The sequence below is a fragment of the Streptomyces sp. T12 genome (genome assembly GCF_028736035.1).
Classification (GTDB): domain Bacteria; phylum Actinomycetota; class Actinomycetes; order Streptomycetales; family Streptomycetaceae; genus Streptomyces.
Genome location: NZ_CP117866.1, coordinates 8,261,030 through 8,318,700, shown reverse-complemented (window position 1 = coordinate 8,318,700; position 57,671 = coordinate 8,261,030). Strand labels below are relative to the sequence as shown.

Sequence of the window (57,671 nt, the reverse complement as noted above, 5' to 3'; positions counted from 1 at the left end):
GACCGGGCGCCTCCAGCCTGCACTTCCCGCTGATCGGTGTCCTGCCCGCGTGGAAGCGGCTGGCGGGCGCGTACGACCTCGTCGGCTACGCCCCGCGTGGAGTGGGGCCTTCCGCGCCGCTGTCCTGCCAGGACCCCAAGCAGCTCGCCAAGGGGCCCTCGCATGCGCCGACGCACCCCTCGGAGTCGTACAAGAAGGAGCGCATCGCCCGCGCGAAGGCCTACGCCCGCGGCTGCGCCCAGCGCACGGGCAGCGCGCTGCGGCACTACAACACCCTCAACAACGCCCGCGACCTGGACGTCCTGCGCGCCGCGCTGGGCCAGGAGAAGCTGACGTTCATGGGCGCGTCGTACGGCACCTACTTCGGCGCGGTGTACGCGACTCTCTTCCCCTCGCATGTCCGGCGGATGGTGTTCGACTCGGCGGTGAACCCCGACCCCGCGCAGGTCTGGTACCGCAACAACCTCGCCCAGTCGGCCGCGTTCGAAGGGCGCTGGGAGGACTTCCGGGCGTGGGTCGCCAAGCACCACGACGTCTACGGGCTCGGTGACACCTCCGAGGAGGTGCAGCGCAACTACGAGAAGGCGCGGGCGCGGCTGGCCGTGAAGCCGGCGGGCGGGAAGATCGGGACCGGGGAGTTGCAGGAGGCGTTCCTGCAGACCGGGTACTACGACGACTACTGGCCCGCGCGGGCGCAGGCGCTGTCGGCGTATCTGAAGGGCGACCCGAAGCCGCTGGTCGAGCTGGCCGCACCGGTGACGGAGGCGGTGGCCGAGGACGAGAACTCGAGCGCGGTGTACACGGCCGTGGAGTGCAACGACGCGCCCTGGCCGACGGACTGGGCGGTCTGGGACCGGGACAACACGCGGCTCGCGCGCGTGGCGCCGTTCGAGACCTGGGACAACGTGTGGATGAACCTGCCGTGTGCCTACTGGCAGGCACCCCGGCAGGAGCCCATCGACGTGCGGACGGGGCCGGGCGAGGTGCCGCCGATTCTGATCCTGGCCGCCGAGCGGGACGCGGCCACGCCGTACGACGGGGCACTGGAGATGCACCGGCGCCTGGCGGGCTCGGTCCTGGTGACCGAACGGGACGCCGGCACGCACGGCATCGCGTACGGCCCGAACCCCTGCGTCAACGGCCACGTCGACGCCTATCTGCTGGAGGGCCGCCTCCCGGCGCGACGCGCGGCGTGCGAGGGGCACCCCGAGCCGAAGCCGGAGCGCCCGGGCGACCCCGAGGCGAAGAAGCTGAGCAAGCAGACCGACACGAAACCGGGCGGCCGGCCCCAGGAGACCGCGTCCGCCCGGCTACCGCACTGATCAGGCGAGCCCGGCGACCAGCTCCGCCACCGACTTCCGGCGCCCGGTGTAGAACGGCACCTCTTCGCGGACGTGCATCCGGGCCTCGGAAGCCCGCAGGTGGCGCATGAGGTCGACGATGCGGTAGAGCTCGTCGGCCTCGAAGGCCAGGAGCCACTCGTAGTCGCCCAGCGAGAACGAGGCGACCGTGTTGGCGCGCACGTCGGGGTAGCCGCGGGCCATCTTGCCGTGGTCGGCGAGCATGCGGCGGCGGTCCTCGTCGGGCAGCAGGTACCAGTCGTAGGAGCGCACGAAGGGGTAGACGCTGACGTAGTCGCGCGGCGTCTCGTCGGCGAGGAACGCCGGGATGTGCGAGCGGTTGAACTCGGCGGGGCGGTGCAGCGCCATGTTCGACCAGACCGGCTCCAGGGCGCGGCCCAGCTTGGTGCGGCGAAAGAGGTTGTACGCCTCCTGCAGCTGGTCGCTGGTCTCGGCGTGCCACCAGATCATGACATCGGCGTCGGCGCGCAGGCCGGACACGTCGTACGTGCCGCGGATCGTCACGTCCTTGGCGGCGAGCTGGTCGAACAGCTCCTGGACCTCGTCGGCGTAGCCCGCGCGGTCCTCGGGGAGCACGTCCTTCAGCTTGAAGACGGACCAGAGGGTGTAGCGGATGACCTCGTTGAGGTCCTTGGCCAGCTTGCCCTTGTTCGGGATCCTGCCGGACTCGGTGGTGGGGGCGTCGTCACTCATGTCCCTTATTCTCCCGCTCCGCCGTGCAGACTCTGCACCGGGTTGGCGGTGAGCTCCTGCACAGCGCTCAGGTCGCCGTGGATCTGGTCCACCGCGGCATACGCGCTCGCGATGCACGCCGGGATGCCCACGCCGTCGTACTGCGCGCCGCACACGGCGAGGCCCGGCACCTTGGCGACGTGCTCGCGGATGCGGGCCACGCGCGCGTGGTGGCCGACGGGGTACTGGGGCAGGCCGTCGGTCCAGCGGGTGACGCGGGTTTCGAGGGGGGCGGCGTCGAGGCCGGTGGCTTCCCCGAGGTCGCGGCGGGAGACCTCCACGAGGTGGTCGTCGCCGCGCTCAAGGATCTCCGTCTCGCCGTACCGCCCGACGGACGTGCGCAGGACGACCACGTCCGGGTTCTCGTCGGCGATCCAGCCCCACTTCTGGGAGGCGAACGTCGACGCCTTGATGGTGCGCCCGTCGACCGGCGGCACGAGGAAGCCGCTGCCCGCGGGCAGGTCGGTGTCGGCGCGGCGGTAGGCGAGGGTGACCAGGGCCATGGAGGCGTACTCGATGCCGGCCAGCTCGGTGGCGGCTTCGGGGGCCTCGGCGCGCAGGAGGGTCGCGGCGGCCGGGGCGGGTACGGCGACGACGACCGCGTCGGCGTGCAGCACACGGTCACCGGCGACGACGCGCCACCCGGCGGGCGCCTCGCGGCGCAGCTCCGTCACCGGCGCCCCGGTCACGATCTCGCCGCCCCGCGCGCGCACCGACTGCGCGACCGCGAGCGGGAGTTGGCCGACTCCGCCCTCGATGCCCATGAACACCGGCCCCGTCTGCTGGTTGGCGGCGGCCTTGGCCTGGATCTCGCGGACCGCCTCCGTCAGGGAGTCGTGCGTCTGCGCGGCCTGGTAGAGCTGCGGGACCGCCGAGCGCATCGAGATGCGGTACGCGTCGCCCGCGTAGACGCCGCCCAGCAGGGGCTCGACCAGGCGGTCGACGACCTCGCGGCCGAGGCGGGCCGCCACGTACTCGCCGACCGCCACGTCGTCCCCGACCTCGGTGCGGGGCAGGTCGGCGTCGCGCTCGATGCGGGCCAGGCCCTCGTCGGACAGGACGCCGGAGAGGGCGGACGCGGTGCCGGGGACTCCCATCACGTGTCCCTTGGGCATGGGGCGCAGGGCACCGCGGGTCCAGATCGAGGCGGTCGCGGTGGCGGGCGGCTGGAGGCGCTCGTCGAGGCCCACCTCGCGGGCGAGGGCGACGGCCTCGGGACGGCGGGCCAGCATCGACTCGGCGCCGAAGTCCACCCGCGCACCGGCGATCTCGCCGGGCAGCAGCTTGCCGCCCACCCGGTCCGACGCCTCCAGGACCGTCACCTGCCGGCCGGCGTCCAGCAGCCGGTGGGCCGCGGCGAGCCCCGCGATCCCGCCTCCGATGACGACGACCCGGCCCGTGCCCGTACGAGTCTCCACTTCGCGCATGTCCACAGCCTCTCAGACCCCACTGACAATCCGTCCGCGCCCCGGTGTCCTTCACGAGTCCCGACCGTGACCGCATCGGGACCGTTTCCCGCCAACGTTCCGCCGGACCCGGGCGTCGAAGAAGCATCAGACGTCACGACGACCCTCGGGGGGACGCCCACATGCGCGCACGACGCTCCGCACGATCCGTACGACCAGTCCAGGCCCTCGCCGGCCTCCTGCTGGCCACGGCACTGGCGCTCACCGGCTGCAGCGCCTCGAGCGATTCGGGGGCGGGCGACAGCAAGGCCGCCGGAGGAGAGGCCGCGCAGGCGGACTCACAGGCGGGTGCGAAGGAGGGCGCCCCGGGCTACGGCTCCGACGCCGACAAGGCCACCGCGCCGCCCAAGGTCACCGCGAGCCACATCATCCGTACGGCCTCGCTGACCGTGCAGGTCAAGGACGTACCGAAGGCCCTGGACGAGGCCCGCACCACCACCGAGAACGCGGGCGGCTACGTCGGCAACGAGACCACCACACGGGACGAGGAGGGCCACGAGCACACCCGCGTCGTCCTGCGCGTGCCCGTCGGCAGGTACGCCGAAGTCCTCACCGAACTGGAAGGCGCGGGCAAGCTGATCGAGCGCAGCGCCAAGGCGCAGGACGTCACCGACCAGGTCGTCGACGTGGAGAGCCGCATCAAGTCGCAGCGCGCCAGCGTGGCCCGGATCCGCGAGCTGATGGACCAGGCGACCAAGCTCAGCGACGTGGTCACGCTGGAGGGCGAACTGAGCTCCCGCCAGGCCGACCTGGAGTCGCTGCTCGCCCAGCAGGCGTCCCTGAAGGACCGCACCAGCCTCGCCACCATCACCCTCTCCCTGTCCGAGACGCCGGTGAAGAAGGCCGCGAAGGACGACGACCCCGGCTTCCTGGACTCGCTGGCGGGCGGCTGGGACGCGTTCGTGACGATGCTGCGCTGGCTCGCGGTGGCGTTCGGCGCCGTGCTGCCGTTCGCCGCGGTGGCGGCGCTGATCGTGCTGGTGTGGCTGAAGGTCCTGCGCCCCCGGCTGCCCCGCCGGCCGGCCACCGCGCCCGCGACGACCGCCCTGGGCCCGCTGCCGACGGCCCGCCAGGCACCGGCGCCCACGCGCGCGGGGGACGAGCGTGGCGCCGGACAGGGCGGCGAGCAGGACTGAAATGCCCGGCACTCGTAGCGTGTTCGCATGAACATGAGCGCTGCGAGGGGTGTGTCGGGTGCGCGAGAGCGACTGGTCGTGATCGGAGGCGACGCCGCGGGGATGTCCGCGGCGTCGCAGGCGCGGCGCCTCAAGAGCGCCGAGGAGCTGGAGATCGTGGCGTTCGAACGCGGCCACTTCACCTCCTACTCGGCCTGCGGCATCCCGTACTGGGTGGGCGGCGACGTCCCCGACCGGGACCAGCTGATCGCCCGTACGGCCGAGGAGCACCGCGCGCGGGACATCGACCTGCGCTTGCGGACGGAGGTCACGGAGATCGACGTGGCCGGCGGCCGGGTACACGCGCGTGACGTCGATTCCGGCGCCGAGTCCTGGACGTCGTACGACAAACTCGTGATCGCGACCGGCGCCCGCCCGATCCGCCCCGACATGCCGGGCGCCGACGCCCTCGGCGTCCACGGCGTGCAGACCCTCGACGACGGCCAGGCCCTCATCGACACGCTGGCACGCACGCGTGGGCGCCGAGCGGTCGTGGTGGGCGCCGGCTACATCGGCGTGGAGATGGCCGAGGCGCTCATCAACCGCGGCTACGAGGTGACGGTCGTCAACCGCGGCAGCGAGCCCATGTCCACGCTCGACCCGGACATGGGCCGCCTGGTGCACGAGGCCATGGAGGGCCTGGGCATCACGATGGTCAACGATGCCGAGGTCACCAAGATCCTCACGGGCGAGGACGGGTGGGTCCGGGCGGTGGCCACGGAGGACGCCGAATACCCGGCGGACGTGGTGGTCCTGGGCATCGGCGTACGCCCGCAGACCACGCTCGCGCGAGCCGCCGGCCTCCCCCTCGGCGACCACGACGGCCTCCTGACCGACCTGGCCATGCGGGTGCGCGGCCACGAGAACATCTGGGCGGGCGGCGACTGCGTGGAGGTCCTCGACCTGGTCTCCGGCCGGGAACGCCACATCGCCCTCGGCACCCACGCCAACAAACACGGCCAGGTCATCGGCACGAACGCCGCCGGCGACTACGCCACCTTCCCCGGCGTCGTCGGCACGGCCGTCAGCAAGGTCTGCGACCTGGAGATCGCCCGCACGGGCCTGCGCGAGAAGGACGCGCGCAGGGCGGGCCTGAAGTACGTCACGGCGACGATCGAGTCCACGAACCGGGCGGGCTACTACCCGAGCGCCTCGACCATGACGGTCAAGATGCTCGCCGAACGCCGCACGGGCCGGCTGCTGGGCGTGCAGATCGTGGGGAGGGAGGGCGCGGGCAAGAGGGTGGACACCGCGGCGGTGGCGCTGACTGCGGGGATGACGGTGGAACAGATGGTGTCCCTGGACCTGGGTTACGCGCCCCCGTTCTCGCCAGTCTGGGACCCGGTTCTGGTGGCAGCCAGGAAGGCAGCAAAGACGCTGAACGCCGGCACCTCATAAGGAGGCGGCGCGGCAACGCCCTCAAGGGGCGCGGGGAACTGCGCGACCAGCCACAACGGACCCGCAGCCCGCAACTCACCCGCACCCCGACGGCGCTACGCGGACCCGTTGATCCTCTCAATGGCCTGCCGAGCCTGCTCAGCCGGCGGCCGCGAGGGCAACGACGACACAGACGCGCTCACACTCGGCGGCATGGCGGCGGCAGCAGCCGGCTGCTCCCCCGCCGGCTTCGCATGCGCGGCCCCCGGCCGAACCGACCGCAACCGATGACTCACGGCCTCGTCCAGCGTCACCGGCCGCTGCATCTGCGCAGCAAGCCGCCCCGCCTCCTGACCCAGCCGGGCCACGTCTTCCCACGGCAGCCGCACCACCACGGAGAGCTCGGCCTCCCCATCCGGCAACGCGTGCATCGCAGGAGTAACTCGGTCGTTCATCGCCTGTTCCTCACGTAGTCCCCGCGACCCGCCTTCCCCGTGCCGCGGGCGGTTGAGAACACATACGCGCGCGCGGGCGACGGCGTTCACCGGTTCGCCGGACGTATCCCGGGCAGAAATCCCTCGTGGTCATCCCCGTCCATGACGTGAACCCGGTACGCCGCACCCCCTGGGTGACATACGCGCTGATCGCCGCGAACGTCCTCGTGTTCCTGTCCACGCCCGGCATAGCCGGCTCCGTGGCCGGTGAGAGCAGCCTGGCCCAGCTGTGCCATCTGCACGCGTTCCTGGACCACTACGCGGCGGTGCCAAGGGAGTTGATCCACGACCAGCTGCCGAGAGTGGTCCCCACGGGCGAGGTCGCCGTGGGCGCCCAGGGCCCCGGCTGTGTGATCGGCGCGCCGGAGTACGACAAGTCCCCGGTGCTGTCCGTCTTCACCGCGATGTTCCTGCACGGCAGCTGGCTGCACCTGCTGGGCAACCTGCTCTTCCTGCTGATCTTCGGCAACAACATCGAGGACCGCATGGGCCATGTGCGGTACTTGCTCTTCTACGTCGTGTGCGGCTACGCGGCGTCGTACGGCTTCGCGATCCTCAACGACGACTCCGCCGAGCCTCTGATCGGCGCGTCCGGGGCCATCGCGGGCGTACTGGGCGCCTATCTCGTGCTGTATCCGAAGGCCAGGGTGTGGGTCCTCGTCCCGTTCCTGATCTTCCTGCCGCTGCGGCTGCCGGCCTGGCTGGTGCTCGGCTTCTGGTTCGTGCTGCAGGCGCTGTACTCGTCCGGCGAGGGCGTCTCCGACGCGGGCACCGTGGCGTACGCGGCGCACATCGTGGGCTTCCTCGCGGGCATGGCGCTCGCCTGGCCGCTCAAACCGGGAACACCGCCGCCACCGGAACCGCGCGGCCTGCTGTTCGGCAGGCGGGCGCGGCCCCGGCAGACGTGGTGAGCGCTTCTTACCGGGCCGTCGGCTTTTTACCGGGCCGTCTGCGTGTGGACGTACTCGACGAGCCGGGTCAGCGCGTCCGGGTCGGTGGACGGCATGACGCCGTGGCCGAGGTTGAAGACGTGGCCTTCGAGCCCGGCGGCGGCGTCGAGCACCTCGCGGGCCTTGGCCTCGACGGCCTCGGGGGTGGTGAAGAGGATCGTCGGGTCGAGATTGCCCTGGAGCGCCTTGCCGGGGCCGACGCGACGCGCGGCCTCGTCCAGCGGGACACGCCAGTCGACGCCGACGACGTCCGCACCGGCCTCGCCCATGAGCTTCAGCAACTCACCGGTGCCGACGCCGAAGTGGATGCGCGGGACGCCGTACTCGGCGACCGCCTGGAAGACCTTGGCCGAGTGGGGCATCACCGAGCGCCGGTAGTCGGCGGGGGCAAGGGAGCCGACCCAGGAGTCGAAGAGCTGGACCGCGGAGGCGCCGGCCTCGATCTGGACCTTGAGGAAGGCGGCCGTGATGTCGGCGAGGCGGTCGAGCAGGTCGGCCCAGAGCTCGGGGTCGCCGTACATCATCGCCTTGGCGTTCTCGTACGTGCGGGACGGGCCGCCCTCGACGAGGTAGCTCGCAAGGGTGAAAGGCGCGCCGGCGAAACCGATGAGCGGGGTGGCGCCGAGCTCGCGGGTGAGCAGGCCGATGGCCTCGGTGACGTACGAGACGTCCTCGGGGGTGAGGTCGCGCAGCTGGGCGAGGTCGGCGCGGGTGCGGATCGGGTTCTCGACGACCGGGCCGACGCCGGGCTTGATGTCGAGGTCGATGCCGATGGCCTTGAGCGGGACGACGATGTCGCTGAAGTAGATCGCCGCGTCCACGTCGTGCCGGCGCACGGGCTGCAGGGTGATCTCGGTGACCAGCTCGGGCCGCATGCACGACTCGAGCATCGGGATGCCCTCGCGCACCTTGCGGTACTCCGGCAGGGAGCGCCCGGCCTGCCGCATGAACCACACGGGCGTGTGCGGCACGGGTTCGCGCCTGCACGCCTTGAGGAAGGCTGAATCCTTGACTGCGTCGGGCGTGGCTGGCGGCGGCGTCTGGTTGGCACTCACGGGGGCAAGTCTCGCACGGCCGCGCGGGGCCCGGCGTTGGGGTTGCCGTGTTGTCCGGGTGTCTCTCCCTGCACGAAGCCCCCGTTCCCCTTAATCTTCCCGGCATGGCTGCGGCTCAGGAACGACTGTCGGACGGCGCTGGCGGAATGGACGCAAAGGACGCCAAGGAGGGCGACTTGGACGGGAGCAGTACGGCTCCGACGCCCTTCCGGGCCGCCGTCGACGCGCTCAGGGCCGCGCGGCTGCGGCCGCAGATCGAGGTCGAGCAGACGAAGGCGCCCCAGCGCCTGGCTCCGTACGCGCACGCGCTGGAGGCCGCCGTCGTCGACGGTGACCAGGACCTGGCCGACGGCCGCCTGGTGCTGCTGCACGACCCGGCGGGGCACGACGCCTGGCGGGGTTCCTTCCGGCTGGTGACCCTGGTGCGCGCGGAGCTGGAGCCGGAGATGGCCGCCGACCCGCTGCTGCCCGACGTGTGCTGGTCCTGGCTGACCGGCGCGCTCCAGGCGCGCGGGCTGTCGTACGGCGAGGCGAGCGGCACCGTCACGCGCGCGAGCTCGCACTACTTCGGCGGTCTGTCCGAGCGCCCGGCGGCCTCGCAGATCGAGATCCGGGCCTCCTGGACGCCCCGCGAGGGCCTGGGCGGCGTTCCGGACACCGCGGCCCATCTGGCGTCCTGGTGCGATCTGCTGGCCCAGGTCGCGGGTCTGCCCCCGGCGGGCCCGGGCGACGCGTCGGTGGTGACGCTGCCGCAGCGCCGCGATCCGCAGTCCCGCTGACCGCCGCCTGCTCGCTCGCCGCTCACTTGACGGTCACCTGCTCGAACCGCCACACACTTGACCATCACTTTGTCGATACGGCCACTTTCGGTCAGGAACAGCTCTCGATCGAGCCAATTCGCTCACCGAACGATCGACCACGTGTCTGAATTGCCCCGATTGTTACTCACTAAATCGTGATCTTTCCCTAAAGGGCCACGGGTTTGGTGCCGAAGACGACTGTGACCTTGAAAGCCGTCCCCGCACCCAGGAGGCCTGGTGTCCGTTCTCCTCGAGCAGCCCGCAAGCCTGGTCGCCTACCGCCCGAACAAGCCGACCGCCATGGTGGTCGTGGCCGATCCCCGCGTCCGCTCCACCGTCACCCGACATCTCTGGGCGCTCGGTGTGCGCGACGTCATCGAGGCCTCGTCCATCGCGGAGGCTCGTCCCCGCATCGGCAACCCCCGCGACATCTGCGTCGCCGACGTCCACCTGCCCGACGGCTCCGGCCTCACCCTCCTGTCGGAGACCCGCGCCGCGGGCTGGCCCAACGGCCTCGCCCTGTCCGCCGCCGACGACATCGGCGCCGTACGCAACGCCCTCGCCGGCGGTGTGAAGGGCTACGTCGTCACCGGCACCCGCACCAACGTCGGGCTCCCCACCCGGCCTGGTGCCGCCCCCATCGGCGCCGCCGCCGCCCGTATGCACCGTCGCCACCCGGGTGCCCCGAGCCACCCGGGCGGCTACCGCGAGCTGTCCGGTCGCGAGGTCGAGGTGCTGCGGCTGGTGGCGGAGGGCCAGTCGAACAAGGCGATCGGCGTCTCGATGGGCCTGTCCGCCCTGACCGTCAAGAGCCACCTCGCCCGCATCGCCCGCAAGCTGGGCACCGGTGACCGCGCCGGCATGGTCGCCGTGGCCCTGCGCACCGGCATCATCCACTGAGATCGGCTGACATCCATTGACCTCTTGATCATTCACTGACGTGCAGGGGATCGGCCGCCGATCCCCGCCCGCGTCCCCGTCCGTCGTGAACCGGGCCTCTCGCTTGACCCACTGGTTCGCGACCCTCAGGCGCCCGCCGACGGAACGTTCCGTCGGCGGGCGCTGTCCATTCACGGCAGGTGAAGATCACTCGCGGGCAGGAGCGGGAGGATGTGAAGATCCTTCAGGAGGGCAGCCCGGGCTGATAGACAGTCGCACTGACGAGCGTCACCTTCCGACCCTCATGATCCTCCCGCCCCGAACGGAGCCCGTTATGCCCAAGTCCTCCTCTTCCTTGGCCTCTTGGGGCCTCGCCGCCGCAGCCGCCGCTGCGCTGCTGGTGGGCTGCTCGTCGGAGGCCAAGCTGTCCAAGGACGAGGTGGCGAAGTCGGTGGCCGAGAAGCTCGCCGCGCAGACGGGGCAGCCGAAGCCGGACGTCACCTGCCCCGAGGACCTCGCGGGCAAGGTCGGCACCTCTTTGCGCTGCAGGCTCACCGCGACCGACGGCACGAGCTTCGGTGTGACGGTCAAGGTCACCTCGGTCGACGGCGGCACGATCAAGTACGGCATCCAGGTCGACCAGACGGCCTCCTGAGCCGGAACCGGCACCGCGCTCGCCGGACCGTTCCGGCGGGCGCGGGGGAAATGTGTGACCGCGACGTGCGGATTGTGATGGAGCACCAGGGGGGTGGGCCCGGAGACTGGCCTCGGGGGATGCTGGCGCCATGAGTGGAATCGAAGCAGTCCTGTTCCTGCTGGCGTGTGGTGGCGTCGTGGCTCTCGTCGTGTGGGACCGCCGGGGCAAGGCCCGCAAGAAGCGTGAGTCCGAAGAGGCGTACGCGCAGCTGCAGTCGTTCGCCGAGAGCCGCGGGTGGACCTACGAGGAGGGCGTGCCGAGGCTCGTCGACGCCTACCAGGGGGCCGAGCCGCTCCCGGACAAGGCCAGCAACGTCATGGGGGACAACGTCGTCAGCGGCACTTACCGCGGATTCGGCTTCCGCGCCTTCGAGTACCGCTATTACAACAAGGACATCGACTCGGAGACGACGCATGTCATCGTCCACTCCGTCTGGGCCCTGAACCTGGGCGTGGAGGTTCCGGACCTGCGGATCTACCGCGACGGCTGGTTCGACACCTTCTATCGGGGAAGGGCCATGGAGGTGGGAATCCCCCAGCTCGACAAGGACTTCCACATCGTCTCCCGCGACGAGGAACGCGCCCGGCCCGTCGTGCTCGACGGCCTGGCGGAGTTCCTCACCTCCGACCCTCGCGCCCTGGAGATGCCGCTCCGGCTCCACGACGGTCAGCTGATCACCTCGCGTTCGCGGACCAAGCTGAGCGGTGAGACGTTCGACGAGCCCCTCGAGTATCTCGTCGACGCCGCGGGCCACTTGGGATCCCTGTCACCCGCGCGGCCTCCGCAGGCGCCGTAGCAAGGCCGTCCCGGGGCACCGGATGCGGTCGCGCTATGAAGCTTCCCGGTAGGAATCATGTGAGGTCCGGGGCCGGTGTCGCCGCGTCTTTGCCATTGATAGACCCTCTTTACGTTCTCAACAATCAGGGTGCGGACGCGCGTTCGCGCCCTCTTCGACGTAGAGGGGGGAGCGAATGGGCCAGTTCGATGTCGAGCCGTCCGAGCTGCGGTCGGCCTCCAAGAAGATCAAGGACTCCGTGGGCCGGAGCGACAAGGTGAAGCTCGACGAACTCGGGGATTCCAGCGGCGACTTCGGCCACGGCGAGGCGGCCAAGGAGTTCAGCCAGCTGATGGCCACCTGGATGGAGGCCATCAAGAGCCCGATGAAGGAGGACGGGGAGAACTCGGCGGCCAAGCTCGACGAGAACGCCGCGTCCTACGAGCGCGCCGAGCAGGAGTCCCAGAACCACTTCACCGGGCCCGCGGTCGCCGGCCCGAGCTACTGACGGGGAAGCAATGGCACAACTTGGCTCCACTCGGGACCCACGCGCACTCATCCCGGGAAACCCGTCGAAGCTCACAGGCGACGCGGACAAGCTCGACGGTCATGCGAAGACCCTCGACGGCATCGGGGACGAGCTCGGCTCCGTCCGGATTCCCAGCTGGCACGGACAGGCCAGCGATGCCTTCTGGGAGGACTTCTCGGGCCAGAAGCAGAAGTGGTACCGCGGCTCGGACGCGCTGGGCGCGGCCGCCGGGGCGCTGCGGGACTACGCCAGGGCCCTCGAGTGGGCCCAGGGGCAGGCGGAAGAGGCCATCCGGCTGTACGACGGGGGCGACGAGAGCGGCGGCGAGCAGCTGCTGGAGTCGGCGCGCGCCCATGTCGAGGCGGAGGGCGACGCGGCGGCCGCGAAGTTCAAGGCGCAGGGCGGTGAGGGCGACAACGCGCCCGACTGGCTCTTCTGGGCCTCCGAAGCAACGCAGGACGACACAGGTGCGACGTCCAAGAAGGTCAAGCGCACTGAGCTGGAACGGGCACCCGAGACAAAGCCCAAGGGGGCCTGGGGTGACCACAAGAACATGACGCAGGCGGAGAGGGAGGCCCTGCGCGAGGGCAAGGGCCCCGGCATCACCGTGGCCGGCCCGTCCGTCACCGCCGACGCCAAGGTGTGGGGCGCCGAGGCCAAGGGCCGCGGTGAGTTCGCGGGCGGCGAGGTCTCCGGCAAGGCCGGCGTCAACCTCCTCGGTGTCGACGCCTCCGCCGGTGTGGGTCTCGTGGACGGGAACGCCACCGCACAGGCATCCGGCAAGGCCTACCTCGCCCAGGCCACCGCCGAGGGCAAGTACGGGGTCGGTTATTTCGAGGCCTCCGGCAAGGGCGAGGCGTACGTGGGCGCCGAGGCCGGCGTCAAGGGCTCCATCGGCACGGATGGCGTCCACGTCGGCGGCGAGGCCTTCGCCGGCGCCAAGGCCACCGCGGAGGGGCATGCCTCCGTTGCCGGTGTCGGCGTCGGTGGCACGGCGGAGGCGTGGGCCGGCGCCGGTGCCGAGGCCCACTTCGACGCCGGCATGAAGGATGGCAAGTTCGTCATCGGCGGCGACGTCGGCGTGGCCCTCGGTGTCGGTGGCAAGCTCGGCGGCCAGATCGAGATCGACCCGGGCAAGGTCACCGACGCGGCCGGCGACGCGGTCGACGCGATCGGGGACTGGTTCGACTGACCGCCACGGGGCGGCCCCGCCCGGGCCCGCCCGAGCCTCCCCGCCGCCCCTTCCCGTCCCCCTCCCGTCCCCTCTCCCCGTCGCTTCCCGTACCGTCGGAACCCGTACCGCAAGGAGTTGATCCACCATGCCGGGCACACTTCCGGTGCCGCTCGAATTCGAGCTCCCGCAAGGCTGGCAGTCGGCGCCCCCGGACGAGGTCGGTGCCCCGCACGCCGCCTTCGTCGCCCTGCACATGGCCTCCAAGGGCCAGGGCTTCATGCCGAACATCACGGTCACCGGCCACACCCTCGAAGGCTCGTCGAGCCTGCACGGCCTCGCCGAGGAGTCGGTGCGGCGGCTGCGCGAGAACGTCGGCGCCGTCGACATCGTCAAGCGCACCGAGGTGGGCACCTCGCCTGCGCCGGGCCTCATCGACGCCCCCGGGATCGTGCAGAACCTGCGCATCCAGGCCACCGTCAACGGGCAGCCGATGGAACTCGCGCAGAGCCAGTTCATCCTGGTGCTGGAGAACGAGCAGCGGCGCAGTGAACGCGCCGAGATCGAGATCGCGCTGACGGCCAGGACGAGTCAGCTCCAGGACGTCCTCCAGGACTTCCAGACCTTCATCTCCACCCTCCGCCCGGCGACCGCCTCGGAGGATCAGAGGCCGGCCTGACGCCGGGAACACACCAATGGTCACGAGCGCATGGCGTTCGTACGCGCCGGAGACCCGCCGACCCGCGCGCAGGCGGCGGCGTCTTCGGGGTTGTGATGGGCTGCTTTCGGAGGATTCCGGCGATCTGCCGGGCACATCGAGGGCAGACGTGGCCGAGAAGCATCGGTAAGCCGTGAGAAACGGCGAGACGTGTTTCCGCAGGTCAGCGCCAACGTGTCCAGAACGCGCAGGTCAGACGCTCGCCCTTACAGATACCCTTGACATGTGACCGACGCCCAAGACACCGCAGCAGACAGTTCACTGCGAACCACCGGAGGCGCCCCTCCGGACGACGGCGGATCTTCTGTTACGGAGGCGCCGATCCCTTTGCTGGAGCCCCGCGAGGGCATTCCACCCGTGATCGCCGACGAGGCCGCGCTCGCCGAGGTGATCGCCGCCTTCGCCGCGGGTTCCGGCCCCGTCGCCGTCGACGCCGAACGTGCGTCCGGCTACCGATACGGCCAGCGCGCCTATCTGGTGCAGTTGCGCCGCGAAGGGGCGGGGTCCGCCCTGATCGACCCCGTGGCCTGCCCCGATTTGTCCGGGCTCGGTGAGGCGCTCTCCGGTGTGGAGTGGGTGCTGCACGCGGCCACCCAGGATCTGCCCTGTCTGCGCGAAATAGGCATGGTGCCGAGTCGGCTGTTCGACACCGAGCTCGCCGGGCGGCTCGCCGGATTCCCTCGGGTCGGCCTCGGCGCGATGGTCGAGGGCGTGCTCGGGTTCGTGCTGGAGAAGGGACACTCGGCCGTCGACTGGTCGACCCGGCCCCTGCCCGAGCCGTGGCTGCGGTACGCGACGCTCGACGTCGAGCTCCTCGTCGATCTGCGCGACGCGCTGGAGAAGGAGCTGGACCGGCAGGGGAAGCTGGAGTGGGCGCTGCAGGAGTTCGACGCGATTGCGGCCGCGCCGCCTGCTGAGCCGCGTAAGGATCCGTGGCGGCGTACGTCCGGGATGCACAAGGTGCGGCGGCGTCGGCAGCTGGCCGTGGTGCGGGAGCTGTGGCAGACGCGGGACCGTATCGCTCAGCGGCGGGATGTGTCTCCGGGCAAGGTGCTCGGAGACGCGGCCATTGTCGAGGCGGCGCTCGCCCTGCCGGGCAACGTGCACGCCCTCGCCGCGCTGAACGGATTCGGGCAGCGGATGGGGCGGCGGCAGCTGGAGCAGTGGCAGGCCGCGGTGGATCGCGCGAAGGCTTTGAACGACTCTCAGTTGCCGGCGCCTGGGCAGCCGGTGACCGGGCCTCCGCCGCCGCGGGCTTGGGCCGACAAGGATCCGGTCGCCGCGGCCCGGCTTTCTGCGGCTCGGGCCGCGGTGTCGGCGCTGGCCGAGCAGCTCAACATGCCTCAGGAGAACTTGATCACTCCGGATACCGTGCGGCGGGTTTGCTGGGAGCCGCCGAAGGTGGTTGACGCCGAGTCGGTTGCGGAGGCGTTGGCTGGTTATGGAGCTCGGGCGTGGCAGGTAGAGCAGGTCACGCCGGTGTTGGTTGCTGCCTTGTCCGCCTAGTCACCGTATCCCCGCGCCCCTTTGGGGCACCTCACCTGGTCGCGCCCTTCATGAAGCCGTTGTAGATGAACCTCTGCAGCAGCAGGAAGACGATCAACGTCGGCAGGATCACCAATACCGCTCCTGCCGAGATCGTTTCCCAGTGGGCGCCGAACGGGCCCTTGAAGCGGAACAGGGACGTCGAGATCACGCCAAGGTCTTCCGACGGCATGTAGAGGAACGGAATGTAGAAGTCGTTGTAGGTGGTGATGCCCTTGACGATCACCACCGTCGCTATCGCCGGCTTCAGCAGCGGGAAGATGATCTTGCGGTAGATCGTGAAGGCGTTGGCGCCGTCCAGGCGGGCCGCCTCGTCCAGCGAGGTCGGGATGGAGCGGACGAACTGCAGGAAGATGTAGATCGAGACGATGTCCGTGCCCATGTAGAGGGCGATGGGCGCCCAGAGGCTGTCGAACATGCCGAAGCTGTTGACGATCTGGAAGGTCGCCACCTGGGTCGTGACGCCGGGGACCAGGGCGGCGACCAGGAACAGGGCCACGACCAGCTTCTTGAAGCGGAACGTGAAGCGGTCGATGGCGTACGCCGTCATCGAGCCGATGAGGACCGTGCCGCCGATGGCGAAGAGCAGGATGATCGCCGTGTTGGCGAAGGCCGAGAGCATCCGGCCGTCCTCGAACGCCGTCGCGTAGTTGTGGAGGTTCAGCAGGTCGTCGGGGAGGGCGAGGGCTCCGCTGTCGTTCGCCATTTCCGACTCGGATTTGAGGGACGTCAGGACTACGGCCGCCAGCGGGAGCAGGACCACCACCGTCGCGGCGATCAAGGACAGGTACACCAGCGTGCGGGCCACTGCGCGGCGGTTCATGCGAGGTCCACCTTGTCGTCGGGGACGAGGCGCCGCTGCACCCAGGACACCGCCAGCACGATCAGCAGCAGTACGACCGCGGCCGCCGAGGCGAGCCCCGTCTTGTTGAACTGGAAGGCCAGCTTCACGGTCTGGATCACGAAGGTCTCGGTGCCGGTCGCGCCGCCGGTCATGATGTACGGGATCTCGAAGACCGACAGGGAGCCCGAGATCGAGAGGATCACGGTGAGGGACAGCACCGGCTTGATGCCGGGCGCGATGATGTAGCGGAACTGGTGCCAGCGGTTCGCGCCGTCCAGTTCGGCCGCCTCGTACAGCTCGCCGGGGATCGACTGGATCGCGCCGAGGAAGAGGACGAAGTTCAGGCCCAGGTAGCGCCAGACGGAGACGGCGGCCAGGGAGGTGTTCGCCGACTCCGGAGTGCCGAGCCAGGCGCGGTCCGTCTCCACGCCGAACAGGCCGAGGACGGAGTCGAGGGTGCCGCCGTCCTGGAAGAAGTAGAGGAAGACGAAGCCGATCGCGACCCCGTTGATCAGGTACGGGAAGAACAGCACGCCCTTGAAGAAGTTCCGGAAGCGGACGTTGAAGCTCAGGATCGTGGCGAAGTAGAGGGCGGCGACTATCTGGAAGACGGACGCGGCCAGGTAGTAGCCGCTGACCCAGAAGACCTCGAACAGGTCGGAGCGGGTGAAGAGTTCGGCGTAGTTCTCGGTGCCCGTGTAGTGCAGCTCGGGGCTGACGCCGTCCCAGTCGGTGAAGCTGTACGCGACCATGTTGGCGATCGGCGCGTAGGTGAAGACGATCAGCAGGGCCAGCGGGGCGAGCAGGAAAAGCCAGGGGGTGGCCCCGCGCCACAGGCGTGCCGTGCGCGGGGCGGGGGCCGGTTCGGGGGCGGTGGGTGCCGCCCCCGCGGTGGCCTTGAGGGCCGCCTTCTCCGTCGTCTCCGTCATCAGGACCCCAGGGACTTCCGGGTCTCGGTCCACTTCTCGCCGAGGCCGTTCAGGAAGTCGTCCAGGCTGCCCTTCGTGGCGCCGCGGGCGAGGTCGACGAGGTCCTGGCGGTAGTCGGGCTTGTAGATGCCGATCTCGGACTGGTTGTCGATGGACTTCACCACGGCGCCCTTGGCGTCGTCGAGGTCGAGGATCTTGACCCCCGCCTCCTCGTACGGCTTCATGACCGCGGGCAGCGGGGCGGACTTGAGCGGGGACAGGGCGAGGTTGTCCGCCGCGTAGCCGGACTTGTCGGTGAACCAGTCGAGCCAGGCGCGGGCCGCCTCCTTGTGCTCGGAGTGGATGTTGACGGCCTGGTTGTAGTCGGGCTGCGCCACCGCGCAGAACGTGCCGTTCTTCTGGGCGGGGAAGGGCATGAGCCCGATGTCGTCCGGGTCGGTGCCGGCCTCCTTGGCCGCGCCCTGCATCTGGATGACCGCCCAGGAGCCGAGCCACATCGTGGCGATCTCGCCCTTCGCGATCCGGGGCTTGGACGCCTCCCAGTTGGTGGTCGTCGGGTCCTTCTCGACGAGGCCCGAGTGCACGATGTCGTACAGCAGCGTGTCGGCGGTCCGCACGTCGGCGCCCTTGGCCCACGGGTCGCCCTCGGCGAGCTGGGTGGTGGCCTGGTCGTCGCAGCTGACCGAGCCGTTGACCTGCGTCCACTGGGTGAGCGGCCACATGTCCTTGAAGTTGGTGTAGTACGGGATCGCGTCGGTCTTCGACTTGATCGCCTTCAGGTCGTCGAGGAACTCGTCCGGTGTGGTGGGCCAGTCGGTGATGCCGGCCTCGCTCCAGACCTTCTTGTTGTAGATGAAGCCCGGGACCGCGCCCAGCGGACTCTGGCCGTAGACCTTGCCGTCCACGGTCGTGTAGTCGGTGAAGCGGTACGTCTTGCTCCGCTCGGCCTGGGTGCCCAGCGAGGCGAAGAACTTGGGGTAGTCCTTCTTCTCGATCACGGCCGGGATCATGAGGACGTCGCCGTAGTTCTCCGTGTTCATACGGATCTTGACTTCGCCCTCGTAGTCGGTGAGGCCGTCGAACTCGACCTTCACCTTGGGATACGTCTTGTTGAACTCGGCGGCGTACTTCTTCATCGTCCCGTCCTGCACGAGGTCGGTCCGATGGGTGAGCACCGTGATGGTGCCGCTCACCTTCGACGGGTCGTCGGCTGCCTTGGCTTCGGCGCCCTTCGAGCTTCCTCCGGTGCCGGTGCACGCCGAGAGCAGCAGGGCACCCGTGACCATGGCGAGGACTGTACGGCGGTTCATGTGCGTCAGCTCCGTTCTTGGGACGGACGAGCACGAGCGGGTTGGCTGGTTCCGAACTCTGACAACGTTTTCTTAACCGGTAAAGTCCGTATCTCGCCAACGATGCCAGAATGTGTCCCAGCACTGGGATGGATCGGTTTAGGAGTGCGCGCATGCTTCAGGCCACACCGCTCACCGACGGATGGATCGTGCGGCACGAGTCAGCCGCGCTGCCAGCCACCGTGCCCGGCTGCGTGCACACCGATCTGCTGGCCGCGGGGGTGATCCCGGATCCCTTTCTCGGGCGGGACGAGGCCGAGGTGGCGTGGGTGGGGCGGCGGGACTGGACCTATGAGACCGACCTGACGGCGGCGCCGGCGCACTCGGCGCACGAACAGCACGAGCAGCACGAACAGACCGACCTCGTCTTCGACGGGCTCGACACCGTCGCCGAGATCCTGCTCGACGGGCAGCTCCTGGGCCGGGTACGGAACATGCACCGCTCGTACCGCTTCGACGTGACGGGGCTGAGCGGGCGGCTCTCGGTGCGTTTCGCCTCCGCCTACGCCGCGGCCGAGGCCGTGCGCGGCAAGCTGGGCGAACGGCCCGCCGCGTACCCCGAGCCCTACCAGTACATCCGCAAGATGGCCTGCTCCTTCGGCTGGGACTGGGGGCCGACCCTGGTGACGGCCGGGATCTGGCGGCCGGTGCGGCTGGAGCAGTGGTCGACGGCCCGGATCGCCCGCGTGCGGCCCCTGGTGACCGTCGAACAGGGCACCGGGCACATCGAGTTGGCGGTCGACGTGGAGCGGACCCGGGTCGAGGCGCCGCTCACCGTGGAGGCGACGGTCGGCGGGGTGCGGGCGCGGGCGGAGATCGACGGGACGAGTGGGGTCGTACGACTGACGCTGCCGGACGTGGAGCTGTGGTGGCCGCGCGGATACGGCGAACAGCCACTGTACGACGTCGAGTTGACGCTCCGGCACGGCGAGGACGCGCTGGACGTGTGGCGTCGGCGGATCGGCTTCCGGACCGTCGAGCTGGACCGGCGGCCCGATGAGCACGGCGCCGGATTCACCCTCGTCGTCAACGGCGAGCGGCTCTTCGCGCGGGGCGTCAACTGGATCCCGGACGACGTGTTCCCGTCCCGGATCACCCGCGAGCGGTACCGGGAGCGGCTGCGGCAGGCGGCCGACGCGGGCGTGGACCTCGTACGGATCTGGGGCGGCGGGATCTACGAGAGCGAGGACTTCTACGACGCCTGTGACGAGCTGGGGCTGCTGGTGTGGCAGGACTTCCCGTTCGCGTGCGCGGCCTATCCGGAGGAGCAGCCGCTGCGCGGGGAGGTGGAGGCCGAGGCGCGGGAGAACGTCGTACGGCTGATGCCGCATCCCTCGCTCGTGCTGTGGAACGGCAACAACGAGAACCTGTGGGGGTTCCGGGACTGGGAGTGGGAGCCGCGGCTGGCCGGGGACTCCTGGGGCGAGGGGTACTACCTGGGCGTACTGCCGCGCGTGGTGGCCGAGTTGGATCCGACGCGGCCGTATACGGCGGGCAGTCCCTGGTCCGGGTCGTGGGACCGGCATCCGAACGACCCGGCGCACGGCACGCACCACTCCTGGGAGGTGTGGAACCGGGAGGACTACGCCGACTACCGGCTGAGTGTGCCGCGTTTCGTGGCCGAGTTCGGCTGGCAGGCGCCGCCCGCGTACGCCACGCTGCGGCGGGCGCTGCCGGGCGAGGAACTCGCGCCGGACTCCCCCGGCATGCTGCACCACCAGAAGGCGGACGACGGCAACGGGAAGCTGCGGCGGGGGCTGGAGCGGCATTTCGCCTTCCCCGAGGGGGACTTCGACCGCTGGCACTACCTCACGCAGGTCAACCAGGCGCGGGCGGTGGCGGCCGGGATCGAGCACTGGCGGTCGCACTGGCCGGTGTGCGCGGGCACGGTCGTATGGCAGCTCAACGACTGCTGGCCCGTGACGTCCTGGGCGGCGATCGACGGGGACGGGCGGGAGAAGCCGCTGTACCACGAGCTGCGGCGGCTGTACGCGGATCGGCTGCTGACGCTGCGAGCGCGGGAGCAGGAGCGGGAGCGGGGGCTGGAGGTGGCCGTCGTCAATCAGGCGGCCAAGGGCTGGGCGGGGGCGGTGCGGCTGCGGCGGATGTCCGTCGACGGGGCGGTGGTCGGCGAGGCGAGTGTGGGGTTCGGCGCCGAGGGGCGGGCGGTGGCCCGGGTCGGCGTACCCAGGGAGCTGGAGCCGGTCGGGCCGAAGGAGTTCCTCGTGGCGGACGCGGACGGTGTGCGCGCCGTGCACTTCCCCGCGCCGGATCGTGAAGTGCCCTATCCCCGGCCGGAGTTCGACGTCGCGCTCGTGCCGGGCGGGGTCGTGGTGACGGCCCGTACCCTCGTACGGGACCTGCTGCTCCAGGCCGATCGGCTGCATCCGGACGCCCGGGCCGACCGGGGGCTCGTCACGCTGCTGCCCGGCGAAGAGGTGACCATCGGGGTGCGCGGCTGGGAGACTCCCGACGCGGCGGCCGCTCGCTCCGCCCTGTACTGCATGGAGCCCAGCCGATGACGGCAACACCGACCCCCCGCGTCACCATCAAGGACGTCGCCGCGCGCGCCGGCGTGTCCAAGGGTGCCGTGTCCCTCGCCTTCAACCACAAGCCGGGGCTCTCGGAGGCGACCCGGGACCGGATCTTCCGGGCCGCGCGGGAGCTGGGCTGGGCACCGAACCTCACGGCGCGGACGCTGGCCGGGTCGCGGGTGGACGTGGTGGGCCTCGCGATCTGCCGGCCGGCCCGGCTGCTCGGCCTCGAACCCTTCTACATGGAGTTCATCTCGGGCGTGGAGAGCGTCCTGACCGAGCACTCCTGCTCGCTGCTGCTCAGGCTGGTACGGAATCTGGACGAGGAGGTCGGGCTCCAGGAGTCATGGTGGCGGGGGCGGCAGATCGGCGGGTCGATCCTGGTCGACTTCCGCGCGGACGACCCGAGAGTGGCGGCGGCGCAGCGCCTCGGGATGCCGGTGGTCGCGGTCGGGCACCCGTCGCTGACGGGCGGGCTGACGTCGGTGTGGACCGATGACGCCACCGCCGTGACGGAGGCTGTGCGGTATCTGGCCGCACTGGGCCATCGGCGGATCGCCCGGGTGGGCGGGGCGGCGGCTCTCGGGCACACGTCCATCCGTACGGCCGCGTTCGACGAGGCGGCGGGGGCGCTGGGGCTGGCCGGGGCGTGGCAGGTCGCGACGGATTTCTCGGGTGATGCGGGGGCGCGGGCGACGAGGTCGCTGCTCACGGCGTCGGCGCCGGACCGGCCGACGGCGATCGTGTACGACAACGACATCATGGCGGTGGCGGGGTTGTCGGTGGCGGCCGAGATGGGGCTGCGGGTGCCGGAGGATGTGTCGCTGCTGGCCTGGGACGACTCGCAGTTGTGCCGGCTGACGCATCCGACGCTGTCCGCGATGAGTCATGACGTGCACGGGTTCGGGGCGGAGGTGGCGCGGACGCTGTTCGGGGTGATCACGGGGGACGGGCCCGGGTCGCACCCCGTACCCACTCCGGTACTGACCCCTCGGGGGTCGACGGCACCGCCCAGAGCGCCTTCGTCGGTGTGACGTTCGCCGCTCCCGCCGCCAGGGGTGTGCAGCTACGTTACCCACAAGTAGCATGAGCCTGAGCGCGCGCTCAGCGCTTGCGCAGCGCAGCAGTGCAGATCCCGCACCTCTGGAGGAGAGCCATCGTGCCTCGTACCGTCAGGGACGTCGTCTTCGTCGACGGCGTCCGCACCCCGTTCGGCAAGGCGGGCCCGAAGGGCATCTACCACGAGACCCGCGCCGACGACCTCGTCGTGAAGGCGATCCGGGAGCTGCTGCGCCGCAACCCCGGCCTCGACCCGAAGCAGATCGACGAGGTCGCCATCGCCGCGACCACCCAGATCGGTGACCAGGGCCTGACCCTCGGCCGCACGGCCGGCATCCTCGCCGGTCTGCCGCAGTCGGTGCCCGGCTACTCCATCGACCGTATGTGCGCCGGCGCCCTGACCGCCGTGACGTCCGTCGCCGGTTCGATCGCCTTCGGCGCCTACGACGCCGTCATCGCCGGTGGTGTCGAGCACATGGGCCGCCACCCGATGGGCGAGGGCGTGGACCCGAACCCGCGGTTCGTCAGCGAGAAGCTGGTCGACGAGTCGGCGCTGTTCATGGGCATGACCGCCGAGAACCTGCACGACCGCTACCCGACGATCACCAAGCAGCGCGCCGACGAGTACGCGGTGCGTTCGCAGGAGAAGGCCGCCAAGGCTTACGCCAACGGCAAGATCCAGCAGGACCTGGTGCCGATCTCCGTACGCCGGACGAACGCCGAGGCCGGTGAGACGGGCTGGGGCCTGGTCACGGCCGACGAGCCGATGCGCCCGGGCACCACTCTGGAGAGCCTCGCCGGCCTCAAGACCCCCTTCCGCGTCCACGGCCGGGTCACCGCCGGTAACGCGGCCGGTCTGAACGACGGCGCCACCGCCTCGATCATCGCCTCCGAGGACTTCGCCCGCGAGAACAACCTCCCGGTGAAGATGCGCCTCGTCTCCTACGCCTTCGCGGGCGTCGAGCCGGAGGTCATGGGCTACGGCCCGATCCCGGCGACGGAGAAGGCCCTCGCCAAGGCCGGCCTGTCGATCGAGGACATCAACCTCTTCGAGATCAACGAGGCCTTCGCCGTCCAGGTGCTCGCCTTCCTTGAGCACTACGGCATCGCCGACGACGACGCGCGCGTCAACCAGTACGGCGGCGCCATCGCCTACGGTCACCCGCTGGCCTCCTCCGGCGTGCGTCTGATGACGCAGCTGGCCCGCCAGTTCGAGGAGCAGCCGGAGGTCCGTTACGGCCTCACCACCATGTGCGTCGGCTTCGGCATGGGCGCCACGGTGATCTGGGAGAACCCGCACCACAAGGACGCCGGAGGCAACAAGTGAGCACCACCGCTGAGCTCCTGAAGGGCGCGGCCGAGCTGTTCCCGGACGAGGTCGTCACCCAGGCGCACGTACGCCACCTCGACCTGCCGTTCGGCGCCGGACGCTTCGCCCTCATCACGCTGGACAACGGCTTCGACCACACCAAGCCGACCACCTTCGGCCCGCAGTCGCTGGCGAACCTCGACACCGCCATCGACCAGGTCGAGGCGGAGGCCGCGGCCGGCGACATCGTCGGCGTCGGCATCACCGGCAAGCCGTTCATCTTCGCGGTCGGCGCGGACCTCAAGGGCGTCGAGCTCCTCAAGGAGCACAAGGACGCGCTCGCCATCGGCAAGGGCGGCCACGAGGTCTTCAAGCGCCTCGCCGGTATCGCGGTCCCGACCTTCGCGTACTACAACGGTGCCGCGATGGGCGGTGGCGTCGAGGTCGGTCTGCACTGCAAGTACCGGACCGTCTCCAAGGCGCTCCCGGCCTTCTCGCTGCCCGAGGTCTTCCTCGGCCTGGTCCCCGGCTGGGGCGGCTGCACGATCCTGCCGAACCTGATCGGTGCCGACAAGGCCGTCTCGGTGATCATCGAGAACAGCCTCAACCAGAACAAGCAGCTCAAGGGCCAGCAGGTCTTCGACCTCGGTATCGCCGACGCCATCTTCGAGGGCGCCGACTTCCTGGAGCAGTCGCTGATCTGGACCGCCCAGGTGTTGAAGGGCGACGTCGAGGTCGAGCGCCCGGTGATCGACCGCGGTGAGGCCTGGGACCAGGCCGTCGCCAAGGGCCGCTTCATCGCCGACAGCAAGGTGCACGGGGCCGCTCCGGCCGCCTACCGTGCGCTGGACATCATCGCCGCCGCCAAGAACGGCGACCTTCAGCAGGGTTACGACGCCGAGGACAAGGCCCTCGCCGACCTGATCATGGGTGGCGAACTGCGCTCCGGCATCTACGCCTTCAACCTGGTGCAGAAGCGCGGCAAGCGCCCGGCCGGTGCGCCGGACAAGTCCCTCGCACGCCCGGTCACCAAGGTCGGTGTCGTCGGCGCCGGTCTGATGGCCTCCCAGCTCGCGCTGCTCTTCCTGCGCCGCCTCGAGGTGCCGGTCGTGCTGACCGACATCGACCAGGAGCGCGTCGACAAGGGTGTGGGCTACGTCCACGCCGAGATCGACAAGCTGCTCGGCAAGGGCCGTATCAACCAGGACAAGGCCAACCGCCTGAAGGCGCTGGTCACCGGTGTCCTGGACAAGGCCGAAGGCTTCTCCGACGCGGACTTCATCATCGAGGCCGTGTTCGAGGAGATCGGCGTCAAGCAGCAGGTGTTCGCGGAGGTCGAGGCGGTCGCCCCGGCGCACGCGATCCTCGCCACCAACACCTCCTCGCTGTCGGTCACCGAGATGGCGTCGAAGCTGAAGAACCCCGAGCGGGTCGTCGGCTTCCACTTCTTCAACCCGGTCGCGATCCTCCCGCTCCTTGAGATCGTCCGCGGTGAGCAGACCGACGACGCCTCGCTGGCCACCGCGTTCGGTGTCGCCAAGAAGCTGAAGAAGACCGCGGTTCTGGTGAAGGACGCCCCGGCGTTCGTCGTGAACCGCATCCTCACCCGCTTCATGGGCGAGATCCAGAACGTCATCGACGAAGGCACCCCGGTCGAGGTCGCCGAGAAGGCCGTCGAGCCGCTCGGTCTGCCGATGTCGCCGCTGGTGCTGCTGGAGCTGGTCGGTCCCGCGATCGGCCTGCACGTCTCGGAGACCCTCAACCGGGCCTTCCCGGACCGCTTCACGGTCTCCCCGAACCTCGCGGCCGTCGTCAAGGCGGGCAAGCGCGGCTTCTACGTCTACGACTCCGGCAAGCCGGAGCTGGACCCCGAGGTCGCCGCGCTGCTGCAGCAGGGCGATGCCGTCCTGACCGAGGAGCAGGTGCGGGACCGTGTCCTGGACGCGGTGGCGCAGGAGATCGGCCTGATGCTCGACGAGGGCGTCGTCGCCGAGGCCCAGGACGTCGACCTGTGCCTGATCACGGGCGCCGGCTGGCCCTTCCACCTGGGCGGCATCACGCCGTACCTGGACCGCGAGGGTGTCTCCGAGCGCGTGAACGGCAAGAAGTTCCTGGAGCCGGGCGTGGCGAGCGTCCCGGCGTAGCGCTCTGCTGTGAACGCCGGTGCCCCGCATGCCGACTTGGTGTGCGGGGCACCGGCGTTTCACCCGTCGGCCGGGCGGCGGTCCTCGACATGCAGGACGCGCAGTTCCGTCCCGTCCTGATGCCGCTTGCTGCGGCCGTGGATACCGACGGCCAGGTGCGACGGGTCGACGGGCTCGTCGGGGGCGACGTAGGTGACGACGTCCGGATGATGGCCGGTGACGAGCCAGCCCAGGTCGTCCTTGAGGGTGAGCACGTTGAAGTCACCGGCCGGGGAACCGACGTGCACCGGGCCGAACTCGCCGAGGATCCCCGAGGCCTGTTCCGCGAGGTCCCCGGCGGGCTCCTTCAGCATCACGCACGTGCCGTGCTCGAAGAGCACCCATGAAGTCCCGGAGGGCGTCAGGATCAGCCGCCAGACCTCGACCAGGTTTTCCGTGTCCATGACGGTCATCCTCGCGCAGCGGCCCCGGACAGTTCTGCGAATTACGTCCCCTCAGACCTCTCGCCACGCCTCCAGCGCCAGCCCCGGCTCGTCCTTGCGCCGGGTGATGAGGAGTTGGCCGGTGGACGGGGACAGGGCGGCCGCGACGACCCGATCGTCCTCGTCCACCGCCAGCGCCACCACCGCGTCGACCGGCAGCTGCGGCCCCGACTCCGTCCACCACGCCCCCGCCGACTCCTGCTCCGTCGGATACGCGGCGAAGGCGACGCGGCCGCTCGCCGAGCGCTGGGCGAGCAACGTGCAGTCGTGGCCGTCGAGTTCGCAGCGGATCGCGGACACCGGGCCGGGGCCGGCGGACGCCAGCAGCGTCACCGGCTTGGCGCCGGGGCGCCAAGCGCACAGGTCGCCGGAGTCGTCCGCGTAGAACAGGGTGGTGTGGTCCGCGGAGGTGGCCAGGGCGTGCAGGGTCCCCGGGCGGACCGGGGTCTCCATCGCCTCCTCCAGGACGGGGACGCTGCCCGGCTTCTCCTGCTGCCAGTGCAGGATGGCGCCGGGGACCGCCGCGTACAGCTCGACCAGCCCGGACTCCCCCGTCACGGCGGCGAGCCGGTCGTCGACCTCACGTCCCTTGAGGTCACGCCACGGGCCCCAGCCGCCCACCTCCTTCTGACCGCGCATGCTCACGCCGCCGCCCCTGTTGCGCACGAAGACATGGGCCCGCCCCTGCGCATCGACCGTGACGGCGGGCGTGCCGGTGCCGTCGCCGGCCTGGTTCGGGTGGCCGATGGGGATCCAGTCCAGGGCGGCCAGGCGGGGGCGGAAGTGCGTGGAGTGGACGAGGCCCGCCTCGCCCGCCTTGGTGGGACGCCACGCGGCGAGATGGGCGTAGGCGTCGGCGCCCTGCCCGACCGCGGGACCGGGGCGCAGCTTCTGGTCGCCGCCGACCCGGCGCGGGGGTTCCCAGGGGCCGCCGGGCCCGAGTTCCGCCCGGCACAGGACGCCGTCGTCGGTCGGCAGATAGACGCTGAGGCGGCCGTCGCGGCCGCGGATGAGCCAGTCGCCGTTCACCGGTTCACTCTATTCGGGGCCGTGCCGCCGGCCCGCCCCGCCCCCGGGCAAGCTGGACCCCAGCAGCAACGTCCGCACGAGAACAGGAAGTCGACGTCATGACCGACAAGCTCACCGTGAGCGTCCTGGGCACCGGCATCATGGGCGCCGCGATGGCCCGCAACCTCGCCAGGGCCGGACACACCGTCCGCGCCTGGAACCGCACCCGCGCCAAGGCCGAGCCCCTCTCCGCCGACGGCGCGTTCGTCGCCGACACCCCCGCCGAGGCGGTGCAGGGCGCCGACGTCGTCCTGACCATGCTCTACGACGGCCCCGCCGCCCTGGACGTCATGCGTGCGGCGGCGCCCGCCCTGCGCTCCGGCGCCACCTGGGTGCAGTCGACGACCGCCGGCATCGAGGCCATCGCCGACCTGGCCGCCTTCGCCCGCGAACACGACCTCGTCTTCTACGACGCCCCCGTGCTCGGCACCCGCCAGCCCGCCGAGGCCGGTCAGCTCACCGTGCTGGCGGCGGGGCCGGTCGAGGGGCGGCAGGAGGTGACGCCGGTGTTCGACGCCGTCGGCGCCCGTACGGTGTGGACCGGCGAGGACGGCAGGGCCGGCACGGCCACCCGGCTGAAGCTGGTCGCCAACAGCTGGGTGCTCGCGGTGACCAACGCGGCCAGTGAGGTGCTGGCGCTCTCCAAGGCCCTGGACGTGGATCCGCAGCGCTTCTTCGAGGTGATCGACGGCGGCCCGCTCGACATGGGGTATCTGCGGGCCAAGACCGGGCTGGTGCTGAACGATCGGCTCACCCCGGCCCAGTTCGCGGTGACCACGGCGGCGAAGGACGCCCGGCTCATCGTGGAGGCGGGCGCGCGGTACGGCGTACGCCTGGACGTGGCCGCGGCGAGCGCGGAGCGCTTCGAGCGGGCGGCTGCCCAGGGGCACGGGGACGAGGACATGGCGGCGGCGTACTTCGCCAGCTTCGAGGAGGAGGACAAGGAGGAGAACGAGGCCGCGGGGTGAGCCGTGCGACCCTTGCCCCATGACTGAGGACGCCCCCCTGCTCGTGATCGTCGACGCCGCGAATGTCGTCGGGTCGGTGCCCGACGGCTGGTGGCGGGATCGGCGCGGGGCCGCGGAGCGGTTGCGGGACCGGCTGGCGGCGGACGGGGTGCCGGGGCATGCGGGGCCGGTCGAGATCGTGCTCGTGGTGGAGGGGGCCGCTCGCGGAGTGGAGAGCGTGCCGGGCGTGCGGGTGGAGTCCGCCGCCGGGAGCGGGGACGATCACATGGTCGAGCTCGTCGCGCGGGCGGACGGGCGGCCCTGTCTGGTGGTGACCGCGGACCGGGAACTGCGCCGGAGGGTGACGGAGTTGGGCGCGGAGGTGGCGGGGCCGCGCACGGTACGGCCCTAGCGATCCGTAGGGATTGCGTACCGCCGCAGCCTGCGGTCCGGGCGAGGGCGGCTGCCGTACGTCGGTCAGGTACGGCTCCCTGACCAGGTGCGGTTCCATACGTACAGCACCGCCCCGTCCACCACCCCCACCTCCTCGTACCGCGCCGACAGCAGCCGCCGCAGACCGGGCACCCTCTGAGGTCCGTACGGCTTCCCCCGTGAGTCGTCGACGACCAGCGCCGGCGCCCGCTCCGTCATCTCCTGGTCGAAGACCGCCCACGCCCCGTCGACCGCGTACCGCTCACCGACCTGTGGGCCGTCGCGTCCGCCGCTGTAGTTGGTGAGGAGCCCCGCCGTCAGGTAGCGGCTCGCGGGTCTGCGGTCGGCCAGCCAGTAGGTCTCGGGGTGTATGCCCCAGACGAGGATCCGATCCCGCGGCCCGGTCCGGATCGCCACCTCGTCCGCCAGCCTCGTCGCGTGGTCGAGCTCGGGTCGGGGCGCGAGCAGCCCCCAGGTGAGGAACAGGGCGCAGCAGCAGGCCGAGGTCAGAACCGCGTGGGTCATGCGCTCGCGCGGCAGGATCTGCAGCGCGGCCGTCGCCAACAGGGTGAGGGGCGGCAGGAGTTGGAGGTAGTAGTGGCCGAAGAAGTGGAAGCCGAGCATGACCGCGCCGGCCGACGCGGCCGCCCACAGCCACAGGTCCGCGGCCCCCGTGCGGGCCAGCCGCAGGACGCGCAGCACCGGTGGGATCAGTCCGGCGCACGCCACCGCCAGGATCACCGCGTTCGTCAGACCCCGTGCGAGGACGTGGATCTCGGAGCCGGTGAAGGAGGCGTACGCCCCCGATCCCGTGACCGTCCAGAACAGGAACCCCGCCGGGTCGGTCACCGCGGCCACGCCCAGCACCGGCACCGCCACCCCGGCGCCCAACCGCGCCAGTGCCTGGGCCCGGACCTCCTTGGGGGGTGCCTGCTGGATCATGCCGGCGTCGCGGGCTCGGGCACGCGCTTGCGGCTGCACGCTCCCCCATCGCCCCCGGCTCGGCTCGGCCGCAAGGATCCGTTTCCCGCAGCCGACCTGCTCCAGAAGACTCCCCCTGGCCGACACGCACAGCCACATCACCGGCACCAGCACCGCCCCGCCGGTCTGTTTGGCGAGGAAGGCGCCCGCGACCGCCAGGCCCGCCGCACCCCACCGGCGCCGGTCCGCGCACCACATCGCCGCCGCCGTGCAGGGCAGCATGAACACCTCGAAGGTCGCGGCCTGGGCGTCCTCCGGGTTCAGCCCGACCGAGACCAGCAGATACAGCACTCCGGCCGTCCCGCCCGCCGTGTCGCCCCAGCGGCGGCGGGCCAGCGAGGCGAGCAGCACGGCGGTGAGCAGCTGGGCCGCGACCGCCAGGACCCGCACCGGCGTGAGCGATTCGGACCCGGCCACCGCGAACGCGGCCTGGTACAGCCACGGCACCAGCGGCGGCTTGCGGTCGACGACCGTGTCGTACAGCTCTCCGCCCTGCGCGAGCAGCCGTGCCTGTACGGCGAGATAGCCCTCGTCGGGGTTCCATAGCGGGCGGGTGAAGGAGGGGATGCGGGTGACGCAGGCCAGCAGGGTCAGGGTGGGCAGCAGCCGTCTCCAGTAGCCGCGTTCCGCGCGTGGTTCGGACACGGAGCGTGGCGGTGCGAGGAGCTCGGCGAGCATGGGGTGAACGCTATCCGGCCCCGCAGTCCCTGCCGTAGCGGGACATACAGGGCCGGTGAGCAGCGGGTTGACCACGCGTCACCCGCTGGTTTCGACTACGGAGTGTCTCCTCTCGGCGGCGTCACGACGTCACCGACGGTCGTCTCCTCGTGCCGTCCGAGGCGGCTGTGGGAGCGGCCGTAGAGGAAGTACACGACGAAGCCGACAAGCATCCAGATGGCGAACCGCACCCATGTCTCGGCGGGGAGGTTGATCATCAGCCACAGCGAGGCGCACACCGACAGGATCGGGATGACCGGCACCCACGGGGTGCGGAAGGCCCGGTGCAGGTCGGGGCGGGTCCTGCGGAGGATGATCACGCCGATGGCCACGACCACGAAGGCGAACAGGGTGCCAATGTTCACCAGGGCGGCGAGTTCGGTCAGGGGGGTGAAGCCGGCGAGGATCGCGATGATCACGCCGAGCAGGATGGTCGGCCGGTGCGGGGTCTTGAACCGCGGGTGGACGTGGGAGAAGAAGCGGGGCAGTAGTCCGTCGCGGCTCATCGCGAAGAAGACACGCGTCTGGCCGAGGAGCAGGATCATGCACACGGTCGTCAGGCCGACGGCGGCGCCGAAGCTGATGAAGCCCGCGTACCAGGGATGCCCGGTGGCCTTGAAGGCGTCGGCGAGCGGGGCGTCCACGGACAGCTTGCTGTAGTGCTGCATGCCCGTGACGACGATCGACACGGCGACGTACAGCGTGGTGCAGATGAGGAGGGAGCCGAGGATGCCGCGCGGCATGTCGCGCTGCGGGTTCTTGGTCTCCTCGGCGGCGGTGGCCACGACGTCGAAGCCGATGAAGGCGAAGAACACGACCGAGGCGGCGGTGAAGATGCCCATCACGCCGAAGTTGGACGGCGCCCAGCCGAACATCAACTGGATCAGGGGGGCCTGGAGACTCTCCCCCGCCTCCACGGCCTTCTGCTTCGGGATGAAGGGGTCGTAGTTGTCGCCGTCGATGAGGAACGCACCCGCGATGATCACGACGAGGACGACGGTCACCTTGATGGCGACGACCAGGGACGTGATCCGCGCGGACAGCTTCATGCCGACCACGAGGATGCAGGTGAGGACGAGGACGAGCGCGGCGGCGAGGATGTCGAAGCCGAAGGCGTCGGCGCCCTCTCTGCTGCCCAGGGCCGCGGGCATCTCCCAGCCCGCGTTGTCCATGAGCGACTGGATGTAGCCGGACCAGCCGACGGCCACCACCGCCGTGCCGAGCGCGAACTCCAGGACCAGGTCCCAGCCGATGATCCAGGCGGGCAGTTCGCCGAGGGAGGCGTACGAGAACGTGTAGGCGGACCCGGCGACCGGGACCGTGGAGGCGAATTCGGCATAACAGAGCGCGGCCAGCGCACAGGCGACGCCGGACGCGACGAACGCCAGGGCCACCGCGGGTCCGGCGTTGTTCTTGGCGACCGTACCGGTCAGGACGAAGATGCCGGTGCCGATGATGACGCCGACACCGAAGACGGTCAGATCCAGCGCGGACAAGGACTTCTTGAGCGCGTGCTCTGGCTCCTCGGTGTCGAGGATGGACTGCTCGACTCTCTTCGTCCGGAAGAGACTGCTGCTCACGGGTTTACCTCCCACGCTTGTCGTCCTCGACATGATCGAGAGGGGGCGTGGTACGCATGCCCCGGCGCGGGCGGATTCACACAGATGGGCCGGTTTCGCCACCGTCACGGGTGGAGAAACCGGCCCATCCGGCCGCATGAAGGTGTCAGTCGCGCGCGGGCTCGACCGAGTCGACCTCGGCCGCCGTACGGTCGAAGCGGCCGTCCAGCTTGGAGACCAGCCCGGTCACCTGGCGGGCGATGTCGGGGGCGGTGAGCCCGATCTCGGCCATCACCTCGGCGCGGGAGGCGTGGTCGAGGAAGCGCGGCGGGATGCCGAAGTCACGCAGCGGGACGTCGACGCCCGCGTCCCGCAGGGCCTGCGCGATCGCCGAGCCGACGCCGCCGACGCGGGAGTTGTCCTCGACGGTGACGACCACGCGGTGCCGCTCGGCGAGCGGGGCCATGGCCTCGTCGACGGGCTTGACCCAGCGCGGGTCGACGACGGTGGTGGTGATGCCCTGCTTGTCGAGCAGGGCGGCGATCTCCAGGCACATGGGGGCGAGGGCGCCCACGGAGACCAGCAGCACGTCGGGGGTGTCGGTGCCGGGCTCGCGCAGTACGTCCATGCCGCCGATGCGGCCGACGGCGGGGACGGCGGGGCCGACGGCGCCCTTGGAGAAACGGACGACGGTCGGCGCGTCCTTGACCGTGACGGCCTCGCGCAACTGCGCCCGTACCTGGTCGGCGTCGCGCGGGGCGGCGAGCCGCAGGCCGGGCACGACCTGGAGGATCGACATGTCCCACATGCCGTTGTGGGAGGCGCCGTCGGTGCCGGTGACGCCGGCCCGGTCGAGCACGAAGGTGACACCGCACTTGTGCAGCGCCACGTCCATGAGGACCTGGTCGAAGGCGCGGTTGAGGAAGGTGGCGTAGACGGCGAAGACGGGGTGCACACCGCCCGTGGCCAGACCCGCGGCCGACACGGCGGCGTGCTGCTCGGCGATGCCGACGTCGTAGATCCGGTCCGGGAAGGTGTCCGCGAACTTCTTCAGGCCGACCGGCTGCAGCATCGCCGCGGTGATCGCCACGATGTCCTCGCGCTCCTTGCCGAGCTTGACCATCTCGTCGCCGAAGACGGACGTCCAGTCGGCACCCGAGGCCTTGATCGGCAGGCCGGTGTCGGGGTGGATGGGGCCGATGCCGTGGAAGCGGTCGGCCTCGTCCTGGAGGGCGGGCTGGTAGCCGCGGCCCTTCTCGGTGAGGCAGTGCACGATGACCGGCCCGCCGAACCGCTTGGCCCGCGCGAGGGCCGACTCCAGTGCCTCGATGTCGTGCCCGTCGATCGGCCCGACGTACTTCAGGCCGAGGTCCTCGAACATGCCCTGCGGCGCGATGAAGTCCTTGAGCCCCTTCTTGGCGCCGTGCAGGGTCTCGTAGAGCGGCTTGCCGACGACCGGCGTGCGGTCGAGGATCTCCTTGGTGCGGGTGAGGAAGCGCTCGTAGCCGTCGGTCGTGCGCAGCGTCGCCAGGTGGTTCGCGAGACCGCCGATCGTCGGCGCGTACGACCGCTCGTTGTCGTTGACGACGATGACGAGCGGGCGGTCCTTGGCCTCGGCGATGTTGTTCAGCGCTTCCCAGGCCATACCGCCGGTCAGCGCGCCGTCACCGATGACGGCGACCACATGGTCGTCGCGTTTGCGCAGCTGGTTGGCTTTGGCGAGGCCGTCGGCCCAGCCGAGGACGGTCGAGGCGTGCGAGTTCTCGATGACGTCGTGCTCGGACTCGGCCTGCGAGGGGTAGCCGGACAGGCCGCCCTTCATCTTCAGCTTGCTGAAGTCCTGGCGGCCGGTGAGCAGCTTGTGGACGTAGGACTGGTGGCCGGTGTCCCAGAGCACCTTGTCCTTGGGCGAGTCGAAGACCCGGTGCAGGGCGATGGTCAGCTCCACCACACCGAGGTTGGGGCCGAGGTGGCCGCCGGTCTTGGACACCGCTTCGACGAGGAAGGTCCGGATCTCCTCTGCCAGCTGGTCCAGCTGCTCAGGGCTGAGCCGGTCCAGATCGCGCGGTCCCGTGATGCGGGTCAGCAGCGGCACCCGTGCCTCCTTGCAGTAGAGCTGTTCGAGCTGTTGCCGGGCTTGTCGAGTCTAATGTTCCGCTCAGACGGAAGGTTCCCGGCCCACACCTCATAGGTCACGCATTCGGCTCTACCCAGCAACGCCCCGTACTACAACGCCGCGAGGGGCGCGGGGAACTGCGCGACCGGCCACAACGGACCGGCACCCGCCAGTTCACCCACGCCCCTACGGCGCTACGGCGTTGCGCGCTATGCGCGACCCGCGGTCTTCTGCGTCTTACGGGTGATGGAGTCGATGACCACCGTGGTCAGCAACACACCCGCGGTGATCATGTACTTCACCGGCTCGGCGATGGACTCCAGCTGGAGCCCGTACTGGATCGAGACGATCACCAGCACACCGAGCAGCGCGTTCCACGTACGCCCACGACCGCCGAACAGCGACGTACCACCGATGACGGCCGCCGCGATGGCGTTCATCAGCAGGTCACCCGTGCCGGCGCTCTGGTTGGCGGACGCGATCTTCGAGGCCAGGAACAGACCACCGATCGCCGCGAACCCGCCCGAGATCGCGAACACGGAGATCCGCACCGCGGTGACGTTGATACCCGCACGACGCGACGCCTCGACGCTGCCACCGAGCGCGAAGATCTTTCGGCCGTACGAGGTACGCCGCAGCACGAAGTCCGTGCCGACCAGGAAGACCAGGAAGATCACCGTGGCCAGCGGCAGGCCCTTGTACTGGTTGTACATGATCGCCGCGGCGAAGGAGATCACTCCCAGCAGCACCGTCCGCAGGATCGTGTCGCTCAGCGGCCGGGACGGAATCCCCGCGGCGTCACGGCGGCGGTTGCTCAGGAACGAGGTGATGAAGAACACCGCGGTCACCACGGCCGCCAGCCCGTACGCGGCCGCGACGTCCGTGAAGAAGTACGTCGTCAGCTTGCCGATCAGACCGTCGCTGTCGAGGTTGATCGTGCCGTTCTCGCCCAGCGTCTGGAGCATGAAGCCGAGCCAGAAGAGCAGACCGGCCAGCGTGACGGCGAAGGCCGGCGCGCCCAGCACCGCGAAGAAGAAGCCGTGCGCCGCGCCGATGACGACGCCCGCCGCGATGGCGAAGAGCACGGCCGCCCACTCGGGCCAGCCCTGGTTGACCGCGAGGACGGCCGCGATGGCGCTGGACGCGCCACTGACCGAGCCGACGGACAGGTCGATCTCGCCGAGCAGCAGCACGAAGACGATGCCGACGGAGATCATGCCCGTGCCGACCATCGTGACGGTGATGTCGTTGATGTTCTGCGCGGACAGGAAGGCGGAGTTCAGGCTCTGGAAGATGACGCAGATGGCGACCAGGCCGAGGATGACCGGCAGGGAGCCCAGCTCACCGGCCTTCATCTTGCGCTTGAACTCGCCGATGTAGCCGGCCAGGCCCTGCTCCTGCACCAGCAGGCGCGGGTCGACCGCGGTCACCGCGGCCGCGGCGGCCTCGGTGTTGACGACCTCGTGGTCCTGCGCCGTCGCGGAGGTCTTGTCGATGCTCACTTGGAAACCTCCCCGGTCGTGCGCGCCGCACGGCGGGTCACGGCGTTGTCGGTGGCGCCGGTGATGGCGGAGATGATCTCCTCCTGCGAGGTCGTCTTGACCTCGAAGACGCCGTTGTTGCGGCCGAGGCGCAGCACGGCGACCTTGTCGGCGACGGCCTTGACGTCGGCCATGTTGTGGCTGATGAGGATGACCGCGTGGCCCCGCTCGCGCAGCCGCTCGACCAGGTCGAGGACCTGGGCGGTCTGCTCGACACCGAGGGCGGCGGTGGGCTCGTCGAGGATGACCAGCTTGGGCTCGCCGAGCATGGAGCGGGCGATGGCCACGGTCTGGCGCTGACCGCCGGAGAGCGAGGCGATCGGGATGCGCACGCTGGGGATGCGGATCGACAGGGTCTGGAGCAGCTCGCGGGAGCGGCGCTCCATCTCGACCTCGTCGAGCACGCCCCATTTGCGGACCTCACGGCCCAGGTAGAGGTTGCCGACGACGTCGATGTTGTCGCACAGCGCGAGGTCCTGGTAGACCGTCGCGATGCCCAGGCTCTGGGCGTCGTGCGGCCGGTTGATCGAAACGGCCTTGCCTTCCCATTCGATGACGCCCTCATCGATGGGGTGCACGCCGGCGATCGTCTTGACCAGCGTGGACTTTCCGGCGCCGTTGTCGCCCACCAGGGCGACCACTTCACCGGCGTGGACCTCAAGCTCTACGTCGGTGAGCGCCTGGACGGCACCGAATCGCTTGGAGACCCCGCGCAACGCCAGCACGGGCGTAGCGGACACGTGAACCATCTCCTTCGCCGCCTGACCCGGCGGAAGGGTTGTGCAGAGAATGCAGGGGTGGGTGGGCGGGGGATACCCGCGGGATTCCGTCCGGCGCCCCGCGCCGAGCTTGCGGGGCTGACGTATGCGCGGGGCGCCGGAGGAGTCTGGAGCAGTCATGTCCCGTGCGGGAATTCAAGGACGAATTCCCGCACCTGGAAAGGGACCTGAGGCTGCTTACTTGACGCCGAGCTTGTCGCAGGCGGACTTGTACTTGCCCGTGCAGATCTCGTCGGCCGTGTAGACGCCGTCCTTGATGACGGTGTCGTTGATGTTGTCCTTCGTCAGCGAGGTGACGTCGACGAGGACGGACGGGATGCCCTTCTCGCTGCCGCTGTCGACCTTGTCCTTGGCGACGGAGTCGAGCGACTTGCCCTGGGCGAGCGCGACGGCCATCTCGGCGGCGGCCTCGGCCTCGGGGGCGTACGGCTTGTAGACGCTCATGTACTGCTCACCGGCGACGATGCGCTGCACGGCGGCGAGCTCGGCGTCCTGGCCGGTGACCGGGATGTCGGCGATGCCCGCGGACTTGAGGGCGGTGATGATACCGCCGGCCATGCCGTCGTTGGCGGAGTAGACGCCGGCGATGTTGTTCTTGCCGACCGCCGAGATCGCCGCCTCCATCTCGGAGTTGGCGTTCTCCGGCTTCCACTCCTTGGTGTCGTACTCCTTGGCGATGGTGACCTTGCCGTCGAGGGCGGAGTGGGCGCCTTCCTTGAACTGCGCGGCGTTCGGGTCGGTGACCGAGCCGTTGATCATGACGATCTTGGAGTCCTTGGTGGCCTTGTCACCCAGCGCCGTCAGCAGGGCCTCACCCTGGGTCTTGCCGACCGCGACGTTGTCGAACGAGGTGTAGGCGCTGATCGGCCCCTCGGCCAGGCGGTCGTAGGCGACGACCTTGATGCCCTGGTCCACGGCCTTCTGCACGGAGTTCTTGATCGCCTTGGCGTCGACGGCGTCCAGGATCAGGACGTCCACCTTGTTGGTGATCATGGTGTCGACCTGCTGCGCCTGCAGGTTGGCGTCCTGCTTGGCGTTGTTGTAGTCGATCGTCGCCTTGCCGTTCGTCAGCTCCTTGATCTTCTTCTCGATCAGAGGCCGGTCGAACTTCTCGTAGCGCGCGGTCTGGTTCTCCGGGAGCAGGAGACCGACCTTGATGTCGTCGCCCTTGGCGGCGGAGGCGGTGGAGTCGTTGTCGCCGCCGGCTTCCTCGGCGCTGCCACAGGCAGCCAGCGAGACGGCCATCGCACCAGCGGCAACGGCAACGGCGGCACGACGCATACGCGTGTTCACTTCAGAAACCTCCCTGACGAGGCCGCGACGTTGCGGCCGAGGTGGCTGGAAGTCAACTCGGCCACACGTGCGACGTCAAGAAGTAAATCCTTAACGGGTTGGCAACGGTGCCATCCGTTCTCTAAGTGAAGGCAGGGGTGGCCGCATGCAGCGTGCTGTCCAAAAGGGTTGAATCGCCCATCTCGCTGAGCGCGAGCGCCAGCGCTCCGAGCACCTCCGCACGACCGCCAAGTGCCCCGGGGAGAACGGACAGTTGGCGCGCCGCACTGGGGATGGCGTAGCGGCCGACGGACTCCCGGATCGGCCCGAGCACCAGCTCACCGGCCTCGGCGAGATCACCGCCCAGGACCACGCGGCTCGGGTTCAGGAGATTGCAGAGATTGGCGACTCCACTGCCGATGTGGCGGCCGACGTCGGCGATCACCCGACGGCAGCCCGGGTCTCCGTCCCTGGCCAGCCGCACGACGCCTTCCATCGTCAGATCGGTGCCATGGCTGGACTGGAGCAGCGGGAGCACATAGCGCGCGGCCGCGAAGGTCTCCAGGCAGCCCCGGTTTCCACAGCGGCAGACCGGGCCGGATTCATCAAGAGTAATATGCCCGATTTCTCCCGCAGTGCCACCCGGGCCCCGGTAGATCTTGCCGTTGATGACCAGGCCGGCGCCGACACCGCTGGCGACCTTGATGTACGCCAGGTCCCGCACGCCCCGCCCACTGCCCCAGACCAGCTCGCCGAGGGCGCCCAGGTTGGCGTCGTTGTCCACGTGCACGGGCACGCCGAGCCGGCCGCGCAGCTCCTCGGCGGGCTTGGTGCCGGTCCAGCCGGGCAGGATGGCGGTCGAGCCGAGGGTGCCGGACTCGACGTCGATCGGGCCGGGCACGCCGAGACCCACCCCGGCGATCTTGGCGCGGTCGACGCCGGTCGCCGCGATCAGCCGGTTGACCAGCTCCTCGGCCCGATCGAAGCCCTGCGTCGAGGAGGCGTCCACATCCAGCGGTTCGGACTCCTCGGCCAGCACCTGGTGGGCGAGGTTCCCGACCGCTACGCGCAAATGCGTATGGCCGAAGTCGACCCCTATGACGATCCCGGCATCTCCGCTCAGGGAGACGCTGCGGGCCCGGCGGCCACCCGCCGAAGTGGGTGTGACCTCGACCGTTCCGCCGTCCTTGAGCTCCCGGACGATATTGGAGACCGTCGCCGCGGACAGACCCGTCGTCCTCGCGATCTCCGCCTGGGTGAGGGATCCGGCCAGCCGGACGGCCCGGACCACCCGTTCCAGGTTGGCTCGGTGCAGCGACGACTGCGACCCCGGAGTCTCCACGACGACCTCCTGCGCGCGGGACCGCTTCGACGAGGCCCCGTTACGTGTCCAACTAGTGAACTCTAAGCTGAGCCGTTCGGGTTGCCTCCCGTCAAGAGGTTGAACCGGATCCGGAAGTGTGTACGCGCACACGTGAGCCGCCCCGGCGCGGGACGGCTCAAGCGTGACGTGGGGTGATGCGGCGCTTACGGTGGAGCGAACAGAGAGCGTTTACTTCAGCGCGCCGGCCGTCAGACCCGCCTGCACCTGCCGTTGGAAGATGAAGTAGACGATCAGCACCGGCAGCATCGCGATCATCATGCCGGCCATCAGGGCGCCCCAGTCGTTCTCGTAGCCCTGCTGCAGGGCGATCATCGCCAGGCCCTGGGTGAGTACGTACTTGTCCTCGTTCTGGTTGAGGACCATCGGCAGCAGGTACTGGTTCCACTGCCCCAGAAAGTTGAAGATGCCGATGCTGATCAGACCCGGCTTGGCCATCGGCAGCATCACCTGGAAGAACGTGCGCGTGTGCGAGGCACCGTCGATCAGCGCCGCCTCCGCGACCGATGTCGGCAGCGTGCGGAAGAACGCGGTCATGAAGAAGACCGTGAAGGGCAGCGAATAGGCGATGTAGACGAGGATCAGTCCCTGGTACGTCGCGAGCAGCGAACTGCCCGGGAAGTCCCGCAGCACGAAGAACAGCGGGATCACCAGCATGAACACCGGGAAGGACATGCCGGCCACGAACATGAAGTAGATGAACCGGTTGCCCGGGAAGGTGAACCGGGCCAGCACGTACGCGGCCATGGAGCCCAGCACCATCGTGCCGGTCACCGAACCGCCCACCACGATCGCGGTGTTGAGGAAGTACTGGCCCATGTTCGCCTTGTTCCAGGCGTTGGCCCAGTTCTCGAAGTGCAGCGAGGTCGGCAGCCCCCAGGGGTCGGAGAGGATGCCGTTGCTCGTCTTGAAGGAGCTCCACAGCACCCACAGCAGCGGCACGCCGACCATCAGCGCCCACACGACGAGCATGCCGTGCGAGAAGACATGGAGGACGCCGCCCTCGGAGCTGCGGCCGTCGGTCGCGCCGAGCTTCTTGGTGATACTCGGACGGGGTTCGTCCGCCTTGGTGACTGTTTCGGTGTTCGTGTCCGTCGTCATGTCGCCCCGTACCCCTAGAACTCGATCCGCTCACGCCGCGCGAAGCGCATCGTGAGCACTGCGAACGTCATGGTGACGATGAGCATCGCGACGCCCATCGCGGACGCGTAGCCGAACTGGCTGTCGCGGAACGCCGTCAGATACAGGCGCAGCGGCATGACGTCCGTGGCGCCGTCGGGGCCGCCCATGTTGACCGACATGATCTGCACCAGGGCGAAGCCGTCCAGGGCGATGATGCCCATGTACACCCAGCCGGTCTGCACGGTGTCCCACAGCAGCGGCAGGGTGATCCTGAAGAAGGTGGGGAAACGGCCCGCGCCGTCCAGCAGCGCCGCCTCGTAGATGTCCCGCGGGATGGAGGCCATCGCCGCCGAGAACAGCACGACGTAGAAGCCGACGTGGGACCAGATCATCACCGCCATGATGCACAGCAGGGCGAGGCTCTTCTCGCCCAGCCAGGCGTTCTGGAGGCTGTCCAGACCGACCGCGCCCAGCAGGGAGTTGAGCATGCCGTCCTGCGGGTCCGGGTTGTAGATGTTGAACCAGATGACGGCGATGATGGTGATGGAGATGACCTGCGGGAAGAAGAAGACGAAACGGTAGAACTTCGAACCCGCGACCCCGGTGATGACTTCGTTCTTCCGGCGCTTTCCGCCGACATTCAGCATAAAGGCGAAGAACAGGCCGAGCCCCAGCGTCACGATCGGCACCGCGATCAGCATGTAGACGTTGTGCCACAGCGCGTTCCAGAAGTCCTCGTTGTGCCACAGCTTTTCGAAGTTCTCGAATCCGACGAACTTCGCCGTGCCGACGAGCCCCGACCAGTCGGTCAGCGAGATCTGGAACGCCTGGACGAACGGCGAGATCACGAAGACCGCGTAGACGATGACGGGCAGGGCCAGGAAGCCCACGATGAATCGGTATTTGCCGTGTTGCATGGTGCTTCCCGGCCCTTCCCCTTGAGTGCCGTTGTGCCTGACCGGACTCTTACTTCTCGCGCTTGAACTTCTTCACGGCGTCGTCCTTCGCCACGGCGTCGGCGTAGGCCTGCGTCTTCTTGATCCAGTCGGCGGCCTTCATCTCACCGGTGAGCAGCTGCCCGGTGAGACCGCCGATCTTCTCGTCCGTGAGCGAGGGGTACCACTCCTGGAGCTGGAGGCTGATGATGTTGTCGCCGGCGTCCTTGAACGCCTTGCTCGCCGAGGCGAGGCCCGGCGAGAGACTCATGCCCTCGGTGGCGTCGACGACACAGGTGAGGGACTTCACCAGCTTGGCGAAGTTCTGCGCGTGCTTCTTGGACAGCATGATGCGCAGGAGTTCCATGCCGCCGGCCGGGTTCTTGCCCTTGCTTGCCACGATGTACGGCTCACTGGGCTCGGCGCGCAGGGTGCCGTGCGGCATCTTGTCGCCGCCGGAGCCGTCGAAGAGGGCGCCGACGGACATCTGGAAGCCCTTGGGCGTGGTCGGGGCCGCCTCGTTCTCCACCCAGGAGCCGTTGGGGATGAAGATGGCTTTGCCCTTGTTCCAGGCGGTCTGCGACTGAATGTGCGTCAGGCCCTGGCTGCCTTCCAGGAAGTACTTCTTGGCCGCCAGCTCCTCGTAGTGCTCGACGACCGTCTTCACCGCGTCGTTGCTGGTCCAGGCGTTGGGCTCCAGGTTGTCGATGGCGATCCAGCCGTCCATGCCGCCGATCTTGGCGATCTGGGCGAACAGGTTGAAGTGGACGTAGTACGGATACTTTCCGGCGTACGTCCAGGGCGCGATGCCCTTCTTCTTGATCTCGCCGCAGAGCTTGACCATCTCGTCGAAGCTCTTGGGGTATTCCCAGCCGTTGTCGTCGAGGGCCTTCTGCGAATACCAGGTGCCGTAGATGGTGAAGGCGTAGTAGAGCACGTCGAAGGTGTCGCCGTGCTTGCCCTTGTCGATGGTGCTCGGGTGGATGACCTCCGAGATCTTCTTGCTCGGGTCGTCCATCGAGGGGGAGTCGAGCAGCGTCTGGAGGTCCTGGAGCTGGCCCTGGGTGGACAGCTTGTTCATGTCCAGGTGGTCGGCGCCGGAGTTGTCGATGACGTCCGGCGGGTTGCCGCCCGCGAAACGCGGGGTCAGCTTCGGGCCGACCTGCTGGGTGCCGGTGTGCTTGACCGAGGCCCCGTACGTGGCCTTGTAGTCGGCCTCCGCGTCCTTGGCGTACTGGTCGCCCAGGCCGCCCTTGAAGATGAACGCCTCCAGGGCGACGCCCTTCTCGACGCCGAGCGGGTTGGTGGCGGACTTCGCGCCGCCGGGCGCCTTGCTCTCCTTCTCCTCGCCGCCGCCACCGCCGGTGGCACACGCGGACAGGAAGCTCATCGTCGGTACGGCGATCAGACCCAGCGCGGCGGACCGCTTGATCAGATCGCGGCGCCCCACACCTGCGGAGCCGTTCTTCTCAGGGTTCTCGGCGGAAGTGGATCCCATGCTCAAGTCCTCGCCTTCTCCAGGACTCAGGCGGTGAACCGGATCCTCCCCGGCACCGCGGTCGGGTCAAGCTGGGGTCGTGCAGGAAGTGCGGAATCATGTGAAGTGCCGACAGGTATAGTCCACTTCCCGCCAGCGGAGCAAGATCGAATGCAAGGTTGGCCGATGGTCTTTTCCGAGTTGAGACCTCACGGAAATATGAGCGCCCCGTGGGCGGCTTGCCGGAAAAATCCGCGACATAGGCCCCGAATGCCACAGCCAACACCCTTGACAATACTTGGCACTTGAGCCACAACTGATCCTTGCGCAGCGAAGTTGACAACGTTGTCCCGTGCGCAGGGAGGGTACCGGCTTATGCAGCAGAGAGCTCGGCACAGATGGGGTACGGCGGTCGTGTCGGCGGCCGCCTTTTGTTTGACCGTGGGCTCGCAGGGCGCGGCGGTCGCCCTGCCTCAGGCGCCCGCGACGGCCGACCGGGAGTTCGCGTCCTCCTTCGAGGCGGGCGATCCGGCACCCGACTGGCTCAATACCGTCGACACCGCGCCGGACGGCGGCAAGCGGGCCTCCGGTGTCGACGGCGGCTACAGCAGCGGCATTCCGGGCAATGTGACCGACCATGTCACGGACGTACGGGCGAACGGCGAGAACACCGGCGGCGGGGAGGTGAAGGAGAACCTCGCCGACGGGGAGCCGAGCAGCAAATGGCTGGTCTTCGAACCCATCGGATGGGTGGAGTTCGACCTGGACAAACAGGTGAAGGTAGCTGAATATGCGCTCACCTCGGCCAATGACCATGCCGAGCGCGACCCACAGGACTGGACCCTGAAGGGCTCCACGGACGGCAAGGACTGGAAGACCCTCGACACCCGCTCCGGCGAGACGTTCACCGAACGGTTCCAGACAAAGTCGTACGACATAGCGGAACCGGCCGAGTACCAGCACTTCCGGCTGGAGGTCACCAGGAACAACGGCGCCGCCGACATCCTCCAGCTCGCCGACGTCCAGTTCTCGACGGGCGGCAGCGACGGCCCCGTCCCGCAGGACATGCTCTCCCTCGTCGACCGCGGACCGAGCGGCTCGCCGACCGCGAAGGCGGGCGCGGGCTTCACCGGCAAGCGGGCGCTCAGGTACGCCGGACGGCATACGGCGGACGGGCGGGCGTACTCGTACAACAAGGTCTACGACGTGAACGTGGCCGTCGGCCGCGACACCCGGCTGTCCTACCGCGTCTTCCCGTCGATGGCGGACGGCGACCTCGACTACGACGCCACGAACGTCTCGGTCGACCTGGCCTTCACCGACGGCACCCACCTGAGCGACCTGGGCGCCACCGACCAGCACGGCTTCCCGCTGTCGCCGCGCGGTCAGGGCGCGGCCAAGGTGCTGTACGTCAACCAGTGGAACAACGTCGCCTCGCGCATCGGGTCGGTCGCGGCGGGCAAGACCGTCGACCGGATACTCGTGGCCTACGACTCCCCCAAGGGCCCGGCGAAGTTCCGGGGCTGGCTGGACGACATCGCGTTGAAGTCCGTCGCGCCCGAGAAGCCGAAGGCGCACCCGTCGGACTATGCGCTCACCACCCGTGGCACCCTCTCCAGCGGCGGGTTCTCGCGCGGCAACAACTTCCCGGCGACGGCCGTGCCGCACGGCTTCAACTTCTGGACGCCGGTGACGAACGCGGGCTCGCTGAGCTGGCTGTACGACTACGCACGCGCGAACAACGCCGACAACCTGCCGACGATCCAGGCGTTCAGCGCCAGCCACGAGCCCAGTCCCTGGATGGGTGACCGGCAGACCTTCCAGGTGATGCCCTCGGCCGCCTCCGGCACCCCGGACACCGGCCGTGAGGCGCGCGAGCTGGCCTTCCGGCACGAGAACGAGACAGCGCGGCCGTACTACTACGGGGTGCGGTTCGAGAACGGGCTCAAGGCGGAGATGGCCCCGACCGACCACGCGGCGGTACTGCGCTTCACCTACCCGGGCGACGACGCCAGCGTCCTCTTCGACAACGTGACCGACCAGGCGGGCCTCACGCTCGACAAGGAGAACGGGATCGTCACCGGCTACTCGGACGTGAAGTCCGGCCTGTCGACCGGCGCCACCCGCCTCTTCGTCCACGGCGTCTTCGACAAGCCGGTGACGGACGGAGGGTCGAGCGGGGTCAAGGGATTCCTGCGGTTCAAGGCCGACGACCGAACCGTCACGCTGCGCCTGGCGACCTCGCTCATCAGCATCGACCAGGCGAAGGACAACCTGCGCCAGGAGATCCCCGACGGCACCTCCTTCGACACGGTCAAGTCGCGCGCCCAGCGCCAGTGGGACCGGCTGCTCGGCAAGGTCGAGGTCGAGGGCGCGACGCCGGACCAGCTGACGACGCTGTACTCCAGCCTGTACCGGCTGTACCTCTACCCCAACTCCGGCTTCGAGAAGGCCGGTTCGAAGTACCGGTACGCGTCCCCGTTCTCCCCGATGCCGGGGCCCGACACCCCGACGCACACCGGGGCGAAGATCGTGGACGGCAAGGTGTACGTGAACAACGGCTTCTGGGACACCTACCGGACGACGTGGCCGGCGTACTCGCTGCTGACGCCCGGCCAGGCGGGCGAGATGGTCGACGGCTTCGTGCAGCAGTACAAGGACGGCGGCTGGACCTCCCGCTGGTCCTCCCCCGGCTACGCCGACCTCATGACCGGCACCTCCTCGGACGTCGCCTTCGCGGACGCGTACGTCAAGGGCGTGGACTTCGACGCGAAGTCGGCGTACGACGCGGCCGTGAAGAACGCGACGGTCGTGCCGCCGTCGTCGGGCGTGGGCCGCAAGGGGATGGCGACCTCGCCCTTCCTCGGCTACACGAGCACCGAGACGCACGAGGGACTGTCCTGGGCGCTGGAGGGCTACCTCAACGACTACGGCATCGCACGGATGGGCCAGGCGCTGTACCGGGAGACGGGCGAGAAGCGCTACAAGGAGGAGTCGCAGTACTTCCTCAACCGCGCCCAGGACTACGTCAACCTCTTCGACTCCAAGGCCGGCTTCTTCCAGGGCCGGGACGAGAAGGGCGACTGGCGCGTCGAGTCCTCGAAGTACGACCCGCGCGTGTGGGGGTACGACTACACCGAGACGAATGGTTTCGGATACGCGTTCACCGCCCCGCAGGACAGCCGGGGCCTGGCCAACCTCTACGGCGGCCGCAGCGGCCTCGGGGACAAACTCGACGAGTACTTCGCCACCCCGGAGACGGCCTCGCCCGACCTCGTCGGCTCCTACGGCGGTGTCATCCACGAGATGACGGAGGCGCGGGACGTGCGGATGGGCATGTACGGCCACTCCAACCAGGTCGCCCACCACGCGATCTACATGTACGACGCGGCCGGGCAGCCCTGGAAGGCGCAGAAGAACGTCCGCGAGGTGCTGTCGCGGCTGTACGTCGGCAGCGAGATCGGGCAGGGCTACCACGGCGACGAGGACAACGGCGAGCAGTCGGCCTGGTTCCTGTTCTCCGCGCTCGGCTTCTATCCGCTGGTGATGGGCAGTGGCGAGTACGCCATCGGGTCGCCCCTGTTCACCAAGGCGACGGTCCACCTGGAGAACGGCCGGGAGCTGGTCGTCAAGGCGCCTAAGAACAGCGCGCGCAATGTGTACGTACAGGGCCTGAAGGTCAACGGCGTTCCGTGGAGGTCGACTTCGCTCCCGCACTCGCTGATCGCGAAGGGCGGCGTCCTGGAGTTCGACATGGGGCCGCGGCCCTCGTCGTGGGGCACCGGCAAGAACGCGGCGCCGGTGTCGATCACCCAGGACGACGAGGTGCCCGTGCCGCGGGCGGATGTGCTGAAGGGCGATGGGGCGCTGTTCGACAACACGTCGGCGACCGAGGCGCGTGTCTCCTCGCTGGATCTTCCGGCGTCCGGGCGCACCGAGGCCGTGCAGTACACGCTGACGTCGCCGTCGGACCGGACGAAGGCGCCGACCGGCTGGACGCTCCAGGGGTCGGACGACGGGACCACGTGGCGGACCCTCGACCAGCGCTCCGGGGAATCCTTCACCTGGGACCGGCAGACACGGGCGTTCTCCGTGAGGTCTCCGGGTACGTACGGGAAGTACCGCCTGGTGCTCGACGGTGAGGCGGTGGTGTCGGAAGTCGAACTGCTCGCCTGAGCAGGAGCGTTGGGGGTCTCATGCAGGGTGTCGATCCGGCCTGGCTGCCGGACGAGGTGTTCCGGCCGATCGGCACCCGGCGGACGCTGATCCGCGGCTCGGGTCCGCTGGTGGACACGGTGCACGGGGAAGTGGCGGAGGCCTGCGCACGGTTCGGGGGCAGCGTCTCGCGCGACGGCTCCCCCGGACCGTACGACCTGGTGCTGGAGCTGACCGGCGACGACGCGTCCGAGGGGTTCACGTCCGAGCGCGGTGACGGCTGTACGACCGTCACCGCGTCCGGGCAGTCCGGGCTGCTGTACGGCCTGTTCCACCTCGTCCGGCTCGGCGAGGACGCCTTCCGCGAGCAGCGGCCCCGGGAGACACACGGTCCGGCGCTCGCGTTGCGCATGCTCGATCACTGGGACAACGTGGCCGTGCATCCGGTCATGGGCCAGGTGGAGCGCGGATACGCCGGCGGGTCGCTGTTCTGGCAGGACGGGCGGGCGCGCGGTGAGCTGCTGGGGCGGGTGCGGGCGTACGGCAGGCTGCTGGCGGCCTGCGGGATCAACGCCGTCGCTGTGAACAACGTCAACGTGCACGCGACCGAGGCGCACCTGCTGACCGACCGGATCGGTGAAGTCGCCGAGATCGCGGGCGCGTTGCGGCCGTACGGCGTCCGCACCCACCTGTCGGTGACCTTCGCCGCGCCCATCGTGCTCGGCGGGCTGTCCACGGCCGATCCGCTGGACGAGGACGTGCGTGGCTGGTGGGCCGAGGCGAGCGCGCGGGTGTACGAGGCGATACCCGACTTCGGTGGGTACGTCGTGAAGGCCGACTCCGAGGGCCAGCCGGGGCCGTTCGCCTACGGCCGCAGCCACGCGGACGGCGCCAACATGCTGGCCGCGGCGCTCGAACCGCACGGCGGCACGGTGCACTGGCGGGCGTTCGTCTACGACCACCGCCAGGACTGGCGGGACCGGGCGACGGACCGGGCGCGTGCCGCGTACGACCATTTCGTGCCGCTGGACGGCGAGTTCGCCGCCAACGCCGTGCTCCAGGTGAAGCACGGACCGATGGACTTCCAGGTGCGCGAGCCGGTCTCGCCGCTGATCGGCGCGATGCCGCGCACCCGGCTGGCGGTGGAGTTGCAGGCGACCCAGGAGTACACCGGGCAGCAGCGGCATGTGTGCTGGCTGGGGCCCATGTGGAGCGAAGTGCTGCGGTCCCGGACCGACGGGGAGTCCTCGGTCGGGGAGGTGGCGCGCGGCGGGCTCGTCGCCGTGTCCAACGTCGGTGACGACCCGTTCTGGACCGGGCATCCGCTGGCCCAGGCGAACCTGTACACCTTCGGCCGACTGGCCTGGCAGCCGCACGCGGATCCGCATCAGATCCTCGACGAATGGATCCGGCTCACCTTCGGCACCGGTCCGGCGGCAGGGCTGAGCGCGATCCTGGACGGCTCGTGGCGGACGTACGAGAAGTACACCGCTCCCCTCGGCGTGGGCTGGATGGTGCAGCCGGGGCACCACTACGGGCCGAGCGTCGACGGCTATGAGTACAGCCCCTGGGGCACCTACCATTTCGCCGACCGCGACGGCATCGGTGTCGACCGGAGCGCGGCGACGGGAACCGGGTTCGCGGGGCAGTACGCCAAGCCGTGGGCCGAGATGTACGAGTCGCCGGACACCTGCCCCGACGAGCTGCTGCTGTTCTTCCACCACATGTCGTACGGGCACATGCTGCACAGTGGGAAGACAGTGATCCAGCACATCTACGACACGCACTTCGAGGGCGTGGAGGAGGTGGAGGCCGCCCGGGATGTGTGGGCCTCACTGGTGGACCTCGTGGATCCGGCGCGCCACGCGCGGGTGGCGGAGCGGTTCGAGGAGCAGCTCCGGAGCGCCCGCGAGTGGCGTGACCAGGTGAACAGCTACTTCCTCCGCAAGTCGGGTGTGCCCGACGCACATGGGCGCCACATCTACTGAATGCGGAGGATGGCTGTGCCGAGCGGGTCGAGGGTCAGTGGCTCGCCCTCCTCGACCCGCTTGCCGGTCAGCAGGTCGGTGGCGGTGGTGTGGGCCGTCAGCTGGGCCGGTTGCGGCGCGTGGTTGAGGAGGAAGACGAGGCGGGTGCCGTCGGGGGCGACCCGGGTCGCGGTCTCCAGGGCGGGGTGGCCGGCGTAGGGGCCGAGCAGGTCGTGGCGAGCCAGGATCCGGCGGACGATCCAGTTCACGCCGGGCTGGTCGAGGGCGGTGGCGACGTACCAGCCCTCGCCTTCGCTCTCGCCGAAGCGGTTCCGGGTCACGGCCGGGGTGCCGGCGTAGAAGTCGGTGCCATAGGTCCCGACCGGCTCGGCGCCGCGCGGCAGCACGATCTCGAAGACCAGACGCGCCTCGCAGGTCAGCTCCCCCAGCTGGACGGGCTGTACGACGTCCGGCGGTCGCGCGTCCCATTCGTCGACGCGGACGCCCATGAGCGGCGCGAGCGGGCCGGGGACGTCGGTGAGGAAGGCGCGGTCGTGTTCGTCGACGCGGCCGGAGAGGAAGGTCGTCAGGACGGTGCCGCCGCGTGCGGCGACGGCTTCGAGGCGTGCGGCCAGGTCGCCCTTCACCATGTGCAGCACCGGGGCGAGGACCACGTCGTACGCCGTGAGGTCGGCCGTGACCGGGACGACGTCCACGTCCGCGCCGGCCACGCGGGCGGCGAGGTAGTAGGCGTGGACCACCTCCTGGTACTTGACCAGTCGAGACGGGCCGTCGGAGATCTCCAGGGCCCACCAGCTGTCCCAGTCGAAGAGCAGGGCGGTGCGGGCCGGGGTGCGGGAGCCGAGGGTCGCGTCGCCGAGGGTTGCCAACTCCCGTCCCAAATCGGCCACTTCACGAAACACGCGGGTGTCGTCCCGCCCCGCGTGGCCGATGACCGCGCCGTGGTACTTCTCGCAGGCGCCGCGTGAGGCGCGCATCTGGAAGTAGAGGGCGGCGTCGGCGCCGTGGGCGATGGCCTGGAAGGTGGCGAGGCGGAGTTCGCCGGGGCGGCGCAGGGGGTTGACGTCACGGCAGGCCGTCGTGGACGGGGTCTGCTCCATCAGCCAGAAGGGGGCGCCGTCCTTGAGGCCGCGCATCAGGTCGTGGGCGAGGGCGGGCCAGGTGGGCGGGGCGTCGAGGGGCGGGTAGCTGTCCCAGGAGGCGAAGTCGAGGTGGGGCGCCCAGCGGTGGTAGTCGAGGGGGCGAAACATGCCCATGAAGTTGGTGGTGACGGGGGTCTGGGGGTCATGGGCGCGGATCACCTCCTTCTCGGCGAGGAAGCAGCCGAGGAGGGCGTCGGTGGTGAAGCGGGAGTAGTCGAGGGTGATGCCCTGGAAGGCGGTGTGATCGGGGCCGCGCCAGTGCTCGGTGAGGGCGTTCGGGGGCTCGATCTCGCCCCAGTCGGTGTAGTGGTGGGACCAGAAGGTGGTCCACCAGGCGTCGTTGAGGGCGTCGAGGGTGCCGTACTTGTTCTGGAGCCAGGTGCGGAAGGCGGCCGCGCACAGCTCGCAGTAACAGACGCCGCCGTACTCGTTGTTGATATGCCAGGCGAGCAACGCCTGGTGTTCCTTGTAGCGTTCGGCGAGGCGGCCGGCCATCGCCGTGGCGTGGCTGCGGTACGCCGGTGAGCTGGGGCAGAAGTTGTGGCGCTGGCCGTAGCGGTGGCGGCGGCCCTCGAAGTCGGTGCGGTTGACCTCGGGGTGCCGCTTCGCGAGCCAGGGTGGGAGGGCCGCGGTGCCGGTGGCCAGGCAGATGCGGCGGTTCTCGGCGGCGGCGCGGTCGAGGACGCGGTCGAGGATCGTGAAGTCGTAGGTGTCCGGGTCGGGTTGGGTGAGGGACCAGGAGAAGACGCCGACGGTCAGGGTGTCGATGCGGGCCCGCGTGAACAGGCGGTGGTCGTCGTCCCAGACGGGCTCCGGCCACTGCTCGGGGTTGTAGTCGCCGCCGTACGGGATCCTCGGGGTGCGCGGCGCGGTCATGCGGTGTAGTCCTCCTGGGTCTCGGCGATCACCGGGCGGCTGCTGTGCAGCAGGGAGAGCAGCAGCGGGGCGGCCAGCAGGGCGGGCAGGGCCTCGGTCAGCAGGGCGGTCGACGCGGCCACCAGCACGAGCAGGGAGCCGGCGCCCAGGGTGGCGCGCCCGTGTCGGAGGAGGAAGTACGCGGCGAGGCGGGCGGTGTCACGGCTGCGGAAGGCGAACAGCGAGGTGAGGACCAGCGCGTGGGCGCCCCACAGCAGGGAGCCGGCGCCGATCGCCCCGAGCAGCACCGCCCACCAGCCGGGCAGGCCGGTGGCCCAGAAGTGGGTGAGGGTGAAGGCGATGACGGTCAGCCAGGCGAGCAGGGGCGTCCAGAGCTTCAGCGCCGGGAGGGCGTTGAGCCGCCAGCCGCGCGCATAGGTCCGGGCCGGGTGCAGGTCGGTGAGGTCGCGGCTGCGGTGGTGCAGGGCGTACAGCGCGGCGGACAGGGCCGGGCCGAGCGGCAGCAGGCATACGGCGGCGAGGGGCAGGTTGGCGGGGTCGGGGCCGAGGAGGAGCAGGCCGGCGAGGCCGGGCGCGGCGGCCAGGAGCAGCAGGGCCTCGACGGTGACGAGGGTGTGGATCAGGGCGACGGCGCGGGAGAGGACTCCGGCGCCGAAGTCGGCCGTGTGGACGCCGCTGCTCACCCGTTCTCCTTCTTGAAGCGTTCGTACGCCTTGTTGTGCAGGTCGACGAACTGCTGCATGTTCTTCGCCTTCAACTCGGCGACATAGGCGGCCCATTCGGACAGCGGGCGCTTGCCGAGGGCGAACTTGAGGGTGTTCTGGGTGACGTGATCCCTGAGCGGCGTCTCCCACAGGGACGCCTGTTCCTGCTCGAAGGACTGCAGCGGGTGGGCGGGGCCGATGGGCGTCTGTTCGCGCTGGGACATGGCGTCCTGGAACTTCTTCTCGTCCGCGCTGAACATGGAGGAGACGAGCTCCCAACTGCCGCCGTAGGCGAAGACGCCGTTGTAGAAGCCGTAGTCCTTCTGCATGTCCTTCGGGGCGTCCGGGTCGGAGCCCATGAGGCTGATGCCGGGCTTCACCTTGTACTGGCTTCCGGAGCGGGTGTAGGTGACACCCTCGACGCCCCACCGGGCGAACCGCTGGCCCTCGTCCGAGTACCACAGCCAGTCCACGAACTGCATCATCGCGACGAAGCTGTCGCTCTTCAGCGCCTTGCTGGAGATCATGACGCCGTTCTCCAGCCGGGCGCCGCCCAGCACCACGGGACCGGCGGGTCCCAACGGCACCGGAATCATCTCGATCTCCGCGCCCTTGACCTGCTTGTGCAGGTTGTAACGGTATTCCTGTACCAATACCTGCGGGTTGGCGCTGATCGCGAACGACTTCTCGCCCAGCAGCTTCTGCGCGGCCTCGTCGTCGGTCTGGGTGAAGCTCTCCGGGTCCACCAGCTTCTCGGCGACCAGCTTCCGCACGTACTCGATCATCTGCCGGAAGGCGTCCGTCGCTCCGGTGAAGACGTACTTCTGCGCGTCGGCGTCCCAGCTGATGTTGTCGTACGTCCAGCCGGCCCGGACGCCGTAGGCCTGGCCGAGGTAGCTGAAGAGGGCGGCGGCCGGGTAGGGCGTGTTCTTGCTCCAGCGGTCGGAGAAGGGGTAGCGGTCCGGGTACTCCTCCTTGATCGCCTTGAAGACCTCGTACACCTCGTCCCAGGTACCGGGCAGGCTCAGCCCGAGCCGGTCGAGGACGTCCGTGCGCAGCGCCAGCGAGTAGCCGGATCTGACCCGTTCGTGCAGGCCGGGCAGCAGATAGAACTTGCCGTCGGACTGCCGGATGGAGTCGATCTCCGGTTCCAGCTTCCAGCGCTTGACCTTGTCCTGGAAGTTGGGCATCAGGTGCACGTAGTCGCTGACCGGGAGGATCGCGCCCGACGACACGAACGCGATCTCCGAGGGGTGGTACGTCTTGGGGATCAGGAAGGGGGCGTCGCCCGAGCCGATGAGGACGCTGCGCTTCTTCTCGTAGTCGACCAGGGGGACGTCGACGGGCTCGAAGGTGACGCCGGTGCGCTTGGTGATCTCCTTCCAGAACAGCCAGCCGCTCTTCATCGGGTAGACCGGGTTGTTGTTGTGCAGGACGGAGAAGGACAGCGGCTTGGCCGCCTTGAACTGCTGGCCGACTCGGTACTCCTTCATCGCACCGTTCTGCTTCTTCGACAGGTCCTTGGAGTCCCCGCCGTCGTCGCCGCTGCCGCAGCCGGTGAGGGTGGCGAGGCCGATGAAGCCGCCGGCGGCGAGTATCTGACGCCGGGACAGCTGTCCTGCGTTGTTCACGGATGACACGGGCACTCCTTTGTTAGCCCTTGACCGCGCCGAGCATCACGCCCGAGACGAAGTAGCGCTGGACGAACGGGTACACGCAGAGGATCGGCAGCGAGGTCAGCACGATCGTGACGGCCTGGATGTTGGCCCCGACCTGGCTGAGCTGCGCGTCGGCGGCACCGGCGTTGCCGCCCGTGGTGGCGCCGGAGATGAGGTTGCGCAGATAGACGGTGACCGGCATGAGCTCGGACTTGTCCATGTAGAGGAAGGCGCTGAACCAGGAGTTCCAGAAGGACACCGAGTAGAACAGCACCATCGTCGCGACGACCGCCTTCGACAGGGGCAGCACGATCCGCAGCAGAATGCCGTACGTACTCAGGCCGTCGATCTGCGCGGCCTCCTCCAGTTCGGTGGGCAGGCTCTCGAAGAAGGCCTTCATCACCAGCAGGTTGAACACGCTGATCGCGTTGGGCAGCGCTATGGCCCAGACGCTGTTCTTCAGGCCGAGGCCGGTGACCAGGACGTAGTTGGGGATCAGGCCGCCGGTGAAGAACATGGTGAACACGGCGACGCCGACGAGTACGCCGCGTCCCTTGAGGTGCTTCTTCGACAGGACGTAGGCATAACAGGTGGTCAGGATCATGGCGACGGTGGTGGCCACCACCGTGTACAGCACGGTGTTGCCGTAGTTGCGCCAGAACATGGAGTCCTGGAACACGATTCGGTACGTGGTGAGGTTGAACCCCTCGGGCCACAGCGTCACTTCACCGGCCCGGATCTGCCGCTCCGAACTGAACGAGCGGGCGACGATGTTGGCGAACGGGTACAGGGTGACGATCACGACCAGAGTGAGGATGACGCCGTTGACGCCCTGGAAGACGCGGTAGGAACGGCTCGGCTTCACCACAGGCTGGTCCCCACTGTGCGGCGTGAGAGCTGGTTCGCGGACGTGATCAGCACCAGGCCGATGATCGCCTCGAACAGCCCGATGGCGGCGGCGTAGCTGAAGCTGTTGGACTCGACGCCCGTGCGGTACAGATACGTCGAGATCACGTCGGCGGTCGGATAGGTCAGCGGGTTGTACAGCAGCAGGACCTTCTCGAAGCCGACCGCCATGAACGTGCCGATGTTGAGGATCAGCAGCGTGATCATGGTCGGGCGGATGCCGGGCAGGGTGACGTGCCAGATCTGCTGCCAGCGATTGGCGCCGTCGATGCGGGCGGCCTCGTACAGGTCCTCGTCGATGGTGGTGAGCGCGGCGAGGTAGAGGATCGTGCCCCAGCCGGCGGTCTGCCAGATCTCGGAGCCGACGTAGACGGTGCGGAACCACTCGGGCTCCTGGATGAACCGGATCGGGCCGTGCCCGAACCACCCCAGGGCGTGGTTGACCGGCCCGTCCGTGGCGAGCATCTGCATGGTGATGCCGGCGACGATCACGATCGACAGGAAGTGCGGAAGGTACGACACCGACTGCACAAAGCGCTTCAGCGCACGCCTGCGCACCTCGTTGAGCAGCAGCGCGAGCACGATCGGGATCGGGAAGCAGAAGACGAGCGTGAGCCCGCCGAGCCAGAGGGTGTTGCGGAACACCTGCCAGAAGGTGGGGTCGCTGAGGAACATCTCGACATAGCGCAGGCCCACCCACTGCTCACCGAAGATCGAACCGCCCGGCTCGAAGCGCCGGAAGGCGATCACGTTGCCGATCATCGGCAGATAGCGGAAGACCAGGAAGAACAGCAGCGGCAGCACGGCCAGCGAGTACAGCTGCCAGTCCCGGCGCAGCGCCCGCCGCCAGCCGGTGCGCGCCGGTGGCCCGCCGCGGCGGGGTGGAGCCTTGGTCGGCGGCGGCCCCTGTGTGCCGGGCGGTGGAACCGACGTGGTGGAGGTGCTCATGCAGTGGCCTCCCGGTGGCACCGAAAGTTTCGGAGTCGTACCGGCAACTTTGCGGCGAGGTTAGGGGCCGGTGTAATGGCTGTCAATGGGGCTGACGGGGAAGGCCAGTTGAGGGGACGGTGAATGAGATGAGTCCGAGAGAACGAAACATTCTGATGTAGAACCGCAACGATCGGAGGCGCTGGTGCCCGCGTTCGACCTGCCACTCAAGGACCTGGAGCGCTACCGCCCGGATCCCCAGGAACCCGCCGACTTCGACGAGTTCTGGCGCGACACCCTCAAGGAGGCCGCGCAGCCGGAGGCGTTGGTGTCGGCGCACCCGGTGGAGAGTGGCCTGCGGCTGACCGAGACCTGGGACGTGACCTTCCGGGGGTTCGGCGGCGATCCGGTGCGGGCCTGGTTCAGCAGACCGGCCGGGGCGCGCGGCCCGCTGCCCGCCGTCGTCGAGTACGCGGGCTACGGCCGCGGCCGCGGCCTCCCGCACGAGCGGCTGACCTGGGTGAACGCCGGGTACGCGCATCTGTTGATGGACAATCGGGGCCAGGGCGACCAGTACGGCAACGGCGGCGCCACCCCGGACCCGCACGCCACGGCGCCGGGCGGCCCGGGCCCTGCGGTACGCGGCCTGCTCTCCCCGCGGGACCACCACTACCGCCGCCTGATCACGGACGCGGTACGTGCGGTCGCGGCACTGCGCGCCCTGCCCGGTGTGGACGCCTCACGCATCGCCGCCGTCGGCAACAGCCAGGGCGGCGGGCTCGCCCTGGCCGTCGCGGGGCTCGTCCCCGACCTCGCCGCCCTCCTGGTCACCGCCCCGTTCCTGTGCGGCATCCGGCGCGCACTCGACCTCACCGACGCCTCGCCCTACGGCGAGATCACCGCGTACCTCTCCGTGCACCGGGGCGCCGAGCGGGCCGCGTACGACACGCTCGCCTACATGGAGGGGATCTCCTTCGCCCGGCGCGCCCACGCCCCGGCCCACTTCGGGGTCGGCCTGCGCGACACGGTGTGCCCGCCGAGCGGGGCGTACGGCGCCTTCAACCGCTATGCGGAGCTGTCGGGCGCCGGGCCGCGCAAGGAGATCCACGCCTATCCGTTCAACGGCCACGAAGGCGGCGACGCGGTGCACGTGCGCCGCCAACTGGACTGGCTGCCAACCGTGTTGGGCGTCAGCGCACAGCCAGCGTGAACACGTGCAGGCCGGTGTCGTCCGGCAGCTTCACGCGCGCGATCTCCTTGCCGGTCGGGGCCGTGAACGGCCGCGTGGCGAAGACGTACGTGGCGACCGGGTCCCGGTCCGCGCCCGCGACGTTGCGGTACGCGGCCCGGGCGACGACCTCGTTGCCGTACTGGACCGTGCCGGAGCCGCCGCCGACGGTCCAGTCGGTGAAGGCGAGGTCGATCGTCTCGGTGCTGCCGTCGGTGTAGGTGACGGTGGCCTGGGACTGCTGGTTGCCGTTGACGCCACTGCCGAGGAAGGACAACTGGGTTGCGGGAGAGTCGAGTTGGATCGTCTGACCGGCTGCCGAGACATTGTCCGGCCGGCCGCCCGGCGAGCTGGGCCAGGTGAAGGCCAGGCCGCCCACCGCGCCTTGCCTGCCCGGCGTCAGACCGCCGTCGGCGAGGGCCTGACGAGAGTAGCTCCAGCCGCCGCCGTCGTAGTCGGCCTCGTCGTGGTCGCCGGCGTCGTCGGAGATACCGGTGTTGTTGTAGGCGGCGAGGAGGGTGCCGGGGGCCGCGACGGTCAGGGAGACGGGCTGTGCGTAGGAGGTGTCGCCCGAGGTCACGGTCACCTCGACGTCGTAGAAGCCCTGGTTCGCACCCTCGGCGGAGCTCAGCGTGATCTCCTGGGAGCCGTCAACCACCGTGCCATGGGCGGGCGTTGCCGTGATGCCGTCGGGTGCCTCGACCCGGAAGCGCACCTCGGGCCCCTCTCCCCCGCTCATCGACAGGGCACGGATGCCGACCTTCGCGCTCCCGCCCGGCGCGACAGTCGCCGTGGTCGGGCCGACGCCGATCTGGTACGGCTGCTCGCCCTCGCGGAAGGACGGCGGGGCCGCGGACGTACCCCAGGCGGGATCGGGCGAACCGGACAGGGAGTAGTCCAGTCGCCCGCCGTCGCGTACGAAGGAGGCGGGCAGCCAAGGGCGCCGGCCGGCACGGCCGTTGACCTTCAGGGAGTGGACGTACGGCGCGTCGGCCGCCGCGCCCACCGCGCGCACGGAGATGTCGTTGCCGTCGGGGCGGGCGATCTCGATGCTCGGGAACAGCGGTGAGGCGAGGACCAGTTCGGCGCGGGACGGCACCTGGGGGTACATGCCGAGCGCGGCGAAGACGTACCAGGACGACATCGCCCCGAGGTCGTCGTTGCCCGGGATGCCGCCGGGCTCGGTGGACCACAGCTCGCGCATCGCCGCGCGGACCGTCTCCTGCGTCTTGTACGGGGCGCCCGCGTAGGCGTAGAGATACGGCACGTTGATGGACGGCTCGTTGTCCAGCTCGGACTTCTCGCCGCCGCTGCCGGTGAAGGCCCAGCTGCCGTCGGCGTGGTGGAAGAAGGCGTCGAGGCGCTCGACAGCCTTGTCGGGTCCGC

At 69.6% G+C, this 57,671-nt stretch carries 46 protein-coding genes (2 of these 46 running past the window's edge); 21 read left to right on the top strand and 25 right to left on the bottom strand.

Translation table 11 applies throughout. The features are described from left to right. Positions 1 to 1,322, top strand: partial view of an alpha/beta hydrolase gene (locus tag PBV52_RS37330; protein WP_274244712.1) — the 3' portion only. 352 nt of this gene lie to the left of the window's left edge; the window shows 1,322 of its 1,674 coding nt (coding positions 353–1,674); its start codon lies off the left edge, out of view; its stop codon occupies positions 1,320 to 1,322. Here the strand turns inward: PBV52_RS37330 and hemQ are convergent, their stop codons facing one another. Both hemQ and hemG read right to left on the bottom strand, forming a co-directional pair. Beyond that, on the bottom strand, positions 1,323 to 2,054 hold the full coding sequence (gene hemQ, locus PBV52_RS37325; RefSeq protein ID WP_274244711.1) for a hydrogen peroxide-dependent heme synthase: 732 nt from the start codon (positions 2,052 to 2,054) through the stop codon (positions 1,323 to 1,325). A 5-nt stretch (positions 2,055 to 2,059) separates the two neighbouring features. Continuing rightward, positions 2,060 to 3,520: a protoporphyrinogen oxidase gene (gene hemG / locus PBV52_RS37320; protein ID WP_274244709.1), complete on the bottom strand. Its 1,461-nt coding sequence runs from the start codon at positions 3,518 to 3,520 to the stop codon at positions 2,060 to 2,062. 161 nt (positions 3,521 to 3,681) lie between these two features. Here hemG and PBV52_RS37315 point away from each other — a divergent pair, with 161 nt between their 5' ends. Both PBV52_RS37315 and PBV52_RS37310 read left to right on the top strand, forming a co-directional pair. Beyond that, complete coding sequence (locus PBV52_RS37315; protein ID WP_274244707.1) at positions 3,682 to 4,695, top strand: DUF4349 domain-containing protein; 1,014 nt, start codon at positions 3,682 to 3,684, stop codon at positions 4,693 to 4,695. 27 nt (positions 4,696 to 4,722) lie between these two features. Beyond that, on the top strand, positions 4,723 to 6,132 hold the full coding sequence (locus PBV52_RS37310; protein WP_274244705.1) for an FAD-dependent oxidoreductase: 1,410 nt from the start codon (positions 4,723 to 4,725) through the stop codon (positions 6,130 to 6,132). 95 nt (positions 6,133 to 6,227) lie between these two features. On the opposite strand, the gene PBV52_RS37305 is transcribed toward PBV52_RS37310, so the two are convergent. Then, positions 6,228 to 6,566 (bottom strand): hypothetical protein, encoded by a 339-nt coding sequence (locus PBV52_RS37305; protein ID WP_274244703.1) that lies wholly within the window; start codon positions 6,564 to 6,566, stop codon positions 6,228 to 6,230. Positions 6,567 to 6,691: 125 nt separating this feature from the next. Between PBV52_RS37305 and PBV52_RS37300 the strand changes: the two genes are divergently transcribed. After that, positions 6,692 to 7,516, top strand: coding sequence for a rhomboid family intramembrane serine protease (locus PBV52_RS37300; protein ID WP_274244701.1), 825 nt, complete (start codon positions 6,692 to 6,694; stop codon positions 7,514 to 7,516). A 26-nt stretch (positions 7,517 to 7,542) separates the two neighbouring features. Here the strand turns inward: PBV52_RS37300 and hemE are convergent, their stop codons facing one another. Further along, positions 7,543 to 8,610: a uroporphyrinogen decarboxylase gene (hemE, locus tag PBV52_RS37295; protein ID WP_274244699.1), complete on the bottom strand. Its 1,068-nt coding sequence runs from the start codon at positions 8,608 to 8,610 to the stop codon at positions 7,543 to 7,545. Between the two features lie 104 nt (positions 8,611 to 8,714). Here hemE and PBV52_RS37290 point away from each other — a divergent pair, with 104 nt between their 5' ends. The 8 genes from PBV52_RS37290 (at position 8,715) to PBV52_RS37255 (ending at position 15,685) form a co-directional block, all read left to right on the top strand. Beyond that, positions 8,715 to 9,389 carry a DUF3000 domain-containing protein gene (locus PBV52_RS37290; RefSeq protein WP_274244697.1) on the top strand — a complete coding sequence of 225 codons (675 nt, stop codon included), beginning with the start codon at positions 8,715 to 8,717 and terminating at the stop codon, positions 9,387 to 9,389. 258 nt (positions 9,390 to 9,647) lie between these two features. Further along, entirely contained in the window at positions 9,648 to 10,310 is a 663-nt protein-coding gene (locus tag PBV52_RS37285; RefSeq protein WP_003997051.1) for a response regulator transcription factor, read from the top strand. A 313-nt stretch (positions 10,311 to 10,623) separates the two neighbouring features. Continuing rightward, positions 10,624 to 10,944, top strand: coding sequence for a DUF4333 domain-containing protein (locus PBV52_RS37280; protein WP_274244691.1), 321 nt, complete (start codon positions 10,624 to 10,626; stop codon positions 10,942 to 10,944). Positions 10,945 to 11,074: 130 nt separating this feature from the next. After that, positions 11,075 to 11,782, top strand: coding sequence for a hypothetical protein (locus tag PBV52_RS37275; protein WP_274244689.1), 708 nt, complete (start codon positions 11,075 to 11,077; stop codon positions 11,780 to 11,782). A 175-nt stretch (positions 11,783 to 11,957) separates the two neighbouring features. Then, positions 11,958 to 12,269 carry a WXG100 family type VII secretion target gene (locus tag PBV52_RS37270; protein ID WP_274244687.1) on the top strand — a complete coding sequence of 104 codons (312 nt, stop codon included), beginning with the start codon at positions 11,958 to 11,960 and terminating at the stop codon, positions 12,267 to 12,269. Positions 12,270 to 12,279: 10 nt separating this feature from the next. Then, on the top strand, positions 12,280 to 13,482 hold the full coding sequence (locus PBV52_RS37265; RefSeq protein WP_274244685.1) for a putative T7SS-secreted protein: 1,203 nt from the start codon (positions 12,280 to 12,282) through the stop codon (positions 13,480 to 13,482). A 127-nt stretch (positions 13,483 to 13,609) separates the two neighbouring features. Continuing rightward, positions 13,610 to 14,140, top strand: coding sequence for a hypothetical protein (locus PBV52_RS37260; protein ID WP_274244683.1), 531 nt, complete (start codon positions 13,610 to 13,612; stop codon positions 14,138 to 14,140). Between the two features lie 264 nt (positions 14,141 to 14,404). Continuing rightward, on the top strand, positions 14,405 to 15,685 hold the full coding sequence (locus tag PBV52_RS37255) for a ribonuclease D (RefSeq protein WP_274244682.1): 1,281 nt from the start codon (positions 14,405 to 14,407) through the stop codon (positions 15,683 to 15,685). Positions 15,686 to 15,716: 31 nt separating this feature from the next. On the opposite strand, the gene PBV52_RS37250 is transcribed toward PBV52_RS37255, so the two are convergent. The 3 genes from PBV52_RS37250 to PBV52_RS37240 are packed head-to-tail and all read right to left on the bottom strand — an operon-like array spanning position 15,717 to position 18,807. Further along, the gene (locus PBV52_RS37250; RefSeq protein WP_274244680.1) at positions 15,717 to 16,547 is read right to left on the bottom strand and encodes a carbohydrate ABC transporter permease; all 831 of its coding nucleotides are present in this window, start codon (positions 16,545 to 16,547) and stop codon (positions 15,717 to 15,719) included. Continuing rightward, positions 16,544 to 17,497, bottom strand: coding sequence for a carbohydrate ABC transporter permease (locus tag PBV52_RS37245; protein WP_274244677.1), 954 nt, complete (start codon positions 17,495 to 17,497; stop codon positions 16,544 to 16,546). Before PBV52_RS37245 ends, PBV52_RS37250 begins: the two co-directional genes overlap by 4 nt. Beyond that, a complete protein-coding gene (locus tag PBV52_RS37240) occupies positions 17,497 to 18,807 on the bottom strand; it encodes an ABC transporter substrate-binding protein (RefSeq protein WP_274244676.1) in 1,311 nt (436 codons plus the stop codon). The genes PBV52_RS37245 and PBV52_RS37240 overlap by 1 nt, the downstream gene beginning before the upstream one ends. Before the next feature lie 152 nt (positions 18,808 to 18,959). On the opposite strand from PBV52_RS37240, the gene PBV52_RS37235 reads away from it, so the two are divergent. The 4 genes from PBV52_RS37235 (at position 18,960) to PBV52_RS37220 (ending at position 25,892) form a co-directional block, all read left to right on the top strand. Beyond that, positions 18,960 to 21,368 carry a glycoside hydrolase family 2 protein gene (locus tag PBV52_RS37235; protein WP_274244674.1) on the top strand — a complete coding sequence of 803 codons (2,409 nt, stop codon included), beginning with the start codon at positions 18,960 to 18,962 and terminating at the stop codon, positions 21,366 to 21,368. Continuing rightward, positions 21,365 to 22,414, top strand: coding sequence for a LacI family DNA-binding transcriptional regulator (locus PBV52_RS37230; protein ID WP_274244672.1), 1,050 nt, complete (start codon positions 21,365 to 21,367; stop codon positions 22,412 to 22,414). Before PBV52_RS37235 ends, PBV52_RS37230 begins: the two co-directional genes overlap by 4 nt. Before the next feature lie 125 nt (positions 22,415 to 22,539). Further along, positions 22,540 to 23,766 (top strand): acetyl-CoA C-acyltransferase, encoded by a 1,227-nt coding sequence (locus tag PBV52_RS37225; RefSeq protein WP_128431041.1) that lies wholly within the window; start codon positions 22,540 to 22,542, stop codon positions 23,764 to 23,766. Further along, positions 23,763 to 25,892, top strand: a complete 2,130-nt coding sequence (locus tag PBV52_RS37220; RefSeq protein WP_274244669.1) for a 3-hydroxyacyl-CoA dehydrogenase NAD-binding domain-containing protein — start codon at positions 23,763 to 23,765, stop codon at positions 25,890 to 25,892. The genes PBV52_RS37225 and PBV52_RS37220 overlap by 4 nt, the downstream gene beginning before the upstream one ends. Positions 25,893 to 25,951: 59 nt before the next feature. Here PBV52_RS37220 and PBV52_RS37215 read toward each other — a convergent pair whose 3' ends face one another. Together PBV52_RS37215 and PBV52_RS37210 are read right to left on the bottom strand one after the other, a co-directional pair. Then, on the bottom strand, positions 25,952 to 26,335 hold the full coding sequence (locus tag PBV52_RS37215) for a hypothetical protein (protein ID WP_274244667.1): 384 nt from the start codon (positions 26,333 to 26,335) through the stop codon (positions 25,952 to 25,954). Between the two features lie 51 nt (positions 26,336 to 26,386). Beyond that, entirely contained in the window at positions 26,387 to 27,403 is a 1,017-nt protein-coding gene (locus PBV52_RS37210) for a hypothetical protein (protein WP_274244665.1), read from the bottom strand. 98 nt (positions 27,404 to 27,501) lie between these two features. Here PBV52_RS37210 and PBV52_RS37205 point away from each other — a divergent pair, with 98 nt between their 5' ends. Further along, positions 27,502 to 28,410 (top strand): NAD(P)-dependent oxidoreductase, encoded by a 909-nt coding sequence (locus PBV52_RS37205; RefSeq protein ID WP_274244664.1) that lies wholly within the window; start codon positions 27,502 to 27,504, stop codon positions 28,408 to 28,410. Positions 28,411 to 28,429: 19 nt separating this feature from the next. Further along, positions 28,430 to 28,801 carry an NTP pyrophosphohydrolase gene (locus PBV52_RS37200; RefSeq protein ID WP_274244662.1) on the top strand — a complete coding sequence of 124 codons (372 nt, stop codon included), beginning with the start codon at positions 28,430 to 28,432 and terminating at the stop codon, positions 28,799 to 28,801. A 65-nt stretch (positions 28,802 to 28,866) separates the two neighbouring features. Here PBV52_RS37200 and PBV52_RS37195 read toward each other — a convergent pair whose 3' ends face one another. The 10 genes from PBV52_RS37195 to ngcE all read right to left on the bottom strand — a co-directional run bounded on the left by PBV52_RS37195 (position 28,867) and on the right by ngcE (position 42,722). Further along, positions 28,867 to 30,480 carry a glycosyltransferase family 39 protein gene (locus PBV52_RS37195; protein WP_274244660.1) on the bottom strand — a complete coding sequence of 538 codons (1,614 nt, stop codon included), beginning with the start codon at positions 30,478 to 30,480 and terminating at the stop codon, positions 28,867 to 28,869. Positions 30,481 to 30,575: 95 nt separating this feature from the next. Then, complete coding sequence (locus PBV52_RS37190; RefSeq protein ID WP_274244659.1) at positions 30,576 to 32,099, bottom strand: amino acid permease; 1,524 nt, start codon at positions 32,097 to 32,099, stop codon at positions 30,576 to 30,578. Positions 32,100 to 32,244: 145 nt separating this feature from the next. Beyond that, on the bottom strand, positions 32,245 to 34,173 hold the full coding sequence (gene dxs / locus PBV52_RS37185; RefSeq protein WP_274244657.1) for a 1-deoxy-D-xylulose-5-phosphate synthase: 1,929 nt from the start codon (positions 34,171 to 34,173) through the stop codon (positions 32,245 to 32,247). A 230-nt stretch (positions 34,174 to 34,403) separates the two neighbouring features. Beyond that, on the bottom strand, positions 34,404 to 35,696 hold the full coding sequence (locus PBV52_RS37180) for a sugar ABC transporter permease (protein WP_274244655.1): 1,293 nt from the start codon (positions 35,694 to 35,696) through the stop codon (positions 34,404 to 34,406). Then, positions 35,693 to 36,484, bottom strand: a complete 792-nt coding sequence (locus PBV52_RS37175) for an ATP-binding cassette domain-containing protein (RefSeq protein WP_164904870.1) — start codon at positions 36,482 to 36,484, stop codon at positions 35,693 to 35,695. Before PBV52_RS37175 ends, PBV52_RS37180 begins: the two co-directional genes overlap by 4 nt. 207 nt (positions 36,485 to 36,691) lie before the next feature. Further along, on the bottom strand, positions 36,692 to 37,795 hold the full coding sequence (locus PBV52_RS37170; RefSeq protein ID WP_274249817.1) for a substrate-binding domain-containing protein: 1,104 nt from the start codon (positions 37,793 to 37,795) through the stop codon (positions 36,692 to 36,694). Positions 37,796 to 37,928: 133 nt separating this feature from the next. Then, positions 37,929 to 39,128 (bottom strand): ROK family transcriptional regulator, encoded by a 1,200-nt coding sequence (locus tag PBV52_RS37165; protein ID WP_274244652.1) that lies wholly within the window; start codon positions 39,126 to 39,128, stop codon positions 37,929 to 37,931. Positions 39,129 to 39,338: 210 nt separating this feature from the next. Further along, on the bottom strand, positions 39,339 to 40,268 hold the full coding sequence (locus PBV52_RS37160; RefSeq protein ID WP_274244650.1) for a carbohydrate ABC transporter permease: 930 nt from the start codon (positions 40,266 to 40,268) through the stop codon (positions 39,339 to 39,341). A gap of 14 nt (positions 40,269 to 40,282) precedes the next feature. After that, the gene (locus tag PBV52_RS37155) at positions 40,283 to 41,206 is read right to left on the bottom strand and encodes a carbohydrate ABC transporter permease (RefSeq protein WP_274244648.1); all 924 of its coding nucleotides are present in this window, start codon (positions 41,204 to 41,206) and stop codon (positions 40,283 to 40,285) included. A gap of 49 nt (positions 41,207 to 41,255) precedes the next feature. Then, positions 41,256 to 42,722, bottom strand: a complete 1,467-nt coding sequence (gene ngcE, locus PBV52_RS37150) for an N-acetylglucosamine/diacetylchitobiose ABC transporter substrate-binding protein (protein WP_274244646.1) — start codon at positions 42,720 to 42,722, stop codon at positions 41,256 to 41,258. 354 nt (positions 42,723 to 43,076) lie between these two features. On the opposite strand from ngcE, the gene PBV52_RS37145 reads away from it, so the two are divergent. Together PBV52_RS37145 and PBV52_RS37140 are read left to right on the top strand one after the other, a co-directional pair. After that, complete coding sequence (locus PBV52_RS37145) at positions 43,077 to 46,877, top strand: GH92 family glycosyl hydrolase (RefSeq protein ID WP_274244644.1); 3,801 nt, start codon at positions 43,077 to 43,079, stop codon at positions 46,875 to 46,877. Positions 46,878 to 46,897: 20 nt separating this feature from the next. Beyond that, positions 46,898 to 48,844, top strand: coding sequence for an alpha-glucuronidase (locus tag PBV52_RS37140; protein WP_274244642.1), 1,947 nt, complete (start codon positions 46,898 to 46,900; stop codon positions 48,842 to 48,844). Here PBV52_RS37140 and PBV52_RS37135 read toward each other — a convergent pair. The 5 genes from PBV52_RS37135 to PBV52_RS37115 are packed head-to-tail and all read right to left on the bottom strand — an operon-like array spanning position 48,838 to position 55,078. Further along, positions 48,838 to 50,862 (bottom strand): beta-galactosidase, encoded by a 2,025-nt coding sequence (locus PBV52_RS37135; protein ID WP_274244640.1) that lies wholly within the window; start codon positions 50,860 to 50,862, stop codon positions 48,838 to 48,840. The two genes, PBV52_RS37140 and PBV52_RS37135, sit on opposite strands and share 7 nt — an antisense overlap. After that, positions 50,859 to 51,545, bottom strand: coding sequence for a hypothetical protein (locus PBV52_RS37130; RefSeq protein ID WP_274244638.1), 687 nt, complete (start codon positions 51,543 to 51,545; stop codon positions 50,859 to 50,861). Before PBV52_RS37130 ends, PBV52_RS37135 begins: the two co-directional genes overlap by 4 nt. Continuing rightward, positions 51,542 to 53,197, bottom strand: coding sequence for an extracellular solute-binding protein (locus tag PBV52_RS37125; RefSeq protein WP_274244636.1), 1,656 nt, complete (start codon positions 53,195 to 53,197; stop codon positions 51,542 to 51,544). The genes PBV52_RS37130 and PBV52_RS37125 overlap by 4 nt, the downstream gene beginning before the upstream one ends. Before the next feature lie 22 nt (positions 53,198 to 53,219). Next, positions 53,220 to 54,092: a carbohydrate ABC transporter permease gene (locus PBV52_RS37120; protein ID WP_274244634.1), complete on the bottom strand. Its 873-nt coding sequence runs from the start codon at positions 54,090 to 54,092 to the stop codon at positions 53,220 to 53,222. Continuing rightward, positions 54,086 to 55,078, bottom strand: coding sequence for a sugar ABC transporter permease (locus PBV52_RS37115; protein WP_274244633.1), 993 nt, complete (start codon positions 55,076 to 55,078; stop codon positions 54,086 to 54,088). Before PBV52_RS37115 ends, PBV52_RS37120 begins: the two co-directional genes overlap by 7 nt. Positions 55,079 to 55,262: 184 nt before the next feature. On the opposite strand from PBV52_RS37115, the gene PBV52_RS37110 reads away from it, so the two are divergent. Next, the gene (locus tag PBV52_RS37110; RefSeq protein ID WP_274244631.1) at positions 55,263 to 56,267 is read left to right on the top strand and encodes an acetylxylan esterase; all 1,005 of its coding nucleotides are present in this window, start codon (positions 55,263 to 55,265) and stop codon (positions 56,265 to 56,267) included. Here PBV52_RS37110 and PBV52_RS37105 read toward each other — a convergent pair. After that, positions 56,248 to 57,671: the final stretch of a GH92 family glycosyl hydrolase gene (locus PBV52_RS37105; RefSeq protein WP_274244628.1), read on the bottom strand. The gene runs 1,867 nt beyond the window's last position; 1,424 of the gene's 3,291 nt are visible here — the last part of the coding sequence; its start codon lies beyond the right edge, outside the window; its stop codon occupies positions 56,248 to 56,250. The two genes, PBV52_RS37110 and PBV52_RS37105, sit on opposite strands and share 20 nt — an antisense overlap.

Bases quoted from the DNA above. Each gene is read 5' to 3' on its own strand.
- PBV52_RS37245 (WP_274244677.1), bottom strand. From the start codon at position 17,497: ATGACGGAGACGACGGAGAAGGCGGCCCTCAAGGCCACCGCGGGGGCG.
- PBV52_RS37200 (WP_274244662.1), top strand. From the start codon at position 28,430: ATGACTGAGGACGCCCCCCTGCTCGTGATCGTCGACGCCGCGAATGTC.
- ngcE (WP_274244646.1), bottom strand. From the start codon at position 42,722: ATGGGATCCACTTCCGCCGAGAACCCTGAGAAGAACGGCTCCGCAGGT.
- hemG (WP_274244709.1), bottom strand. From the start codon at position 3,520: ATGCGCGAAGTGGAGACTCGTACGGGCACGGGCCGGGTCGTCGTCATC.
- PBV52_RS37230 (WP_274244672.1), top strand. From the start codon at position 21,365: ATGACGGCAACACCGACCCCCCGCGTCACCATCAAGGACGTCGCCGCG.
- PBV52_RS37155 (WP_274244648.1), bottom strand. From the start codon at position 41,206: ATGCAACACGGCAAATACCGATTCATCGTGGGCTTCCTGGCCCTGCCC.
- PBV52_RS37275 (WP_274244689.1), top strand. From the start codon at position 11,075: ATGAGTGGAATCGAAGCAGTCCTGTTCCTGCTGGCGTGTGGTGGCGTC.
- PBV52_RS37265 (WP_274244685.1), top strand. From the start codon at position 12,280: ATGGCACAACTTGGCTCCACTCGGGACCCACGCGCACTCATCCCGGGA.
- hemQ (WP_274244711.1), bottom strand. From the start codon at position 2,054: ATGAGTGACGACGCCCCCACCACCGAGTCCGGCAGGATCCCGAACAAG.
- PBV52_RS37250 (WP_274244680.1), bottom strand. From the start codon at position 16,547: ATGAACCGCCGCGCAGTGGCCCGCACGCTGGTGTACCTGTCCTTGATC.
- PBV52_RS37160 (WP_274244650.1), bottom strand. From the start codon at position 40,268: ATGACGACGGACACGAACACCGAAACAGTCACCAAGGCGGACGAACCC.
- PBV52_RS37305 (WP_274244703.1), bottom strand. From the start codon at position 6,566: ATGAACGACCGAGTTACTCCTGCGATGCACGCGTTGCCGGATGGGGAG.
- PBV52_RS37170 (WP_274249817.1), bottom strand. From the start codon at position 37,795: ATGCGTCGTGCCGCCGTTGCCGTTGCCGCTGGTGCGATGGCCGTCTCG.
- PBV52_RS37205 (WP_274244664.1), top strand. From the start codon at position 27,502: ATGACCGACAAGCTCACCGTGAGCGTCCTGGGCACCGGCATCATGGGC.
- PBV52_RS37235 (WP_274244674.1), top strand. From the start codon at position 18,960: ATGCTTCAGGCCACACCGCTCACCGACGGATGGATCGTGCGGCACGAG.
- PBV52_RS37215 (WP_274244667.1), bottom strand. From the start codon at position 26,335: ATGGACACGGAAAACCTGGTCGAGGTCTGGCGGCTGATCCTGACGCCC.
- PBV52_RS37145 (WP_274244644.1), top strand. From the start codon at position 43,077: ATGCAGCAGAGAGCTCGGCACAGATGGGGTACGGCGGTCGTGTCGGCG.
- PBV52_RS37270 (WP_274244687.1), top strand. From the start codon at position 11,958: ATGGGCCAGTTCGATGTCGAGCCGTCCGAGCTGCGGTCGGCCTCCAAG.
- PBV52_RS37115 (WP_274244633.1), bottom strand. From the start codon at position 55,078: ATGAGCACCTCCACCACGTCGGTTCCACCGCCCGGCACACAGGGGCCG.
- PBV52_RS37260 (WP_274244683.1), top strand. From the start codon at position 13,610: ATGCCGGGCACACTTCCGGTGCCGCTCGAATTCGAGCTCCCGCAAGGC.
- PBV52_RS37310 (WP_274244705.1), top strand. From the start codon at position 4,723: ATGAACATGAGCGCTGCGAGGGGTGTGTCGGGTGCGCGAGAGCGACTG.
- PBV52_RS37175 (WP_164904870.1), bottom strand. From the start codon at position 36,484: ATGGTTCACGTGTCCGCTACGCCCGTGCTGGCGTTGCGCGGGGTCTCC.
- PBV52_RS37195 (WP_274244660.1), bottom strand. From the start codon at position 30,480: ATGCTCGCCGAGCTCCTCGCACCGCCACGCTCCGTGTCCGAACCACGC.
- PBV52_RS37140 (WP_274244642.1), top strand. From the start codon at position 46,898: ATGCAGGGTGTCGATCCGGCCTGGCTGCCGGACGAGGTGTTCCGGCCG.
- PBV52_RS37280 (WP_274244691.1), top strand. From the start codon at position 10,624: ATGCCCAAGTCCTCCTCTTCCTTGGCCTCTTGGGGCCTCGCCGCCGCA.
- PBV52_RS37290 (WP_274244697.1), top strand. From the start codon at position 8,715: ATGGCTGCGGCTCAGGAACGACTGTCGGACGGCGCTGGCGGAATGGAC.
- PBV52_RS37135 (WP_274244640.1), bottom strand. From the start codon at position 50,862: ATGACCGCGCCGCGCACCCCGAGGATCCCGTACGGCGGCGACTACAAC.
- PBV52_RS37315 (WP_274244707.1), top strand. From the start codon at position 3,682: ATGCGCGCACGACGCTCCGCACGATCCGTACGACCAGTCCAGGCCCTC.
- PBV52_RS37240 (WP_274244676.1), bottom strand. From the start codon at position 18,807: ATGAACCGCCGTACAGTCCTCGCCATGGTCACGGGTGCCCTGCTGCTC.